Raw genomic sequence first — 57,671 nt, 5'->3', positions numbered from 1 at the left:
GAAAAAAAATACATCACTTCTAAAAGTGGTTTTTGGTATTATTACAATACAAAAATAGAAGACAGTTTAATAAAACCTGATTTTGGTGACATTGTAAATTTTAATTACAATGTAAAATCACTAAACGGAAACCTTATCTATTCTAAAAAAGAATTAAAAACCCAAAACTACGCTATGGATAAGCAAGAACTATTCACAGGATTACGTGAAGGTTTAAAACTTATGAAGTCTGGTGAAACGGTTACCTTTCTTTTTCCTTCACCAAAAGCTTATGGCTATTATGGAGACAATAATAAAATTGGTACAAGTGTACCGCTAATATGCGAAGTTACCGTAAATTCAATAACTCAAAACCAATCTAATTAAAATGAATTTTTTAAAACAAACTATGAAAATTTTTATTTTAGCGCTATTGCTAAGCGCTACTTCTTGCCAAGACAAATACCCAGATCTTGAAGATGGTCTTTATGCAGAATTTGTAACCAATAAAGGTAATATGGTTGCTAAGTTATATTTTGAAAAAGCACCTGTTACTGTTGCCAATTTTGTTGCTCTTGCAGAAGGAACACACCCTAATGTTACCGATTCTTTAAAAGGAAAAAGGTACTACAACGGAATTATCTTTCACAGAGTTATAGACAAATTTATGATTCAAGGAGGAGACCCTACAGGAACTGGAACTGGTGATCCTGGCTATAAATTTACAGATGAGTTTAATGTAGAATTAAGACACAATAAACCTGGAATTTTATCTATGGCTAATTCTGGTGCAAACACAAATGGAAGTCAGTTTTTTATTACAGAAGTTGCTACTCCTAATTTAGATGCTTTTGATGCACAAGGAAACCTAAAAAAATGTGATAACCCTAGAGTTGGTTGCCATGCTGTTTTTGGTGAAATTGTTTTAGGCTTAGAAGTACAAGACACTATCTCAAACGTAGAAACACAAAAACCTAGCAACAAACCTGTTGAAGATGTAGTTATTAACGAACTAAACATTATTAGAAAAGGAAAAGCTGCAAAAGCGTTTAATGCTCCTAAAGTATATACTGAAGAATTACCTAAAATAGCAGAGAGAACTAAAGAATTAAAAGAACAAGCAGAAGCGAAACTTAAAGAAGAAGCGAAACTAGCTACTAAGAATTTTTTAGAAAAAAATAAAGATTTAGAAGGTACAGTTAAAGAACTACCTACAGGTTTGGTTATGATTATTAATGAAGCTAAAAACGGAGTAAAACCAACTGCTACAGATAAAGTATTAATTAATTACGCTGGTTATTTTGAAGACGGTAAATTATTTGACACTAGTTGGGCTTCTGTTGCTAAAGAAAACAACCAGTACAATGAAGCTCGTGACAAACAAAATGGTTATAAACCATTTCCAATGATTTATAACGAAACTGCTACTCTTGTTCCTGGATTTAGAGAAGCAATGCTTAATATGAATGTTGGTGATAAAGCGCACGTTTTTATTCCTAGTTACTTAGGATATGGAGCTAACGGAATGGGACCAATACCACCAAACACTAACTTGATTTTTGATTTAGAAATAATGGAAATTCTAAAGTAATTTAGAATTTGATTTCATAAAAAAAGCAGCTCATAGAGCTGCTTTTTTTTATTTCTGTAATAATCTGTAATTACTTTTTAGGTATCTCTTTTAAAATTTCTAAAACAAACTTCCAGTATTTTTGAGCAGAAGAAATACTTGCTCTTTCATCTGGAGAATGCGCTCCTTTAATGGTAGGACCAAAACTAATCATTTCCATATCTGGATAGTTACTTCCTAAAATACCACATTCTAATCCTGCATGACATGCAGCAACATGTGCTTTTTCACCATTCATTTTTTCATATAAACCATCTAATACTTTTAGTATAGAAGAATCCATATTAGGTGCCCAACCAGGATAATCTCCAGAAAACACTACCTCACAACCTGTAAGTTCAAAAGTGGCACGAAGCGTATTGGCTAAATCCATTTTAGAACTTTCTACAGAGCTACGTGTTAAACAGCCTATTTTAATAGCGCCATCTTTTATAATTACTCTTGCAATATTATTTGATGTTTCTACTAAACCTTCAATATCTGCACTCATTCTGTACACACCATTACATGCGGCATAAATGGCACGAGTAACTCCTTCTTGTACACCAAGATCCATAATAGTTTCTGGTGTATCTATTTTAGCAACCGTAATCTTTAAATCCGGTTCCATAGTTTTTAATTCGGTTTTAATGCTTTTTTCCATTTCTGCCATTTCAGCAATAAAAGCAGCCTCATGTACAGCATCAATAGCAACTATAGCTTTACTTTCTCTTGGTATTGCATTACGTAAGCTTCCTCCATCAATTTCAGAAATACGTAAACCAAAATTTTCAAAACCATCAAATAAAACACGATTCATGATTTTATTAGCATTACCTAAACCTTCATGAATTTGCATTCCTGAGTGACCACCTTGTAAACCATTTACTGTAACTGCAAAACCTATTTTAAATTCTGGAGTTTCTTCAACCTCATAAGTTCTTGTTGCTGTAACATCAATTCCTCCTGCACAACCAACACCAATTTCATCATCTTCTTCGGTATCTAGGTTTAATAAAATTCCGCCTTCCAGCAAACCTCCTTTTAATCCCATTGCACCTGTCATTCCTGTTTCTTCATCAATGGTAAATAAAGCTTCAATTGCAGGATGTGCTATATCTGTACTCTCTAAAATAGCCATAATGGTAGCAACACCTAAACCATTGTCTGCTCCTAGTGTGGTTCCTTTTGCACGAACCCAATCTCCATCTACATACATTTCAATTCCTTGGGTATCAAAATCAAAATCTGTATCGTTGTTTTTTTGGTGCACCATATCTAAATGCGATTGCATTACAATAGTTACTCGGTCTTCCATTCCTGAGGTTGCAGGCTTTTTAATAATTACATTTCCAACTTCATCTTCTATAGTTTCTAAACCTAATTTGTTACCAAAGTCTTTCATAAACGCAATAACACGTTCTTCTTTTTTTGATGCTCGTGGCACTGCATTTAGGTCTGCAAACTTGTTCCAAAGTTGTTTTGGTTCTAATTGTCTTATTTCTGAATTCATCTGTAAATTTTATTTGAAAGTGCAAAGATACAAATAGTCTTACTAGAAACCTTACAGGTTTTTAAAACCTATAGATAAAGTATTACAAACATTTGCTTACTTTTGAAAGATGCTAAAAAACCCAAAACCTTATATTGCTTTTACTATACTTCCACTCTACTTTATAGTTAGAATACTTTCAAAGTATCCTGAATATGTAGAGCAATATTACAGTAATGGTATATATCCTATAATTTCAAATATTTTTAGGTTTACTTTAGGATGGATTCCGTTTTCTTTTGGCGATTTATTTTATGCTTTTTCTATTATCTATTGCATTAGATGGTTACTTAAAAACAGAAGGAGAATTATTAAAGACACTAAAAATTGGCTGATAGATGTTTTGGCTGCTGTTTCTATAATTTATTTTGCTTTTCATTTATTATGGGGAATGAATTACCATAGATTGCCTTTACATCAAAATTTAAACTTACAGGCAGATTATACTACACAACAATTAATTGAGGTAACCAAACAATTAATTAAAAAATCAAATACATTACATCTTCAAATTACAAAAAACGATACGTTAAAAGTAGTAATACCTTATAGTAAAACCCAATTATTGAAACAAGTGCCAAATGGATATACCGTTTTAGAAAAAGATTTCCCGCATTTAGCATATCACACAAAAAGCATTAAAAAGTCCCTTTTTAGTATACCACTAACATACATGGGTTTTTCAGGATATTTAAACCCTATGACTAATGAAGCACAGGTAGATGGCTTGATACCTAAATATAAATTTCCTACAACTGCATCACATGAAGTAGCACATCAATTAGGATATGCTGCAGAAAACGAAGCTAATTTTATTGGTTTTTTAGCAGCTACAAACAATGAAGACATTTATTTTAATTATTCTGGTTTCACCTTTGGCCTAAAGCATTGCTTATTGGAAGTTTATAGAAGAGATCCTATTATTTATCAAGAATTATTAATTAGTATACATCCTGGCATTTTAAAAAACTACCAAGAAACACAAGAATTCTGGAAAAGCTATGAAAACATTACAGAGCCTATTTTTGAAACAGTATATTCTAATTTTTTAAAAGCTAATAAGCAAGAAGGAGGCATGGAAAGTTATAGCTATGTAGTTGCTCTATTGGTAAATTATTATAATAGCAAAGCACTTTAAGTACTAATCAAAACAAATAATTTTTAATAAAAAAAGCGAGCTTTAAAAAAATGCTCGCTTTGTTTATAATTTTAAATATGTATTAACGTACATATTCCCCTTTTTCAGGTTTTGCAAATGTATTAGCATCTTTAGCTTCATCACTAAGTTGAACATCTATAAACGCTGTACTATTTTTAGCTTCTGTTGGCTTATCGTCTTTAAAACCATAACCTACAATTGTTTTAGGTAATAGCAACCCATTTACTTTTTGCCAATTATCATACCTTCTAAAGTGTAATTCTTTTTTATCAATTCCTGGCACAAAACTAACAGTATACCCTAACCACTCCATTTGATAGGTTGTTGGATTGTAATACAACACGTAACGATCTTCTGGTGTTTCACCAACTCCAGCTTCATAAGTTACCTGTATTCCTGGGTAAGTAACACCTTCAAAAACTAAAGGTTCTGCCTCTGCATAGTTAATTCCGTCATCAGCAAGAATAAAAGGCATCGCATAAAAATAGAACATTAAGTTGTATTTATATTTCGCCATTTTCCCGTTGTACTCTCCTTCTGTTTTATTTAAAAACCATGCTTTTTCACCATCAAAGCCAATACTTTCTTTAGGGTTATCTACTAATCCTTCTCTTGAAATTAGGTTGGTGGTTATCACTTCTTTTCCATCTGGCTTTTCCATAGTAAAAACTAAAGATTTCATAGATTTCCATTGGTCAACACCTCCATGTGCTTCAAATACTTTGGTTAGGTTTTCTGGATACGTAACTTCTGGTGTTTCAACCATTACTTTTTCTACAGTTTCTGTAGTTTTTGTAGTTTCTGGTTTGGTGTTGTTTTGTTTACATGCCGAAAAAGCAAATAATATCGTAATGGCTAAAAGGTAATTTTTCATCAATTAATTTTTTATTGGTTTTTGGTTTTGTCGAAATGTAAACATAGTCATTACAGAAAAAGCTTCCGAAAAAGGACAGTTTATATAACTTAATTTTAACGTCTAGCACTATTCTTTAATAAATTTGACACACCCTTTGGTTTTTTTAAGTCTTTATATGCAACCCTATAGATAGGTACTCTTAATTTTTAGGCTACAACAGTATTAAACTAGATATTTACTTTAATTTTTGTTGCATAATAATGTAACTTTGCATCTACAAATACAGGTAGTTTAATGGCGTTCAAACAAATAACAAGCACACAAAATTCTTACATAAAAGAACTGGTACTTTTAAAAGACAAATCTAAAAACAGAAAGAAATCAGGATTGTTTTTAATTGAAGGAGAACGTGAAATTTCTTTAGCACTAAAAGGAAAGTATAAGCTAGAAACTATTCTTTTTTATCCGGAACTTTTTTCTGAAGAACAACGAAACAAACTACCTATTTCTGATGCTGAAATGATAGAAGTATCTAAAGAAATTTACCAAAAATTAGCATACCGAAGCACTACAGAAGGTATTATTGCTATTGCAAAAAGCAAACAACATAGCATTGAAAACTTAAAACTTAACACACCAAACCCATTACTCTTAATTGCCGAAGCTCCAGAAAAACCAGGAAACATAGGTGCTATTTTACGTACTGCAGATGCTGCTAATGTAGATGCTGTAATAATTGCAAACCCTAAAACAGACTTATACAACCCTAACATTATTCGTTCTAGTGTTGGCTGTGTTTTCACTAATAAAATAGGAACAGGAACTACTGAAGAAATTATAACTTTTTTAAAGCAAAACAACATAGCCATTTATAGTGCTATTTTACAAGAAGCAGTAAACTATCACGAGCAAGATTACACAAAAGCTTCTGCCATTGTAGTTGGTACAGAAGCTGATGGTTTAAGTGATGCTTGGAGAAAAGCCTCAAAACAAAACATTAAAATACCAATGCAAGGCGAAATAGATTCTATGAACGTTTCTGTTGCAGCAGGAATACTAATTTTTGAAGCTAAAAGACAGCGAAATTTTAAGTAAATTATCACTGCTAGAAACGAAGCAGTCTCATAAAATTAAACAGATTGCCATATCGTTAAAAAAAAACGACTAGCAATGACAACTAAACATTTATATGACACCTACCACTCTATTCTACATCATCATAGCCATTTTAATCATAGATTTTATAATCGATAAAATTTTAGATGCATTAAACGCAAAACACTTTAAAGACAAAGTGCCTCATGAACTGCATGATGTTTATGATGCTACCGAATACAAAAAATCTCAAGAATACAAGACAACCAATTACAAATTTGGTATTTTAACCTCTTCGTTCTCTATTGTATTAACACTAGGCTTTTTAATTTTTGATGGTTTTGAAGCTATCGACAACCTTGCGAGAAGTTTTTCTGAAAATCCAATTGTAATCGCTTTAATTTTCTTCGGGATTATAATGATAGGAAGCGATGTACTAACTACACCTTTTAGCTATTACAAAACATTTGGTATTGAAGAAAAATTTGGATTCAACAAAACCACAAAAAAAACGTTTTGGTTAGATAAGGTAAAAGGATGGTTTATGATGGCTTTTCTTGGTAGTATAATTCTAGCTGCTATTATTTGGTTTTATCAAACCACAGGAAAACACTTTTGGCTATACGCCTGGGCATTAGTTACTATATTTACTGTTTTTATAAATATGTTTTACGCCAAACTAATTGTACCATTATTTAACAAACAAACCCCTTTAGAAGATGGTACATTACGCGAAAAAATATCTGCTTACGCCAAAACCGTAGGCTTTACTTTAGACAAAATTTTTGTGATTGATGGCTCTAAAAGAAGTACCAAAGCAAATGCTTATTTTTCTGGATTTGGTAGTGAAAAACGCGTGACTTTATATGATACTTTAATAAACGATTTAGAAGAAGAAGAAATAGTTGCTGTACTTGCCCATGAAGTTGGTCACTATAAAAAGAAACACATTATATTTAACTTAACTGCTTCTATTCTTGTTACTGGCTTTACTCTTTTTATACTTTCCTTATTTATTTCTAAACCTGTATTATCGCAAGCTTTAGGCGTAGAAAACCCTAGTTTTCATATTGGCTTAATCGCTTTTGGCATTTTATATAGTCCGCTTTCAGAAATCACAGGACTACTAATGAATTGGTTTTCAAGAAAAATGGAATACCAAGCAGATGATTATGCAAAAAACACCTATAAACCACTACCTTTAATTACAGCGTTAAAAAAACTATCTAAAAACAGTTTAAGTAATTTAACAACACATAAAGCCTATGTATTTATGCATTATTCGCATCCAACTTTATTAGAAAGGATTAAGAATTTGAGAAAATAAATTCTTACCATTACGTTTCCTAAACTTTAAGCAAAAAGGGTTGTACATTAATTTTCTTTATATTATTTTTAATACTTATGACAGATGCAGAAATAGAACAAGAAAACGCAACCATTACCAAAGCGTATAAAGAACTACTTAAAGTAAGCTACAGAACGCTTTCTACAGAAGACAAAAAACTAATAAGAAAAGCCTTTGAAGTTGCTGTAGATGCGCACAAAGACCAACGCAGAAAATCTGGTGAAGCATATATTTTTCACCCAATAGCTGTTGCCAAAATTGTAGCCCAAGAAATTGGCCTAGACGCAACCTCTATTGCTGCTGCTTTGCTTCATGATGTGGTAGAAGATAATGAAGATTATTCTATTCAAGATATTGAGCAGCTTTTTGGTGAAACAGTTGCTAGAATTGTAGACGGACTCACAAAAATTTCTTCGCTAAAAAAAGATATGGATGTGTCTTTGCAGGCAGAAAACTTTCGTAAAATGCTACTCACACTTAATGATGACGTTCGTGTTATCATTATTAAAATAGCAGACAGATTGCACAATATGCAAACTATGGAGTCCATGCGAGCAGATAAACAAGTTAAAATTGCGAGTGAAACACTATATATTTATGCTCCTTTAGCACACAGGATTGGACTATATAACATAAAAACAGAACTTGAAGATCTTGGCTTAAAATACACCGAACCAGAAGTGTATAATGACATTTTGCTTAAAATGAAAGAAAGCAAAGAAGAGCAAGATTTATACATTAAAGAGTTTAATGATGTAATAAAAAATTCACTAGACAAAGAAAATCTTAATTACGAAATAAAAGGAAGACCTAAATCTATTTTTTCTATTCGAAGAAAAATGGTCAATCAAGGGGTTTCTTTTGATGAAGTGTATGATAAATTTGCAGTTCGTATTATTTATAAAAGTGATGCCGCAAATGAAAAATTTCTAGCTTGGAAAATATATTCCATAGTAACAGATCATTTTAGACCAAATCCTACACGTCTTCGGGACTGGATTTCATCACCAAAATCTACAGGTTACGAAGCATTACACATTACTGTAATGGGCCCAAAAGGCCGTTGGGTAGAAGTACAAGTACGTAGTGAACGTATGAACGAAATTGCAGAAAAAGGGTATGCTGCACACTACAAATACAAAAACAAAGAAAATAAAGAAGATGATAGTTTAGACTCTTGGATTAACAAACTTCAAGAAGCTTTAGAAAATCATGGCGCAAATGCCGTTGACTTTGTGGAGCAATTTAAACTCAACCTCTACTCTAAAGAAATATTTGTATTTACACCGCAAGGAGATTTAAAATCTTTGCCAAAAGGAGCAACACCTTTAGACTTTGCCTTTAATATTCACACAGAAGTTGGCATGAAAACCAGAGGCGCAAAAGTAAATGGCAAACTAGTTCCTTTAAGTCACGAATTAAAAAGTGGAGACCAAGTAGATATATTAACATCAGAAAGCGCAAAACCAAATGCTAACTGGTTAGATTATGCAACCACAGCAAGAGCAAGAAGCAAAATAAAAACAGCCTTAAAAGAAAGCACTAAATTAGTAGCAGAAGAAGGAAAAGAAATTTTAAGACGTAAATTAAAACAACTTAAAATAACTTTAAATGAAAACTCTATAAACGAAATGGTAAGCCATTTTAAACTTAAAACAAGTTTAGATTTATTTTTTCGTGTAGGTTCTGGTGCTATAGATAACATCATGCTTAAAGAATACGCTGCTTCTAGAAGCAATGCTTTTGTAAATTATTTTAAAAATAAAATATCTAGAAAAGCTACTTTAACCAAAGAAGAACTTGAAAAAGATGAAATAACCAATAAATATGATTTACTTGTTTTTGGTAAAGAAGAAGAAAAACTAGACTATAAATTAGCAGTCTGCTGCAACCCTATTCCTGGAGATCCTGTTTTTGGATTTTTAACGGTTAACGAAGGAATTAAGGTCCATAAAAAAAATTGCCCTAACGCTGTTAGCTTACAGTCTAATTACGCTTACAGGATTTTATCGGCAAAATGGATAGATTCAAGTCAGCAAGAATTTTCTGCACAACTCATACTTTCAGGAATCGATAATTTAGGCTTAGTAAATGATATTACTAAATTGATTTCTGCAAATATGCATGTAAACATGAAAAGTATTAGCTTTCAAAGTGATGATGGTATATTCTCCGGTAAAATTAATGTAGTAGTAAAAAACAAAAACTTATTAACAAAACTTATGGATAACCTTAAAAAAATTAATGGAATTGATAAGGTTAGAAGAGTATAAAAAGTGTAAATTTACGCCGAAATTATGAGTGTAAAAACAGATACAAAAAACCAAGAAATTGTAAAAAATGTATTTACTAAATTTCTAGAAAGTAAAGGACATCGTAAAACGCCTGAGCGTTATGCCATTCTTCAAGAAATTTATAACAGTGAAGTACATTTTGACATTGAGTCGTTATACCTAAACATGAAAAATAAAAAATATCGTGTTAGTAGAGCTACTCTTTATAATACAATAGAATTACTTCTAGAATGTGCATTGGTAAGAAAACACCAATTTGGACAAAGTCAAGCACACTATGAAAAATCTTATTTTGATAAGCAACACGATCACGTTATCCTTACAGATACAGGGGAAGTAATTGAGTTTTGCGATCCTAGAATTCAATCTATCAAAAAAACAATTGAAGAAGTTTTTGATATTGAAATCACTAATCATTCACTCTATTTTTACGGCACAAAAAAAGCAACTAAATAACTAAATTACAATGGCAGTAGATTTACTACTAGGTTTACAATGGGGAGACGAAGGCAAAGGAAAAATTGTTGACGTTTTAACCGCTAACTACAATATTATTGCACGTTTTCAAGGTGGTCCAAACGCTGGACACACGCTAGAATTTGATGGCATCAAACACGTTTTAAGAACCATTCCTTCCGGAATATTTCATGAAGATTCTACCAATGTAATTGGTAATGGTGTAGTAATTGATCCTGTAGTTTTTGCAAAAGAACTAGAAGGTTTAGACCAATTCAATATAGATTACAAAAAGAAGCTTATTATTTCTAGAAAAGCACACGTAATTTTACCAACACACAGATTGTTAGATGCTGCGAGTGAAGCATCTAAAGGAAAAGCTAAAATTGGATCAACCTTAAAAGGTATTGGACCAACTTACATGGATAAAACCGGTAGAAACGGAATTCGTGTTGGAGATTTAGAATTAAGCGACTGGAAAGAAAAATACAGAGCTCTAGCGAATAAACACGAAGCTATGATTGCCTTTTACAATGTAGATGTGCAATATGATTTAGAAGAAATGGAAAAAGAGTTTTTTGAATCTGTAAAAGTTTTAAAATCTTTACAATTTATTGACTCCGAAGAATATTTATACCAAGCTCAAAAATCAGGAAAAAGCATTCTTGCAGAAGGAGCACAAGGTTCGCTATTAGATATTGATTTTGGTACCTACCCTTTTGTAACTTCAAGCAACACTACAGCAGCAGGAGCTTGTACAGGTTTAGGTGTAGCACCAAACCAAATTGGCGATGTATATGGTATCTTTAAAGCATACACTACAAGAGTTGGTTCTGGCCCTTTCCCAACAGAACTTTTTGATAAAGTTGGAGAAGATATGGCTAGAATAGGTCATGAATTTGGTGCTGTTACAGGAAGAGCAAGACGTTGTGGATGGCTAGACTTAGTTGCTCTTAAATATGCTTGCCAAGTAAATGGTGTTACTAAATTAATGATGATGAAAGGCGATGTACTTTCCGGCTTTAAAACACTTAAAATTTGTACAGCTTACAAATACAAAGGACAAACCATTACGCATTTACCTTATAATATAGAACCAGAAAACCTAGAACCTGTCTATACAGAATTTTCAGGATGGAAAGAAGATTTAACGCAAATGACAGATAAATCTCAATTTCCAAAAGAATTGAATGACTATATCACATTTCTAGAAAAAGAATTAGAAATCCCTATTCATGTGGTTTCTGTTGGTCCTGATAGAAAACAAACTATCTTTATGTAATCATTGAGAATGATTTAGAAGTAAGTTTTTATCAGTAACAAAGCAATCCTAAAAAACAAAACCTGTCTAATTTACATAAGACAGGTTTTTTTATTTTAAAAAATAAAATTATTATTTTTTAACAATACTAAATATTTTTTCTTTTACTCCATTTAAAACTTTAACATAATACACACCTACTTCTAGAGAACTAAAATCTACACTATTATTATATACTTCTTGTTTTAACAATTGCCCAAGAGTATTATATACAAATATAGTTGCTTCTTCATTTGTTAATCCTTTAACATAAAAATTATCAGTAATAGGATTAGGATAAACACTAATATTATTAAAATCTAATTCATTTTCTAAAGACAATGTAGGATCATTTATTACTAATCTAGGTTTTACAGCATCTGAAGAAGCTGTTTCGTTACTATAAATATTACCCTCTATAGTCAGTCTCAATTTTGCTGAATTTACTGTTGGTATAGAAGCTATGTTAAACTTTAAGTAAACATCTCTATTATGGAAATCATTCTGTAAATCATTACTAGAATCATAACTAACAATTAACCTTCTTATTCCATAATTTAGTGTTGGATTTTCATCCCAAGTATAAGAATCTGCTACTGCAATAACTATTGTTTGAGAAAAACTTAAAAAACTTTGTAATATAAATGGTAATATAAATGGTAATATAAATGGTAATATAAATGGTAATATAAAGAATGTATATTTTTCATAGCAAAGAATTTTATTGCAAAAAAAAGAATCTTTTGTATTAAAACTTATAATAAAATAAAAAAAACGCCATCAAAACACACTTTCTTAAAGATTAATTCATTAAAAAGAAAGATTTTATATAAATTATAAAAAAATCTTAATCTATTATACAGCATCATAATAATAGTTATTTTTACCACAAATTATAGATTTTCAAACATCCACACCATAAACTTGACACCAAAAAACAAAATGTAATGGATGCTACAGGTAACCATTGAAAATCAATAAATACAAAAACATGAAATTAAAGTACATATATATACTTTTTTTGTTCTTTGCTTTTGCCTTTGCACAAGCACAACAACAAATAGAAATAAAATATTCTGGATTCTTAGAGTTTAAAGAAGAAGACGCTCCTGGTTTAAAAATTATGACACGTGATGATTCTGGACAAATTCACGTAATTCATGAAGGAGTAGATATGTGGTGCGACCAAGCACTACTCTACTCTAACGAAAATTTTGTAGAAGCTTACGGAAATGTAAAAATGAAACAAGGAGACAGCATTAACATGACGTCTAAATATGTAGAATATAGCGGAAAAACGAAACTAGCCTTTGCAAGTGGCGACGTTATTTTAAAAGAACCTGCTTCTACCTTAACCACAGACACCTTATATTTTGATCGAGCAAAACAACAAGCTTTTTACAAAAGCAAAGGAAAGGTAGTTCGTGACTCTTCAGGAACCATTACTAGTCAAATTGGTCGCTATTATATGAATGCCCAAAAATACCAATTTGTAAAAAATGTAAAACTGGTAAATCCAGACTATACTATAAACACAGATCGATTAGATTTTTACACAGAAACAGGTCATGCCTTTTTATATGGACCTTCAACTATAGTTACAGAAGAAAGTAAAATATACTGCGAAAAAGGCTTTTACAACACAGAAACCAAACAAGGCTACGCAGTTAAAAAATCAAAAATAGATTATGAAAATCGAATTTTTGAAGGAGACAGCATGTACTTTGACAACAACAAGAGCTTTGCATCTGCAACCAATAACATAAAAGTTACAGACACCATAAATAAAAGTATTGTAAAAGGGCATTATGCCGAAATTTACAAACTCAAAGATTCTGTTTTTATTACTAAACGAGCTTTAGCTATTTCTTTACAAGAAAAAGACTCTGTATATATGCATGCAGATACCTTAATGGTAACAGGAAAAGCAGAAAACAGAATTACAAGAGCGTTTAAAAATGCTAAGTTTTTTAAATCTGATATGAGCGGAAAGGCAGATTCTATTCACGCTAACCATCAAACTGGTTTAACAAAACTTATCAACCTTTCTAACGTGAACTCTAAAGATGCCTTTGTAACAAAAAGACAACCTATACTCTGGAATCTTGGCAACCAAATGACAGGAGATACTATTCATATAAAATCAAATCCTAAAACCGAAAAACTAGATTCATTAATTGTTTTTGATAATGCTTTCATTATTAGTAAAGACACCTTAGGCTCTGGTTACAACCAAATTACAGGAAAAACACTTATTGGTTTATTTAACCAAGACAACACAATAAAACAAGTAGATATTGATAAAAATGCAGAATCTATTTATTTTGCAAGAAACGAAAAAAATGAACTCGTAGGAATAGATAAATCTAAATCTGGAAGCATTATGATGCTTTTTGCTGATAGCGAAATTATAGAACTACGAAAAATTAGACAAGTAGACGGAAAAACTTATCCAGAATCCGAATTTCCAAAAAACGTAAGAAAATTAAGAGGTTTTGACTGGAGAGAAGACGAAAGACCTAAAAGTGTAGAAGACCTATTTAGTGACGATCCTCCTCTAAACCTACCTATAATAAAAGGTTTAGAAGATTATATACCACAAGAAGATTTCTTTGATCCAGAAATGCTAGAACGCATGGAAAAAGCAGACGAGGCAGAAGCTAAAAAAGCAACCAAGCCTGTAACCAGCCCTAAAGCATCAAGAAACCTACCAAAAAAGAATGTAACAAAAGCAACTGCTGTTCCTGCTTCTGCTGTACAACAAGTAAAATCTAAATTAATAGAACCTAAAACAGAGTAATCATTAAAAAAGATTTTTTAACATACCAAGCACAAACTTCTCCGCATCCATTAGCAATGGAAATTTCGCATGCAGAAGGTTCTTACATCTATGACGCCAACCACAAAGCCTATTTAGACTTTGTTGCTGGAGTTTCAGCATGTACACTTGGCCATAAACACCCAAAAGTAGTTGCTGCTTTAAAAAAGCAAATAGACAGTTATTTACACGTTATGGTTTATGGTGAGTACATACAAAAACCTGCTGTAGAACTAACCAAGCTATTGGCTAAGCATTTACCTAAATCTTTAGAAAAAACATACTTAACCAATTCTGGAACAGAAGCCATTGAAGGTGCTTTAAAATTAGCAAAACGAGCAACAGGAAGAAGTCAAATTATTGCAGCAAAAAAGGCTTATCACGGTAATACTATGGGAGCAATGAGTGTCATGGGTTTTGAAGAACGCAAACAAGCATTTAGACCTTTAGTTCCTGATGTTTCTTTTATTGCTTTTAATGATGAGGCAGATTTACAACGTATTACCAATAAAACAGCTGGTGTAATTTTAGAAACCATTCAAGGAGGAGCTGGTTTTATTGAACCTACAAACAAGTATTTACAAAAGGTAGAAGCGCGTTGCAAAGAAGTTGGTGCGCTTTTTATTTTAGACGAAATACAACCAGGCGTAGGACGTACAGGAAAACTATTCGGTTTTGAAAATTACAACTGTACTCCAGATATTTTAGTAACAGGAAAAGGTCTTGGTGGTGGTATGCCTATTGGTGCCTTTACAGCTTCAGGAAAATTAATGGACACGCTACAAGACAGTCCTAAACTGGGACATATCACTACTTTTGGTGGGCATCCAGTTATTGCTGCTGCTGCTTTAGCCACTTTAAAAGAAGTTACAGAAAGTAATTTAATAGCGCAAACCCTTGAAAAAGAAACCCTTTTTAGAAAACATTTAGTACACCCACTAATTACAGAAATTAGAGGAAAAGGCTTAATGCTAGCCGCAATAACTCTGTCGGCAGAAATAACAAATCAAGTAATTTTACGTTCTCAAGAAGCTGGACTTATTCTTTTTTGGTTGCTTTTTGAGCCAAACGCAATTAGAATTACTCCTCCACTAACCATCTCTAACCAAGAAATCATTAAAGGTTGTAACATTATTATTGCTATTTTAAATAGCATAGAAGACAACTAATAAAATGCAACTTTTTGATTTTCAAACAATTAACAAAACAAAAGTACTGTTCATTACTTTGTTAAAAACATTTATGGCTTTTTTTATTATAAGCTATTTAGAATAGTACATTTAATATAGTAGAACCATACCTATTGCCTATGGAGTTTAGTCAAAACGACAACAACAATTTACCTCTTTCTAAATTTGAATCGATGTTAAAAACAAACAACGTATTGTTTTTTGATTCAGAAGAGTTTGAGAACATTATACACTATTACCTTAATCAAGGTAAAGTTGCCTTAGCAAAAAAAGCTATTAAATTAGGGCTAGAACAGCATCCTACTTCGGTAAATTTAAAGCTGTTTAAAGTAGAAGTTTATATTTTTGAAAATGAGCTTCCTAAAGCAGATAAACTTTTAAATGAGCTTCATAATTTAGAACCTCAAAACGAAGAAATATATATTCAAAAAGCAAATATTTTTTCTAAACAAGACAATCATGCAAAAGCAGTAGATGTATTAAAAAGTGCATTAAAATTTGCCAATGACACTACAGACTTATATTCCTTAATAGGAATGGAATACTTGTTTTTAGATAAATTTGAAGAAGCAAAACAAAACTTCATGAAATGTTTAGAGCAAGATCTTGAAGATTATTCTGCATTATATAATATGATTTATTGTTTTGACTTTTTAGATCAAAACGAAGAAGCAATTGAATACTTAAACAACTATTTAAACAGTAATCCTTATTGTGAAGTTGCGTGGCATCAATTAGGAAAACAATATTACACCATTAAAGATTACAAAAAAGCACTTGCTGCATATGATTATGCAATTATATCTGATGATACTTTTGTTGGTGCCTATTTAGAAAAAGGAAAAGTTTTAGAAAAATTTAAAAAATACGAAGAAGCTATAGAAAGTTATACTTTAACTTTACAGTTAGAAGACCCTACATCTTTTGCCTTACTACGCATAGCACAATGTTATGAAAAATTAGGAAAAGACGATTTAGCCGTTCAATATTTTTACCAAACTGTACATGAAGACCCTTTACTAGATAAAGGATGGATAGCGATTACTAAGTTTTATAACAAGAAAAAAAACTACCAAAAAGCGTTATACTATATAAACAAAGCTATTAATATAGACACAGAAAATGTTATTTACTGGAAACTTTATGCACAAATTAACCATCGCTTAAACTTTTTAGAAGAAGCAGAACGCGGTTACAAAAAAACGTTAGAACTAGGTAACTACGAGATTGATACATGGATTGCTCGTGGTGATATTTTGTTAAAAATTGGCGAACTAGAAGCTGCTATTTATAACTTTTTACAAGCGGCAGAATTTCATCCAGAAAATGCAGAATTAGAATATAGACTTGGTGGTTTGTACTTTTTGCAACACGAAACAGAAAAAGGAACCTTCCACTTAAAAAATGCTGTTCGTTCTAATAAAGAATATGTCTTTATAATAGAAGAACTTTTTCCTAATGTTTTTAATAAACCTCAGGTTAAAAAGTTACTAAATGTAAAATAAAGCAAAATTGTTTTACAAAAATATTACCTTTGGTTTGAGCAAAAAAAATCAAAGCATGCAAAGACGTTTTATAGACTACTTAATCATTTCTTTTAAAGGAATTGCAATGGGAGCAGCAGATGCTGTTCCAGGTGTTTCAGGTGGTACAATAGCATTTATTTCTGGTATTTACGAAGAGTTAATTACTACCATAAGCAACGTAAATCTAAACACATTAAAAGTTTTAAAAACAGATGGCATAAATGCTTTTTGGAAAAAAGTAAATGGTAATTTCTTATTAGCCCTCTTAATAGGAATGATAATTAGCTTTGCTTCTTTTATGAAGCTTGCCAAATACCTTATAGAGCAACATCCCATTTTAATTTGGTCTTTCTTTTTTGGTTTAATTATTGCCAGTATTCTTTTTATTGGTAAGCAAATCACCAAATGGAACGTAGCAACCATTTTAGCCTTAATTGTTGGTGCTTTACTAGCATACTACATAACTTCATTGCCATCTATGGCAAGTAATAATAACCCTTACTTTTTGTTTATTGCAGGAGCTATAGCAATTTGCGCTATGATTTTACCTGGTATTTCGGGTTCATTTATTTTAGTAATTCTAGGTGCTTATAAAACATTAAGTAACGCTATAGATAGTTTAGATATTAAAAAAATAGCCATTTTTGCTTTAGGAGCTATTGTTGGTTTATTAAGTTTCTCCCGCGTTTTAAAGTGGTTATTTAAACATTACCACAACATTACATTAGCTGTTTTAACAGGTTTTATTTTTGGTTCACTTAATAAAATTTGGCCTTGGAAAAAAACAATTACAGTAATGAGTGATGCTGGTGATGTCATACCTTTTGCAAATATTACCAACTTAGGTACACTCTCTGTTTACCAAAAAACGATTCAGGATTTTGAAAGCTATAAAACAATTGTAGAAAAAAGCATACTTCCTTCAAGCTTTTCAGAACTAAACCTAATAGATGCCCAAGTATTAATTGCTATTATGTTAATGATTGTAGGGTTTTTAACTATATTCATTTTAGAAAAAATAGGAAACAAAGTGCATTAATGGAAAGTACCAGAACATTAACAGACAAAATATTTCTAGTCTTAAAAGGATTAGGAATGGGTGCTGCTAACAAAGTTCCTGGTATTTCTGGTGGTGTTGTAGCTTTTGTTGCTGGCTTTTATGAAGAGTTTATATATTCGCTTCAAAAAATAAACGGCAAAGCTTTTATGCTTTTGCTTAACGGAAGGTTTAAAAGCTTTTTTCAATATATAAACGGACGTTTTTTAAGCTTACTTTTCTTCGGAATGCTAATTAGCTATTTTAGTGTTTCTAAAATATTAGACTATTTAATTATACACTATGAGCTTTATGTTTGGAGTGTTTTCTTCGGAATGATTATAGGTTCTATTTACCAAATAAGTAAAGACTTTAAAGACTGGAAATACCAAACCTACTTAGCGCTTTTTATAGGTATAGCCATTGGTATAAGCATTAGTTTTTTAGATCCAGCAAAAGAAAACGACAACCTTTGGTTTGTCTTTTTTTGTGGTATTATTAGCGTTTCTGGTATGACGCTTCCGGGTTTTTCAGGATCCTTTATTTTAATTCTTTTAGGTAACTATGTTTTACTTTTGGTAGATTCTGTAAATGCGCTATACAATTGTTTTTTAGATACAATACAAGGTGATTTTTCATTTATACACAACGTAGAACGCGTAAGAATGTTAAAAATACTAAGTGTTTTCACTATAGGGTCACTTACTGGTTTGGTTACATTTTCTCATATATTAAGTTATATATTAAAAAACTATAAAAGCATAACTACAGCTTCTATTATTGGTTTTATTGTTGGTTCTTTAGGTGTGGTTTGGCCATTTAAACAAACCATTTATAAACTAAATGAAGATGGTAGCTTTTTAATAGATTCTGCAGGTAAAAAAGTAATAGAAAACTACAAACGTTTTATACCAGAACTAAACCAAGAAACCTACTTTGCTGTTTTTTGTATTATTATTGGTATAACAATTGTTTTAGCATTAGAATTTTATGGACAAAAAACAAGAAAGACACATGCGTAAATTTGGATTAATAGGAAAAAACATAGATTACTCATTCTCACAATCTTATTTTGCAGAAAAATTTAAAACAGAAAAAATAACAGATGCTAGCTATCAAAATTTTGATTTAGAAAGCATCACAGATTTCCCTTCCCTATTAAAAGATACAAGTATAAAAGGCTTTAACATTACTATTCCATATAAAGAGTTAATAATTAAATATGTAGATAAGCTAGATAAAAACGCAGAAAAAATAGGTGCAATAAACACAATAAAATTCACTAAAAAAGGAAAACTAAAAGGATATAACACAGACTATTACGGCTTTAAAAAATCTTTGTCACCACATTTAAAACCACACCATAAAACCGCATTAATTTTAGGAACAGGAGGTGCTAGTAAAGCTATAGCTTTTGCCCTACAAAAACTAGATATTACATACACTTATGTATCTAGAAATGCAACCAAAGAAAATCAAATTTCTTACCAACAACTAACCGAAGAAATGATAACAAATAGCTCTATAATAATTAACTGTACTCCTTTAGGCACGTATCCAGACGTAAAAGCTTGTCCTGATATTCCGTATCGTGCAATAACAGAAAAACACCTGCTTTTTGACCTTATTTACAATCCAGAAGAGTCTACCTTTTTAAACTACGGAAAGCAAAAAAATGCAACCATAATAAATGGCTATAAAATGCTAGAATTACAGGCAGAAAAATCATGGAGCATTTGGAATAAATAGCAAATACTCCTAAACTTTTTAATTCATTTTGTTATTACTAGTTAGTTTTTTGAAAATATAAGCCTTGTTTAGTATCTTTAACGCTACAGTACAATTACAAATCAATCATTTTTTACAATGTCAGAGCAAGATAACCTGCTGCAAGCAGATGGAAAACCAGAAAATCAGGAAACAAAAACTTCTAACACTACGGAAGAAAGTCAAGTAACTGAGCAACAAGAAAATCATGAAAATCATGATGAAGCGGTAAATGAAATTGAAGCAGTAAATGCTGAAGATGCCGAAGACGAAGGCACAAAAGAAAGGCATGAAATAGATGTAAAAGACTATCATGCCATGGAGTTAGAAGACCTGGCTACAGAGCTTGAAAAATTGGTAAACCATGAAAAACCACAAGCTATAAAGTCGCATGTTGAAGATATTAGAGCCGAATTTAAATCTAAATTTAATGCGCTTTTAGAAGAAAAAAAGGAAGAGTTTTTAAACGAAGGTGGTAATGAAATAGACTTTCATTACTCTAGTCCGCTTCAAAAACAATTTAAAGAAACCTACTTTATTTATCGTGATAAATTAAACGCTCACTATAAAAGCATAGAAAAAAGTCATAAAGACAATCTTGCAGAGCGTTTACGTATAATTGAAGAAATAAAAGGTTTAATTAATGTAGAAGAAAACATTAACACCACATACAAACACTTTAAAGACCTACAAGAACAATGGCGAAATGCTGGTGCAATACCAAGAGATAAATACCATAATACCTGGAACACGTATCACCATCATGTAGAAATATTTTATGACTTTTTACATTTAAACAGAGACTTACGTGATTTAGATTTTAAACATAATTTAGAGCAAAAACTAAAAATTATTGAAAGAGCAGAAGAGCTAGCTCAAGATGATAATTTAAATCGTGCTTTTAGAGAATTGCAAGTATTACATAAACTATGGAAAGAAGATCTTGGACCTGTTGATAAAGAAAATAGAGATGAAATCTGGAATAGATTTAAAACAGCCACCAAAATTATTCATGATAAACGTCAAGAATATTTTAAAGACTTAGACAAAATTTACGAACTAAATTTAGAAACCAAACAAGCTATAATTTCTAAAATTGAAGAAATTTCTAAAAAGCCAGTAAGCTCACATAGCGCATGGCAAAATAAGATAAAAGAAATTGAAGCTTTACGCAAAGAGTTTTTTAGCGCAGGAAAAGTACCTGTAAAAGTAAACGAAGCTACTTGGTCTAAATTTAAAAATGTTGTTAGGGAGTTTAACCGAAATAAAAATGCTTTTTACAAAGAGCTAAAAAAGGAACAACATACAAATCTTGAAAAGAAATTAGAATTAATTAAAATTGCCGAAGACAATAAAGATAATGATGATTTTGAAACCACTACTCCATTAATGAAGAAAATTCAGGAGGAATGGAAAAATATTGGTCATGTACCAAGAAGAGATAGTGATAAAATCTGGAAACAATTTAAAAGTGCTTGTAACCATTATTTTAACAAGTTTCATGCTGTAAAAGATGCTGCAAACAAAGAAGAGTTTGAAGTATACAACAAAAAGAAAGAATTGTTAGAAACTATGAAAACACTAGAAATGACTGGTGATAATGATGTAGATTTAAAACTAATTAAAGACCATATTGCACAATGGAAAGCCTTAGGTAGCGTACCTAAGAATAAACGCTATATTGAAGGTAAATTTAATAAAACATTAGACGCTTTATTTGATGGTCTTAAAATGAATAAAGAAGAAGCAGAAATGCTTAAGTTTGAAAACAAATTAGAAAGTCTAAGCAATGCTAAAGACAGTAGGTTTTTAGATAATGAATACTCGTATATTAGAAAGAAAATTGATGAAGTAAAAGCAGAAATAAATCAATTAGAAAACAATCTTCAGTTTTTTACTAATGTAAAAGATGATAATCCGCTTGTTAAAGAAGTTCATAAAAACATTAATAAACACAAAGAATCTTTAAAAAACTGGAAGGCTAAACTTAATAAACTAAAAAACTTCACCAAGTAAAGCTGGCAAAAGTTACTTCTTAAAAAAACTAAATCCTATTTGAATAAAAGAATTCAAATAGGATTTGTTCTAACTAAACTAACTAAATTGTTATTTTTTCAACTAAAAAAAAATAACCCTTATAATAATGACACCTAAAAGATTTTATTTTGCTATTAATCTACTCATTTAAAGAAAGTAGTGTCATTTAATAGTATATACGCTTGAAAATTAATTTTGGATTTCAAGAATAAAAAAAAACATGTTTTTTTATTCGTATATAATTCTTGTCTTCTTTTTTTAGCTCATGAATTAAAGTCAAAATGGTAAGTTATTGTTTTTAATTACTGTTTTGGTAGCCTTTAGCTTCTTCCCAAAAAACATCCATTTCTGCTAAAGTCATATCTTTTAAATTTTTATTTAAAAATTTTGCTTTTTCTTCTAAATATTGAAAACGTTTAATAAACTTTTTGTTGGTACGTTCTAAGGCATTTTCTGGGTTTATTTTTAAAAACCTAGCATAATTTATCATAGAAAATAAAACATCACCAAACTCACTCTCCATAGCTTCCTGGTTTTTTGCTTTCACCTCATCTTGAAACTCTTTTAGCTCTTCTTCTACTTTTAGCCAAACTTGTTGTGGCTCTTCCCAGTCAAAACCTACTCCAGCAACTTTATCTTGTATTCTATTGGCTTTAACTAAAGCTGGCAAACTTTTTGGCACACCTTCAAGCACACTAGTTTTTCCTTCTTTTAGTTTTAGGTTCTCCCAATTTCGTTTTACATCTGCTTCATTTTCTACTTTCACATCACTATAAATATGAGGATGTCTGTGTATTAATTTATCGCAAATTTCATTACATACATCTGCTATATCAAAGTCTTTAGTTTCACTTCCTATTTTAGCATAAAAAACAATATGTAGTAATACATCACCAAGTTCTTTTTTTACTTCTTCTAAATCTTGATCTAAAATAGCATCACCAAGTTCATAGGTTTCTTCTATGGTTAAATGACGTAGTGTTTCCATAGTTTGTTTTTTATCCCAAGGACACTGTTCACGCAGCTCATCCATAATGGTTAACAATCTATCAAATGCTTTTAGTTGGTTTTCTCTAGAATTCATACTTTGTGTTTTGGTAAAGTTACAAACAAAAAATCCAACTACTAGAGTTGGATTTTTAAAATATTATACTTGAAAATGTTATTCTTCTTCGTCTGTTTTTTCTTCCGCTTTTTCAAAGTCTAACATATCGTGTTTTTCTAACAAGTTATACCACTGAATGATTTTTTTAATATCACTAGCGTATACTCTATCTTCATCATAATTTGGTAAAATTTCAAAAAAGTATTCTTCTAATTTGTCTTTACTTTCTTTATGACTAATAGAGGTTTTTTTTCCGTTCTCTTTTGTTTTTATTTTATTAAAAACTTCTCTTAAAGGTAATTCTTCTTGTAGTGTGTAAATAGCAATTTCACTTAAAATGCTAACATTATGTTGCATGTTTACAGATATCTTTTTTTTATCTATTAAAGATTCTGCTATAAAACCACCACGTGTTTGTGCTACTAATTTATATAATCCTGGTCTTCCAGAAATGGATAATACTTTTTCTAAGCTCATATACTTATTTTTTTAAAGAAGGCAAATATCTAGTGTTTGCAATTGCTAAACAAATTTTATCGTTTCTTTTTTTGGTTAGGAAAACGCATTTTATAATCAATGTTTATTTTTCCTTTAGATATGTTGGCTAGTTTTCCTTTAATTAATCGTTTTTTTAAAGAAGATAGTTTATCTGTAAACAAAATACCTTCAATATGGTCATACTCATGTTGTATCACTCTTGCTATTAAACCATCATAGGTTTCGGTATATTTTTTAAAATTTTCATCAAAATATTCAATAGTAATTTCAGGTTTTCTAAAAACGTCTTCTCTTACATCTGGAATACTTAAGCATCCTTCATTAAAAGGCCATTCGTCTCCTTTCTCATCTAAAATTCTAGCATTAATAAAGGTTTTTTTAAATCCTTTAAAAGCTTCTTGCTCTTCTTTTGTATAGCTATCATCTTCTGCAAAAGGCTCTGCATCAACAATAAACAAACGTATAGGCAATCCAATTTGTGGTGCTGCCAAACCAAGGCCAAAAGCGCCATACATTGTTTCGTACATATTAGCAATTAACTCGTCTAGTTTTGGGTAATCTTTAGTAATGTCTTCTCCTACTTTTTTTAAAACAGGGTCTCCATAAGCTACAATAGGTAATATCATGTGATCTTTTAAATGATTTCATGCAAAAATACAATACTTCGTTAATTTGTTAGCTAAAAAGCATAAAAAAACTCCTTAAAAATTAAGGAGTTTTTAGTCTATACGTATACTATGTTTAGTGCAATACTATAACTTTTCTAGTTATTGTGGCTAAATCTGTTATAATTTGAGCAATATAAATACCGTTTTCTAAATGAGATATATTTACACTTACTGTGTTTAAATTAGAAGCTACTGTACTTAACATTTTTTTACCTGTAACGTTATACAATTCTACTTTTACAGAGGTATTAATGCCTAATTTTATATTTAAATTATTTCCTTTAGTAACAGGATTAGGATATACTTTTACTAGAGATTTAAATAGAATATCAAAATCTTCAGCAGATAAAGTTACATTGTTTTCATATTCACAAACTGAAAATCCAAAATCTACTGCAACATTGGTAGTTTCTGTTAATGCAGGTCCTGAGGTTAACTCATATATAGATAATTGGTCTTCACAAACCGTTTGAGTAAAAATAGAAGCCCCTACACTTACTGTTGTTGGTCTGTCTTGACAATTTGAAGTTCCTGCATTATAAATAAAATACAACTCTGAGTTTTCAATATATCCTGTTGGCGGACAAAATTGTGCTTGAATTTGCGTGATCGAGAATAATGCTAATACTAGCATTGTAAAGTAGTGCTTTTTCATGTTTTATATGTTTGGGTTAAAACAAATATAAATGCACAAAAGTATAATTGTCTAATTTTTAGACCAATGCATAAAAATTCTCGTTAAGAGGAATTTTACTACATATTTTATCGACTAACTACCTGTATACCAATTAAAAAAAACAAAACAAGTTACTTTGAATACAAATAACTTTGAAGAATAATGGTTGCACTAATCTCATCTACAAGTGCTTTATTTTTACGTTGCTTTTTAGATAATCCTGAATCTATCATGGTTTGAAACGCCATTTTAGAAGTAAAACGCTCGTCTACACGATGCATTGGCATTTCTGGAAAAGCAATAGTGAATTTTTTTATAAAAGTTTGAATAGCAGCCTCACTCTCAGACGCTTCATTATTCATCTGCTTTGGTTCTCCAACAACAACTAATGCTACTTTTTCTTTTTCAAAATAATCCTTTAAAAAAGGTATTAATTCTTTGGTATTAACTGTGGTTAAACCAGAAGCTATAATCTGTAACTCATCGGTTACAGCAATTCCTGTTCTTTTAGTACCAAAGTCTATTGCTAATATTCTTTTCATTGCTGCAAATTTAAACTTAATTTTTAAGCTTTAATAGCTATCTTATATTTTTATAGGTAACCATTCTATTAATTCAATTATAGATTTATCTTTGCATCTCTAAAATAGATATCATATAATGTTTCTGCTTTTGTAGAAATAAAAAAAAAATTTGCAATGAAAGAATTACAACAACTCATAGAACAAGCATGGGATAATAGAGACTTATTAAAAGAACAACAAACCATTACAGCAATAAAAGAAGTTGTAAATTTATTAGACTTAGGAAAACTTCGTGTAGCAGAACCTACAACTGATGGTTGGCAAGTAAATGAATGGGTAAAAAAAGCAGTTGTTTTATATTTTCCTATTCAAAAAATGGAAACTCTTGAAGTTGGTATTTTTGAGTATCACGATAAAATTCCTTTAAAAACAGGTTATGCAGAAAAAGGAATTCGTGTGGTACCAAATGCAGTAGCAAGACATGGTGCTTATATTTCAGCAGGTACTATACTCATGCCAAGTTATGTAAACATAGGTGCTTATGTAGATGAAGGTACTATGGTAGATACTTGGGCAACGGTTGGTAGTTGTGCACAAATTGGTAAAAACGTACATCTTTCTGGTGGTGTTGGTATTGGTGGTGTTTTAGAACCTTTACAAGCAGCTCCTGTTATTATTGAAGATGGCGCTTTTATAGGCTCACGTTGTATTGTTGTAGAAGGTGTTCGTGTTGAAAAAGAAGCCGTTTTAGGTGCTAATGTGGTATTAACCATGAGTACTAAAATTATTGATGTTACTGGAGAAGAACCTGTAGAAATGAAAGGTATTGTACCATCTCGTTCTGTAGTAATTCCTGGTAGTTACACTAAAAAATTTGCCGCTGGAGAGTTTCAAGTACCTTGTGCATTAATTATAGGTAAACGTAAAGAAAGCACAGATAAAAAAACATCTTTAAATGATGCTTTACGTGAATATGATGTAGCTGTATAAAAGAGTAAACAATATGTAGTCACAGTAAACTGCTATTCACACCTGTGTGAAAATGTAATAAAACATGCTGTAACTTTATATTACTACAGAACACTAAAAAAATGAAGATACTAGTTGTGCAACAGAAAATGATTGGAGACGTACTTACAAGCAGTATTCTGTTTGAAGCATTACGTGAAAAATATCCTAATGCACAACTAGATTATCTTATTAACTCACATACGTATCCTGTTGTAGAAAACAATCCATTTATAGACAACTTTATATTTTTCACTCCTGAAATAGAAAAAAGTAAAATGGCTTTTTTTCGTTTCTTAAAAACATTAAAAAAAGAAAAATACAATGTTGTTATTGATGTTTATGGTAAGTTAAGTAGTACACTTATAAGCAAATTCACTTCTGCTGCAACAAAAATAGCATACTATAAAAAACATACTTTTTTTGTTTTTACGCATCCTGTTAAACGACTAAAAAAACCGGAAAACAATGCCAGCTTAGCTATTGAAAACAGATTAAAACTTTTAGAACCATTAGCTATTCCGTTTAAAAATATAGTTCCTAAAATTTATTTAAAACCAGAAGAAATCACTAGTGCTAAAAAGTATTTAGAAGCTGCCAACATACAAAGTAACAAACCTTTGTTTATGATTAGCGTTTTAGGTAGTAGTGCTATTAAAACCTATCCAGCAAAATATATGGCTGTTTTATTAGATAGCCTAGTTGCCAATAAAAAGGATGCACAAATACTGTTTAATTATATACCAAAACAGAAAGAAGAAGCTAAAGAAATTTATGATTACTGTTTAGCTGAAACACAAAAACATATTTTTTTTGATGTCTTTGGAAAAAGTTTAAGAGCATTTTTAGCCATAACGCAACAATGTGATGCTTTAATAGGAAATGAAGGTGGCGCAAATAATATGGCAAAGGCTTTAAACATTCCTACCTTTACTATTTTTTCTCCCTACTTAAACAAAGCAAATTGGTTTAGCAAAAACGAACCTGGAAATAATGTAGCAATACATGTATCTGATTATATACCATATAATGAAACGGTTAAATCTGAAGCTAAAAAAGATCCAGAAACGTATTACCTAAAACTAAAACCAGAATTTATAAAACCCGAACTTAAAAACTTTTTAAGTACCTTATAACCATGAATTATAAATTTTTAATTTATATATCCTACAGTTATGCACTACCAATTGGTACGCCTTTAGAAACGGAAATCACCAAACGTGGTTATACCGTTAAGTGGTTTGCAGATATTGAAGACGGCAAAAAAGCAATACAAGAAAAAAGTAATGCTTTACAGACCATACAAGAGGTTTTAAGTTATAAACCAGATGTTGTATTAACTGCTACAGATAGTGTTCCTGATTTTATTACAGGACTAAAAGTGCAGATTTTTCATGGTTTTAATGCACAAAAAAGACCTTCAAAAAAAAATACATTTAGCCATTTTAGGCTTCGTGGTTTTTTTGATTTGTACTGCACACAAGGGCCTTCTACCACAAAAGGGTTTCGTGAACAACAAAAAAAACATCCTTATTTTGAAGTTATTGAAACAGGATGGAGTAAAGTAGATCCATTATTTCCGATAGAAAAAAGAAAACAAAACCATACAATTATGATAGCTTCTACTTTTACACAAAGTTTGAGCCTAGCTTATAATGATGCGGTTTACCAAGAAATTAAAAGACTATCTACAGCAGGAACTTTTAATTTTATAATGGTATTACACCCAAAATTACCGGAAGCTATTGTTAGTAAATGGAAATCTATAAACAATAGTAATTTTAAATTTTTTAATACCACAGATTTAATTCCTTTATACAAACAAGCAGATATTATGTTTGCAGATACTACCTCTGCAATTCAAGAATTTTTGCTTCAAAAAAAACCAGTAGTTGCTTTTAACCACACCTTTAATCACGACTATTTATTACACGTACAGCAGGCAGAAGAATTAGAAAAAACATTTCAAAAAGCCTTATTACACCCAGAAAGTTTAATACAAAATATTGAAAACTTTATACAAAACTTACATCCTTATTTTGACGGAAAATCAAGCAAACGTGTTATTGATGCTACTATTTCTTTTTTACATAAAGATAAAAGCTATTTAAAACAAAAACCCTTAAATTTGGTGCGAAAGTATAAGATGCGAAAACGTTTAAATTACTTTACTTTAAAAAGCTATAACCAAGCATACACTCTACCTAAAACCAATGAATAAACTCACTGCTATTATTCCTACAGGAAACGAAATTCATAATATAGAAGCCGTTATTGCATCTGTAGATTTTGCAGACGAAATATTGGTTGTAGATAGTTTAAGTACAGATGGCACTTTTGAAAAAGCGCAAGCATTAGCAACTAAAGTAATACAACGTGAATACGAGTATTCTGCATCGCAAAAAAACTGGGCTATACCACAAGCAAAACACGAATGGATTTTATTAGTTGATGCAGATGAGCGTGTTACACCAGAACTAAAAGCAGAAATACAAGCTTTATTAAAGCAACCAGAAATAGAGCATACTGCGTACTGGATTGGTAGAATGAACCATTTTATGGGAGAACGCGTACACTATAGTGGTTGGAGAAATGATAAAGTAATTCGACTTTTTAAACGTGATTTTTGCAAATACGAAAATAAACACGTGCATGCCGAAATTAAGGTAGATGGTACTGTTGGTAAATTAAAAAACAAGTTTTACCATAATACCTATATTACTTTTGATAAGTATTTAGAAAAAATGAATCGTTATGCGTGGTGGCAAGCTAAAGACTACGACAAAAAAACAGGAAAACTAACGCCTTATCATTTTGTTATTAAGCCTTTTTATGGCTTTTTTAAACACTATTTTATGCAAGCAGGATTTAGAGATGGTCTTGTTGGTTTTACTATTGGTACCATACAAGCTTATGTAGTATTTATGCGTTATTTAAAACTTTGGCTATTACGAAAAGGTAGAGAATAAGTTAACTTTGGGCTCTTAAATATTACTTTTTCCAAAATTTTAGTTTCTTTTTCAAACGTTTTTTACGCTTAAATTTATCTTGAAAAGCTTCCGTTTCTTTCCACATTAAATTAAAAATTTTGTTGTAATCTTCACCTGAAACCTTAGCATATTCACTACTCATGGTTTCTACAATAGATTGATGTACTGTAAGCCTAGCAAAGTTTTTTATTCTAGTTTCAAAAGACATTGGCTTAAATTCCATTCTATTTAAGTCTACCAAATAAAAGGCATAGTTGTCTCCTACTTTTTTTATTAAAGTATTTCCTGGTGAGTGGTCTAAAAAGTTAATATTACTTTCATGTAATTTATAAGTAAACCTTGTAAAAGCTCTCAATATAGCCTCGTGATCTGGATAATCTAAATCTCGTGTAAGCTCTCTATATGTTAAATCACAATCTAAATGCGCACTAATATAAAAACTCTTTTTAAACAAAAACGGCGTAGTAAACTCATAATACGCTATGGGTTTTGGTGTACCAATTCCTAAATCTTTAAGCTTGGAAGCATACTCAAAAGAACGTTGTGCTTTGCTTTTTCTAAAAAATTTATACGCTATTTGATTGACTATATTTGGTACTTTAAACGATTTAATATTAATCGTTTCACCTTCTAAATCAAATAATTTAATAACATTTCTATCTGCTTTACCAAATTGCTCACCTAAATCATTAAAATTAGTAATGAAATGGTTTAATTTTTCTTGGTGCTTTTTATAGCTGTCTTGATATACCGTTTGCATCTTGCAATATTACAAATTTTACAGGTTATTAATCTAAAAAAACAAAGCGGTTATTAAATGTTTTTAATTACTTTGTACACTATACTATTGAAAACAACTATGAGATTATTACAGATTACTGCATCTGGCGTTTGGAGAGGTCACGAGCAAAAAATTATTTATTTATACGAAGCCTTTAAAGAAAAGAATTATGTAGAAGATCAATATATTATTTGTGCCAACAACACTCCTGTTCATGATGTTGCTAAAGAAAAAAACATGCAAGTTATTGGTTTTGATTATAAGTCTGAGTATGATTTAGGCTTTGCAAAACAACTAGCTCAAATTGTAAAAGAAAAAAACATAGATGTTGTTTTTATTCACAATAGTAAAGCACACACTTTAGCGGTTTTAGCACATTTATTTTACAAATTACCTGCTCCTTTGGTTTTATGTAGAACCTTAATAAGACGTGTTGACTCTAATATGCTTAGAAAATGGAAATACAATTACAAAGGCATAAAAAAAATTATTTGCGTATCACACCCTGTTGTTAACGTATTAAAATACGCAGTAAAAGACACTAGTAAAATGTGTGTTGTTGGTAGTGTTACAGATGTGCACAAGTTTACCAAACAAGAAAAAAACGGCTTATTACATAAAGAATATAACATTCCTTCAGACTATAAAATAATTGGAAACATAGCTGCGTTTTCAGGGTTTAAAGACCACTACACTTGGGTAGATACCGTTGAAATTTTGGTAAAACGAAACAATATAAAAGCAAAGTATATTTTAATTGGAGAAGGAAAGCTAGAAGCCGAAATCAAACAAATTGTAAGCGATAAAAACCTAAATGATCACATTATTTTTTCTGGTTTTAGAACAGACATTCCACAAGTTTTACCAGAATTCGATTTATTTATGTTTACCTCTAACAACGAACCTACAGGTGGTGTTTTATTAGAGTCTTACGCTTGTAGAGTTCCTATTGTTGCTGCTAATGCAGGAGGAATCCCTGAAGTTATTGTAGATAATGAAACTGGTCTTTTAGCAGAGGTTGGTAATCCTGTAGATTTTGCTGATAAAGTAGAATTATTACTGAACGATAAAGCACTTCAAAATAAATTCACCACTAATGGTCATCAATTTTTATTAAATAACTTTACCAAAGACGTTATTTCTAAAAAAATGTATGATGAATTGCAAGAAGTAGTTGATAACTACAAAAGATAATTCTATACATTCACTATAAAGCAAACAAAAAAAGCAATACAATAGAAATAAAGTAATATTTTGGTTACTTATGAAAGACAAAAAAATACTTTTTATCACCTATGATTTAAGTGGTTATTATGACAGCATTCACAACCAACTTAACAAGCAATACAAACACGTAGATTATTACAATATCGCGTCTTTAAAAAAATATAAATACAAGCATATTTTTGAAAAAGCTTATGCAGCAATCTATAAACTTTTCACAAAAAACAAATTAAAAAACTACTACAAGCTACAACCTATAATTGAAGCTACTGCTGGTAAAACTTACGATTACATTTTAATTGTAAGACCTGATTTATTTTTTGATTCGCAACTCTCTATATTAAAAAGTAAAACCAAAAATTTTATTGCATATTATCATGATTCTATCAATAATATTACCAGAAAAAAAGAAGTAATTCCCTTTTTTGACAAAGTATATTCTTATGAAAAAAAGGATGTTAAAGATTATAATTTAAAATTCTTACCAAATTTTATATATCTAAATCAAGACTTTAAAAAAACAGTTCCAACCTATGATGCGTTTACTATTATGTCTAAAGATTTTAGATTTAACACCTTAAAAAAACTTGCAACCTACTTAAAAAAGAAGCAGGTAAAATATGAGTTTTTAGTACAATCAGATAAAAAAACAGAATCTAAACTCATCCATTTTATACAAGATAGAAAAAACAACAAGCAAGTATTAGAATATTTACTAAAAACCAATATTATTGTTGATATTCATAAATATGGTGTGCAAGACGGATTAACTTTTCGTGTTTTTGAAAGTCTATTTTTAGAAAAAAAATTAATCACAACAAACGCTGATATTAAAACTTACGATTTTTACAATCCAAATAATATTCACGTCATAGAACCAGATTCTGAAATTCACATTCCAAAAACATTTTTAAATACTCCATATCAACCTATACCTTCAGAAATTTATCAAAAATATCATTATACAAACTGGTTAAAAACCATTTTAAGTTAATTATGCATCAAGAAATAAAAAAAACAATTGAAGTTCTCAAACAAGGTGGAATAATCTTATACCCTACAGATACGGTTTGGGGAATTGGCTGTGATGCTACCAATGCAAAAGCCGTTGCTAAAATTTACAAATTAAAAAAACGCATAGAAACAAAGGCCATGATTTGCTTGGTTGCAGATGACAGAATGCTAAAAAAATACGTAAAAACAGTTCCAGACGCTGCACAAAGTATTTTTGATATTGCAGAAGAACCAATAACCATTATTTATGACGATGCGCAAAATCTTGCTCAAAACTTAATTGCAGAAGACAAAACCATTGCCATTAGAATTCCTGATGATGAATTTTGTTACCAAATATGCAGAAAACTCAATGGTGCTATAGTTTCTACCTCAGCAAATATTAGTGGTGCTCCTACTCCAAAATCCTTTAAAGAAATATCTCAGGAGATTATAAAAGGTGTGGACTATGTTGTAAATTTGCACCACGAAAAAAAGGCAACAAAACCATCGTCTATTATTAAATTAAGTCGCGATGGTATTGTTAAAGTTATACGAAAGTAAAAAAACATTCGTGCATTCGTGGCAAAAAAATAAGTCTGAGTAATTAATAATGAATTATAAAAAAGCATTACAACATAAAATATTTAAAACCATTTCAAAATCGGCCAAAGAACTAGGTCTTGAAAGCTATGTTATTGGTGGTTTTGTACGTGATTTTATCTTAAATCGTGGCACAGCAAAAGATATTGATATTGTTGCTGTTGGTAGTGGTATTGCGCTAGCTAAACAAGTAGCAAAAAACCTACCTAACCAACCAAAAGTTCAGGTATTTAAAACCTATGGCACAGCAATGCTTCGCTATGATGGTATTGAGGTAGAATTTGTTGGTGCAAGAAAAGAGTCTTATAATGAAAACAGCAGAAATCCTATTGTAGAAAACGGTACACTACAAGATGACCAAAACAGAAGAGATTTCACTATAAATGCGCTCGCTTTAGATCTATCTGAAGATAATTTCGGGGATCTTTTAGATCCTTTTCAAGGTATAGAAGATTTAGAAGCTAAAATTATTAAAACGCCATTAAATCCTGATATTACTTATAGTGATGACCCTTTACGTATGATGCGTGCTATACGTTTTGCCACACAATTAGACTTTATTATTGAAAAAGAATCGTTAAACGCTATTACCAGAAATAACGAAAGAATAAAAATAATAACCAAAGAACGTATTGTTGTTGAATTAAACAAAATTCTGGAAGCAAACAAACCTTCTATTGGGTTTTTATTATTAGAAAAAACAGGACTACTGCAATATATTTTACCAGAGCTAACTGCTTTAAAAGGAATTGATGAAGTAGAAGGGCAAAAACATAAAGATAATTTTTACCACACTTTAGAAGTAGTAGATAATATTGCTAAAACAACCGATAATCTATGGTTACGTTGGGCAGCATTACTGCATGATATTGGTAAAGCACCTACAAAAAGATTTAGTAAAAAAGTAGGTTGGACCTTTCATGCGCATGAATTTGAAGGCTCTAAAATGGTTTATCATTTGTTTAAAAGACTAAAAATGCCATTAAATGACAAAATGAAATTTGTTCAAAAAATGGTATTTATGAGCTCTAGACCTATTGTTTTAGCACAAGAGGTTACCGATTCTGCAGTAAGAAGATTGGTTTTTGATGCTGGTGAATATGTAGATGATTTAATGACGCTTTGCGAAGCAGATATTACAACCAAAAACCCTCATAAATTTAAAAAGTACCACAACAACTTTAAAATTGTTCGTGAAAAAATTGTAGAGGTAGAAGAAAGAGATCAAATACGTAATTTTCAACCTCCAATTTCTGGTGAAGAAATTATGAAAACCTTCAACTTAAAACCTTCTAAAGAAATTGGTATCATTAAAGAAAACATAAAAGAAGCCATATTAGAAGGAGTAATTCCTAATGAATTTGATGCCGCTTTTCAATTAATGTTAAAAGAAGGAGAACGTCTAGGTCTAACAAAAAGTGAGTAGCAGATTGTGTTTGGTATTTCGTAAATAAAAAGCAAAAAAATGCATCTAATTAAAACCAATTCAGAAAATCCTGACTTTATTTATTTAGTGAAACAACTAGATGCGTATTTAAAAATAATGGATGGTGAGGAACATGAGTTTTACAACCAATTTAATAATATTGATGTTTTAAAAAACACTATTGTTGCTTATGTAAACAATATCCCTGTTGGTTGTGGTGCTTTTAAAGAATTCAATACTACTAGTGTTGAAATAAAACGCATGTTTACTTGTAACCAAACCAGAAGTCAAGGGATAGCTACACAAGTTTTAAATGCTTTAGAAAATTGGGCAAAAGAACTTGGATATAAAACTTGTATTTTAGAAACAGGTAAAAGACAGGTAGAAGCGGTTCAATTTTATAAAAAAAACAAGTACAAAACAATACCAAACTATGGCCAATATATAAATATGGAAAATAGTTTATGCTTTGAAAAAGAATTAATTTAAACATGAAAAAAGACAACAAAAAAGTAATTTACTGGCTATTTACAGGATGTTTCTTAATATTTATTATGGTTGTAGTTGGTGGTATCACTAGATTAACAGATTCTGGTTTATCTATTTCAAACTACAAATTAATTACAGGTACTATTCCGCCAATAGGCGAACAAGCATGGCAAGAAGCTTTTGCACTCTACCAACAATATCCAGAATTTCAAAAACTGCATTCGCATTTCACCTTAGAAGATTTTAAAAGCATTTATTTCTGGGAATGGTTACATCGCGTTATAGGAAGGTTAATTGGTCTGGTTTTTATTATTCCGTTTTTATACTTTTTGGCAACCAAACAGCTTACTAAAAAAACAATAAAAAAAGGTATTGTACTTCTTGCTCTTGGTGGTTTTCAAGGTTTTTTAGGTTGGTACATGGTTAAAAGTGGTTTAGTAGACAAACCAGACGTAAGTCATTTTAGATTGGCAGCGCATTTAACAACTGCCTTTTTAACTTTTGCTGCAACCTTATGGGTAGCTTTAGATTTAATTTTTCCGGAAAGAAAAGTAGTAGATAAAAAATTTAGAAACCTAATTATTGGTGGCTATATTGTTTTAATTTTTCAAATAATTTATGGTGCTTTTGTAGCAGGATTAAAAGCTGGATTATTACACAACCATTGGCCTTTAATGAATGAAGGAAAGTTTATGCATGAAACCGTTTACATACTACAACCGTTTTATAAAAACGGTATTGAAAACCCAAGTGGTATTCAATTTATTCACAGAACAGCAGCGTATTTAGTAGTTCTTTTTATCTTAATAATATGGTACCAATCAAAAAAACAAACACGTACTAAACACCAAATAAACGCAGTAAACTCTTTGTTAATATTAGTAGTAGTACAATTTTTATTAGGTGTATTTACCATTATTTACCAAGTACCATTAGCATTAGGTGTAGCACACCAAATAGGTGCCTTTTTTCTATTAAGTGCCATGACATTTACATTGCATCGTTTTAGTAAATAAAGCCAAAACAATTAGAGTTTTTTAAGCGCTAATTAGTTTTAATATTTACAAATTTAGTTTTTGGTTTTTGAGAATTGGAAACCGTATCTTTGCAAAATAATTTTTTATAATGATTTACAGATTTAGAGTAGTACTTGATAATGATACGGAAGATGATATTTTTCGTGATTTAGAAATTCGGGAAACAGACACCTTAGAAGACTTACATAACACTATCACGCAATCTTTTGGTTTTGATGGTTTAGAAATGGCTTCCTTTTATATAAGTAATGATACCTGGGAACAAGGTGAGGAAATTTCTATGTTTGATGTTAGCGAAGGTGCAAATACAGTTCGCTTAATGAATGAAACAACCATCAATGATGTGGTTCATGAAATGCAAACCAAACTCATTTATGTATACGATTTTTTAAGCATGTGGACTTTTTATGTAGAACTTGCTGAAATAGTTGAGGAAGCAGAAGGTACAGACTATCCAAACTTAATGTTTGTTCATGGGCAAATTCCTGATGAAGCTCCTACCAAAAATTTTGAAAGTGACGATTTAGACGAATTTGATGAATTTGACGATGGATATGATGTAGATGATTATGACAATCTAGACTTTGAAGAAAACTGGAACTAAATAAAGTTCTTTATACCATTTTAAGCACGCTAATTTAAATAATTAGGGTACTTTTTTGATTTTTACACGCAACCTTATTCACTTTTATGCATCTATAGTATATAACCATAAAAACTAACCAATATGAAAAACATTACTATTAGACATTTTTTAATTTACCTAACAATATCTCTTTTTGTATTTAACTGTAGTAATGATGATGATGATCAAGAAAACAGCCAAAATGATGGTTCCAGTTTTTTAAGAATGGACATAAATAATGATGGAATGTATGAGTCTCATGAGGCTTTTGAGTATTACAATGGCTATAATATTACTTCAACTAGCACAAGTTCAACTTATCAAACAAGCAGATCGCATACAATTGTCTTTTCAGATGGAGAAATCACAATAGAAAATGGGGAATTAAAATACGCTAACAACACTACTTTTGTAGTAGAATATAAAATAAGATTTTATGGTTATGGTGATCCAAGAATTATTGAAAGCGGAGACTACGAATCTATAAACTCTAGTCATAATATTAGCTATTGTAACGTAAAAACGAATGTTATAGTTTCTAATGGGAATATCACTTCTAGCGACACAATAAATGATTCTAGTAATGATTTGTATTTTAATATTCTTGTAAATAGTGATTATTATGAAATTAATTTTGGTAAACTTCCAGGCAATACTCCTAATCCCTTTTGGGGAGAATATAATGGTTCTCTAACTACTTTAGAAAGATAAAAAACTATAAGTAAAAACTTAATATTAAAAAAAGCACTTCCATTCGAAGTGCTTTTTTTAGTTTAGGCTGTAACAATTTTTCACTTACCTCGTCTTACCTTTAACTAATCAAACCTTTATACTTTGGAATCTATTCTTACCATTAATAACCTTACTAAAAAATTTGGTGCTCTCACAGCTGTAAAAGATCTTTCATTTACTATTAAAAAAGGAAACGTGTATGGTATTCTTGGACCAAACGGAAGCGGAAAATCTACAACATTAGGCATTGTCTTAAATGTGGTAAATAAAACACAAGGAGATTTTAAATGGTTTGATGGTACCATATCTACACATAATGCATTAAAAAAAGTAGGAGCAATCATAGAACGTCCAAACTTTTATCCTTATATGACTGCAGAGCAAAACCTAAAATTAGTTTGCAAAATTAAAGGTGTTGCTTACAGTAAAATTGAAGAAAAACTAAAAATTGTTGGCCTAGAAGACAGAAAAAACCACAAGTTTAGCACCTATTCTTTAGGTATGAAACAACGCTTGGCTATTGCCTCTGCTCTACTAAATGACCCAGAAATATTAATACTAGATGAACCAACAAACGGATTAGATCCGCAAGGAATTCACCAAATAAGACAAATAATAAAAGACATAGCTGCAAGCGGAACTACTATTCTTTTAGCTTCACACCTATTAGACGAAGTAGAAAAAGTATGCTCGCATGTTGTTGTGCTTCGTAAAGGAGAAAAATTATACTCAGGTCGTGTAGACGAAATGATTTCCAGTCATGGTTTTTTCGAACTAAAAGCCGATAAACAAGAAGATTTAATCCAATTACTAGAAAGCAATACAACTTTTAAAAATATAAAAGTAGAAAACGGATTAATTACTGCCTTTTTAAATGCACCTATGGATGCCACTAGCTTTAACAAACTCATGTTTGAAAAAGGCATAATCTTATCGCATTTAGTAAAACGTAAAGAAAGTTTAGAAGAACAATTTCTTCAGCTTACAGATAATTTAAATTAATGCAATAAACTTCTTCCTTTTTGTTTAAGAGAAGATTGATTTTATTATAAAAAGAAATTAAAGAAGTAAAGGTAAAAAACCAAAACCAAACGCATGTTACGACTATTAAATCTTGAATTACAAAAACTACTACTAAATAAAACTAGCAAAGTACTTATATTTGTTTCCTTTATTTTACCGTTTACAGTACTGATTCTTTCTTCTATAAAAATAAACTTCTTTGGCTTTTTTACCTTAGAATTAGGAGAACTTGGCATCTTTAATTTTCCTATAATTTGGCATATCACAACCTTTTTTGCATCGCAATTCAAGTTCTTTTTTGCTATTGTAGTAGTCAGCATGATTGGCAATGAATACAGTAACAAAACAATAAAACAAAACCTTATTGATGGTTTAAGTAAAAAGGAATTTATACTCTCTAAATTCTATACTATTGTGTTCTTTTCTTTAATTGCTACAGTATTAATAGCATTGGCTTCTTTTTTTATTGGATTGTACTATTCTAGTTATACAGAGGCTAGTATTATATTTAGAGAAACTAATTTTTTAATAGCCTATTTTGTAAAGCTCGTTGGTTTTTTCTCTTTGTGTTTATTTTTTGGTATGTTGGTAAAACGCTCTGCTTTTGCTTTAGCATTCTTATTTATTTTATACATTTTTGAATACATTGTTCTGGGGTTAATTACTTGGCAAAGTAATTATGAATTGGCTGAGAAAATTCAGAATTTCTTTCCTTTAAAATCGATGTACAAATTAATAGACCAGCCTTTTCAACGTATCATGATGACGAAATTTCCAGACAAAACAGACCTTGCTTATGACTATGCTGTACACTGGTATGAGCTAGCTATAGTTATTGGTTGGATAGCTCTTTTTGTATTTTTATCTTATAAAATATTAAAAAAACGAGATTTATAGATAGTAGCTTCGTAGCATTTTAACATTCTCCTTTAATCATTCAAAATTAAATGTAATACCTTTGGTAGCTATTGCTATTTTAAGATGAAAAAAATATTATACTTCCTTTTTCTAACCTTTGCTATGTCTTACTCTCAAGACCAAGCATCTAATTGGTACTTTGGTGAAAATGCAGGAATTCAATTTAATACTTTAAATGGAGCTGTAACGGCTTTAACAGACGGACAATTAAATACTAAAGAAGGTTGTTCTTCTATTTCTGATGAAAATGGTAATTTACTTTTTTATACAGATGGTACTACTGTTTACAACAGAATGCACAGTGTAATGAGTAATGGAAATAATTTATATGGAGATGAATCTAGTACACAATCTGCAATTGTAGTTCCTAAACCAGGAGACATAGATATATACTATATTTTTACGGTAGACAATGCTGTAGATGGTAATAATGATGGTTTAAACTACTCTACTGTAGATATGAGTTTTGATGGTGGTTTAGGAGCTGTTGTAAACAAAAACAGTAGTTTACTAAGTCTTTGTTCAGAAAAAATAACAGCAGTATTAAAAGACTGCGACTCAGAATCTATTTGGGTTTTAACATTAGCATCTTTTAACGGTACCACAGACACTTATAACACCTATCATGCTTTTGAAGTTACTACTTCTGGAGTAAGTAATAATGCTGTTAAATCTACATTTGGCGTAAGCATAACAGATGCTAGAGGATACTTAAAAACTTCTCCAGACGGAACAAAACTTGCTTCTGCCAATACTAGAAGTGGTATGTATTTATATGATTTTGATACAGCCACAGGAATAGTTAGCAACCCTACAACTTTAAATATTAATACTTCAAACCCTTATGCATATGGTGTAGAGTTTTCACCTAATAATCAATATCTATATATACACGCTTATAATGATGCTACTGGAAATGCTTTAAGTAACGCCTCATCTTTAGTACAGTTTGATCTTTTTGCCACAGACATTAACAACTCACAAGTACTACTAGATGATCAAAGCCTTTTTAGAGGAGCATTACAGTTAGGACCTAACGGAAAAATTTACAGAACCCTAAGTAACTCTTACACTAGTGGTATTCCTTATTTAGGAGTAATAAACAATCCTAATGAAGCTGGAACCGCATCAAACTACCAACATTTAGGTGTTGATCTTGGAGGTTTTAATGCTACCCAAGGCTTACCTCCTTTTATAACTTCCTTTTTTAACCAGAAAATAGATATTATTCAAAACGGAGAAGCCTCTACATACTTACCTTTATGTGATGGAGATAATTATACCTTAACAGCTGAAAATATAGTAGGTGCAGATTATATATGGACGCAAGATGGTGTAGTAATAGCAGAAAACGACTATGATTTAGAAGTTACTCAAGAAGGAACCTACGAAGTGCTTATTGAACTTCCTGGAGGTAATTGTGAAACTCTAGAAGGAGAAGCTGTTATTGAATATTTTGACAATCCTGTGGTTACAAACACTGTACTTATTCAATGTGATGAAGATGGTGTTGATGACGGAGAAACAATTTTTAATCTAGAGGAAGCTAATGAAAGTTTAACAGGAGCAAACCCAGATTTAGAAGTAACTTACTACAACTCTTATGCCAATGCAGAAGATGAATTAAACCCAATTGCTGATAATATTTTTGAAAACACTAGCAACCCACAAACCATTTATGCGCTGGTTAAAAGTATAGGTGCTGGCTGTTCTACTATTGCAGAAGTATCCCTACAAGTTAGCAATACACAAGCCAACAACGCTAGTATTAAATCTTGTGATGATGATGGTGTTGAAGACGGATTTTACACCTTTGATTTAACTACTGCAGAGAGTGATATTTTAACAGGTTTACCTGCTGGTTTAACCATACATTATTATGAAAATTATAATGATGCGCTTTTAGAAGAAAACGAGATATCTACTATTTATACAAATACAACAGCTTACAGTCAAATACTATTTGCAAGAGTAGAAAACGCAAATGATTGTTATGGTATTAGTGAAATTACATTAACGGTAAATACACTTCCTGAATTAATAGAAGACGAAACCCTTTACTATTGTTTAAATACCTATCCAGAAACCATAAGTATAGAAAGTGGTGTTATTGGAAATCCTAATGACTTTACCTATTCTTGGGCTACTGGTGAAACTACAAATCAAATTCAAATTAATCAAGAAGGTAATTATACTGTAACTGTAACCAATGTGCATGGTTGTGAACAGTCTAGAACAATTACAATAGAGCCATCTAATATTGCTACTATTGATTCTATTGAGGTTGTAGATGCATCTTCAAATAACACAATTACTGTTTATGCTTCTGGTGAAGGAGAATATGAATATGCGCTTTTTAATGATGCTGGTTTATATGCTTATTACCAAACTAGTAATGTATTTACCAATGTAGATCCTGGCGGATTGTATACCGTTTCTATTAGAGACACAAAAAATGATTGTGGTATCGTAGAACAAATTGTTTCTGTTATTGGATTTCCTAAGTTTTTTACACCCAATAATGATGGTATAAATGATTATTGGCAAGTATCTGGTGTTTCAAGTGTATTTCAACCAAACACAAAAATCAAGATATTTGATCGTTATGGAAAACTACTAAAACAAATAAGCCCTATTGGTCCTGGTTGGGATGGTAAATTTAATGGTCAATATTTACCAAGTGACGACTATTGGTTTGCTGTAACACTTCAAGACGGAAGAGAATATTTTAACCACTTTACCCTTAAAAGATAATTATACTTTTGAAAACAAAACACCATATATTTACACTACTTATTACAAGTTTATTTGTACAATTTTCATTTGCCCAACTACCAACAGATTGTATAGATGCTGTTATTGTTTGTGGTAACTCTAATGTAAACTTAGATGCTAACGGAATAGGCACACAAGAACTCTCTGGCTCTAACACTTGCGCAAGTAGTGAAAATAATAGTTTATGGCTACAGGTTACAGTTATAAATGATGGTACACTTGGTTTTACATTAACTCCTTCTAGTCCTTCTACTGTAATAGATTACGATTTTTTTGTATTCGGCCCAAACGTAAGTTGTGGTAATATTGGTCAAGCCATAAGATGCTCAACCACTAATCCTCAAGCTGCAGGACAAGGAAATAATTTAACAGGAATGAATGGCACTGAAACAGATACTACCGAAGGTCCTGGTGCTGATGGTAACAGCTTTGTTAGATGGTTAGATGTTCTTGCTGGTGAAACCTATTACATTGTTCTAGACAGACCTGTAGGAACAAGCCCTTTTACTTTAGAGTGGACAGGTACTGCAGAATTTGCAGAACCACCAACTAATGAAGTAGCAGATACTACTACAATTAATATAGAAGAATGTGATGTGGTTGCGCCTTATGATGATGGTTTTACTACCTTTAATTTAGAAGTAAATACAGCTGCTATTCTTGGTTCGCAAACAGATGTTTTAGTTAGTTATCACGAATCAGAAAGTGATGCAAACATTAATATAAACCCGTTAACCAGCCCATACACTAACAGTAGTAACCCAAAAACGATTTATACACGACTAACCAATACTACAACAGGCTGTTTTAACCTTGTTTCTTTTGAACTAACAGTAAATCCTGGACCACAATACAACGCACCTTCAGATATTGAAAGTTGTGATGATTATTCAGATGGAGATGCTTTTAATAACGCTACCTTTTTTGACTTAGAATCTAAAAACGACGAAATTTTAAATGGGCAAAACCCTGCTTTATTCAATATTACTTACCATGAAACAAATATAGATGCAGTAAACAATACAGCAGCTTTAACAAGTCCGTACTTAAGCGTTCCTAAAACAATACATGTAAGAATAGAAGATGCCGCAAACCCAACTTGTAAAAACGTGTTTACCATAAACTTAGTTACTTTACCTGCACCTAACAGTTTTAACAGTTCTCTTTTTCAATGTGATGAAGATGGAACCGTAGATGGCATAACAGCTTTTAATCTTTTTGAAGCTGAAGACGCACTCACTGGAGGCGCAACAAATACCTCTTTGAAATTTTATTCTTCATTTATAAATGCACAAAATAGCAGCATGGAAATAGATGGTACTAATTATATTAATAGTACAAACCCAGAAACGGTTTATGTGCAAGTTATTAATAATACAACAGAGTGTTTTTCTATTGCAGAACTTACACTTGAAACGAGTACTACGCAAATTCAAGATTATAATGCTCCAGAAGCTTGTGACGAACCAAACTCTGAAGATGGAATAAACACCTTTGACTTAAATGCGTTTACTACAGATATTCAAGCAATTAACGGCATAACTTTCCCTATAACCTATTATGAAAATTATACCGATGCGCTTTTAGAACAAAACGAACTTGCAACACCTTACACCAACACCACACCATACACACAAATATTATTTGCAAGAGCAGAAGATAATAATGCTTGTTATGGTATAAATGAAGTTACTTTAACCATAAACGAACTTCCTGAGCTATTAGAGGATGAAACCATTTTTTATTGTTTAAATACATATCCAGCAACCATTGAGTTACAAAGTGGTGTCATTGGAAACCCTAATAATTATACCTACCAATGGTCTACTGGTGAAACTACAAACCAAATTCAAATAAATGAAATTGGCAGCTATACTGTAACTGTTATAAATGCTGAAAATTGTCAGAAATCAAGAACAATAACAGTAGAAGCATCTAACACTGCAACAATAGATTTGGTAGAAGTAGTTGATGGTACTATTAGTAATACCATAACCGTTAATGCTTCTGGAGAAGGCACCTATGAGTATGCTTTATATGATAACCAAGGAAACCCTTATGTTAGTTTTCAAACAAGTAATTTCTTTAGTGATATTTATCCAGGAATGTACACTATAGCTGTAAAAGACACCAAAAACAATTGTGGTACTGTTACTCAATCTGTTTCGGTAGTAGGCTTTCCGCAGTACTTTACACCAAACAATGATGGTTATCATGATACTTGGCAAGTATTAGGTGTTTCTAACCTTATACAACCAAATACTACTGTTAAAATATTTAATCGCTATGGTAAATTAATACAACAAATAAGCCCTTTAACACCTGGTTGGGATGGCACTTTTAATGGTGCCAATTTACCAAGTGATGATTATTGGTTTGCAATTACATTACAAGATGGTAGAGAATATTTTAATCATTTTTCTTTAATACGATAAAATTAATCACGTACATTTACATAGAACACTATGAAAATGCGTAACCAACCCATAACCTTATTTTTACTACTCTTTGGTTTTTTACAACTACATGCACAAGATATATCACTATATCAGCAATACAATGGTACAATTAATTACACAGCAATTGGCAATACCTTAAATGCATTTGAAAATAATCTTGTTAGAGAATTTTGCGAGACCTTACCTAGTTCTTCTGCAGATTTAAACATACCCAATACAGCTAATGTTGTAGCTGCTTATTTATATTGGGCTGGCTCTGGAATTGGAGACCAAGAAGTGACTTTAAACAATACACAAATAACATCTGAAGAAATTTATACCGTAGAATATGAAGATTCTTTTTACGGAACACTACCTTATTTTTCTTGTTTTACAGACATTACAAACATCGTTAATACTTTAGGCAATACCACTTACACTTTAAGTGGTTTAGATATTTCTGAAACCTTAACAACAAACATTGGCTATTGTAACAACAGAACCAATTTTGCTGGATGGAGTATTTATGTAATTTATGAAGAAACAAGCTTACCTATAAACCAGGTAAGTCTTTTTCAAGGTTTAGAAATTATAAATCAAGTAGAGCAGGAAAAAACAATTATTATTGATAACATTAATGTTTTAGATAATAATGGAGCAAAAATTGGCTTCCTTGCCTGGGAAGGAGACAGCAATTTAAATTATGGTGAAACGCTACAAATTAATGGAAACCTTATATCTAATCCTCCCTTAAACCCTTCAGATAATGCTTTTAATGGCACCAACTCTTTCACCAATACTAGCACTTTTTATAATGGAGATTTAGATGTGTATAATATTCAAGATAATATTGCTATTGGTGACACCTCTGTAGAAATAAAACTTACAACAGGAGATACAGATGACACTGGTGTTTTTAGAGCAGACTTAATTATTTTAAATAATATAATAACCGTTTTAAATAGCCAACTACCAGATGCTACCGTAAGCATTGACTATTATAATATTGCTTGTTATAGCAATACCTTTGATCTTGATTATACTATCTACAATAGTAATAGTACAGAACTTTTACCAGAAAACACACCAATAGCTTTTTATGCCAACAACCAACTGATAGCACAGAGTACAACAGAAAACGATATAGCTATTGATGGTTTTGAAAATAGAACCATAACACTTACAATACCCAACACTATACCAGACAACTTTACTTTAACAATAGTAGTAGATGATGATGGAGAAGGAAACGGAATCATTGTAGAATTAAACGAAACCAACAATACAACAACAGAAAACATACAACTTAAACCCTTACCTGAGAGTATAGAATTAGAAGCTTTGTTAAGTTGTGATATAGGTTTTAATACTGCTTTTTTTAATTTAACCAATCAATTAGAAGAAATTACATACAACGACTTAAACAACGTAACTTTTTACACAACAATAGAAGACCTAATTAATAATGAGAATAATATTATTATTCCTGAAAATTACCAAAGCACAACGAGTCCGCAAACTATTTATATAAAAATAGAAACCGAAGAATGTGCAGATATTTATCATTTTAATTTATTAACAGAAAACTGCCCTCCTATCATCCCACAAGGATTTTCGCCAAACAATGACTCTGTTAATGATTGGTTTAACATTCAAGGCTTATATAATATTTTTGAAAACCATGAACTAAAAATTTATAATAGATATGGTACACTACTTTTTGTTGGCAACAATTCAAAAAAATGGGAAGGAAAAGCCAATAGAGGTATAAACAACCAAGGTAAATTACTTCCTGTTGGCACTTATTTTTATGTACTTAATCTTAACGATAATAATTTTAAACCACTAACAGGTTGGGTATATTTAAATAGATAGTCTACATATTAAAAATGCATTTCACCGATTTTATTTGCATTTAATCTAATTTGTATGTAGTTTTGAGCTTTATAATTAAAGCCCTAATAAATTGAAAAAGAATACTAACCTTATAAATCATAATACCAAGCTTGTTTTAGCTAGCGTATTAGTAAGCTTATGCTTTTTACAATATTCCTTTTCACAGCAAATTATTGTAGATAACTCACAAACACCTCAACAACTAATTGAAAACAACTTAATTCAAGGTTGCGTAGAGGTCTCAAACATAGTGTCTAACGTAAACGGAAGTGTAAATGGGCTAACTAGCTACGGTTATTTTGAGCAAGACACTTCAAGTTTTCCTTTTCAAAATGGTATTGTTTTATCTACCGGAAATGCTACTTCTGCAGGAAATACAAACAATACAAACACTTTAAATGATGGTGATGCTAGTTGGTCTACAGATCCAGATTTAGAAGCAGCACTAGGTATATCTAACACAGTAAATGCTACCTCTATTGAATTTGATTTTGTTTCGGTTTCTAACCAAATACAGTTTAATTATATTTTAGCTTCCGAAGAATACTACGCAACTTACCCTTGTGAATATTCAGATGGTTTTGCTTTTCTTTTAAAAGAAGTTGGCACTTCTACTTATACCAATATTGCAGTAATACCAGGAACAAGTATTCCTGTAAACACCAATACAATTCACGACGAGATAGTAGGTTTTTGTCCTTCTGAAAACGAATCTTATTTTGATGGTTATAATATAGGTGACACAAATTTTAACGGTCGTACTACAGTACTTTCTGCTAATGCTAGCATACAACCAAACGTACAATATCACATAAAATTAGTTATTGCAGATCAAGCAGATCAAAATTTTGATTCTGCTGTATTTATTGAAGGAAATAGCTTTAATGCCTCTGTAGATTTAGGAGAAGACATTACCACTTGTGCAGATTCTGTATCATTAAATGCAAATACCCAAAACCCTTTAGCTACTTATGAGTGGTTTTTAAATGGAACTTTAATTCCTGGTGAAATACTACCTAACTTAGAAAACATTACCCAATCTGGAACCTATCAAGTGGTAGTTACCATGCCTATTAGTACTACCTTTTGCGAAATTCAAGATGAAATATCTGTAAACTTAAGTTCAGAACAAACGGCAGATGATATTGCTGATTATGAAATTTGTGATGACAGTAGTAATGATGAAACAGAAACCTTTGATCTTTCTACAATGCAAGATCAGGTGTTAGCAGCTGTACCTTCTTCTAATTACACTATAAGTTATTATTACTCTAGTGAAGATGCACATACAGAAACCAACCCAATTACTGCTCCTATCACAAACACAACAAATCCGCAAGTGGTTCATGTTAAAATTGAAGATACCAATAATGGTTGTTTAGCTTTTGCTTCATTTAATCTAGTAGTAAACCCTTTACCAACTATTGTAGAACCTACACAATTAGATGTTTGTGATGATACTACTTCAGATGGTTTTACAACCATAGACCTATCTGTTAAAGACGATGAAATTACAGGAGGAAACACTAACTATATAGTAAACTACCACTACTCACAAATAGATGCAGAAAATGTAGAAAATGCAATACCATTACCATATGCAAATACAAACACATCAGAACAACTTTTTGTTAGTGTTGTAGATGCTACCACAGGATGTATTAGCACAACAACCCTATCTATAAACGTACTTGAAAATCCTGCAATAAATCAAGACCCACAAGTTATTAATGCCTGCGAAATAGATGATGATGGGTATGCTACTTTTGATTTATCTACAATAACTCCAGAAGTATTACAAGGTTTAACAGGTGTTACTGTAACTTTTCATACAACGTATGAAGATGCACAAACAGGAGATAATCCTATTACAGATTATCAAAACTTTAATAATACGGTTCCTAACGTACAAATTGTTTATATTAGAGTGGTTAATGACGCTACAGGTTGTGCTGCCATTTCTACTATAGAGTTATATGCTAATTTAATTAAAAATAACGCTATTACTAGAGATTTTAAAAGATGTGATGATGATTCTAATGATGGTATTTACGACTTTAACTTAGAAAATATTGCTAGTACAGTTGCAAATAATATTGAAGATGCTACAGTAACTTTTTATGAAACCGAAGAAGACCAAAATAATATTGAAAATGAAATAGACCAATCTGTATTATATACTGTAACAGATAGTCCACACACTCTTTATGTTACTATTGAAACCGAAGATTGTATATACCTAACAAGCATTCGTTTAGTTATTAATCCGCCAACTATAATACAACCTTTAAGTCCTGTAGATTATTGTGACACTAATGATGATGGATTTACTTCTATTTCTCTAGAAGATTTTAATGACTATGTAAGCGAAGGAATTACAAATACAGCTGTTAGTTATTTTCTTACAGAAGAGGAAGCTAATAACAATGAAAATGCATTACCTCCTTTTTATACAAACACAACAAATCCGCAAATAGTATTTACAAGAGTTCGAAATACTGACACAGGCTGTCATGATGTTGCAGAGTTAGAAATTCAAGTAATTCCTGCTCCCACAGTAATGCAACCTGAAGATATTATTATTTGTGATGATGATTATGATGGAGCATACCTTATAAACCTAGAAAATAAAATAGACGAAATTGTTACCAGTACCACAGATTTAGTGATTACCTTTCATACCTCAGCAAATGATGCTAACACAAACAATAATGCTATTAGTGATACTACTGCTTACAATGCCAATACACAAACCATATACACAAGAGTAGAAAGTGAAATTACATCGTGTTTTGCTTTGGTTATTTTTCAAGTAATAGTAAATACAAAACCTATATTTACAGACATTACTAATTTTAGACATTGTGAAATAGATGGAGACCAAACAGGAGATTTTATTTTTAACGAAAAAGATGCTGAAATATTAAATGGACAACCTGGTAAACGTGCTTTGTATTTTGAATCTGCACAAGACGCCATAGACAGAACAAATATTATTGATAAAAACGTCGCGTACCAAAACACTAGTAACCCTCAAATTATCCATGTTAGAGTAGAAAATATTTCAGACACAGATTGTTTTGATACTTCTTCCTTTACTATTGAAGTAGGTTTAATCCCTGAATATATTGCTCCTGTTAACTGGGTGATTTGTGATGATATAGCAAACGACGGAATAGAAACTTTTGACTTATCTGAAAAAATAGACGAAATGTCTGCAGCTAGCTCAGAAGACCTTACTATTACCTTTTACACTTCTTTTGAAGATGCAGAAAATGATGAAAATAGTTTAGACCTAGAATTTCAAAACACAGAAAACCCACAACAAATCTATGCTAGAATTGAAAACGGAACCTATTGTCATGGTATTTCAGAATTTTCTTTAAATATTATACAGGTACCAAACGTAAATCCTGCTGCTCCTTTACAAAAATGTGACACAGATACTGACGGGTTTACAAACTTTGATTTAACTGTAGTAGAGGTAGATGTTTTTGGGGTAAGACAAGATAATATTGAAGTAACCTACCATCCTTCTTTTCAAGATGTAGAAGACCATACTAACTTAATAACAAACCCTACAAACTATACCAATACTAGCAATCCGCAAACCGCTTATATTAAAATTACTAGTACTATTTCAAATTGCTATGTTGCTGTTCCTATTGAATTAATTGTAGATGTACCTACAAGCATTAACAACGTTCCTCCTTTTGAAACTTGTGATAATGATGAACACACTTACAATCTTGAAGAAACTATAGATAGCTTAGTAGATGACACAACAAATCTTGCTCTTACATTTTACAGCAACCTTAATGATGCAGAAAATAACCAAAATGAGTTAAACGCTAACAATTATAACTATAGTACCAATGATGATACTATTTTTGTGAGAGCCGAAAATACGATTTCACATTGTTATGCTACATCTTCTTTTGTCTTACATGTAAACGAAACACCAATTGTTTACCCTATAGCAGACTTAGAAACTTGTGATGATGATTATGATGCTATTGCTTTATTTAATCTAGACCAACAAACAGCAACCGCTTTAGGAAGCCAGAATCCTAATAATTTTACGATCTCTTATTTTGAATTAGAAGAGGAAGCAATTACCAATGAAAATAAAATTGAATACCTAAATTATGAGGCTTTTGATGGTCAAACCTTTTATATTCGTATAGAAAACAATACCACTTTATGCTATAACATAGCTAGCTTTAATACCATTGTACACAGAAAACCTATTGTAGAAATTGAAGATCAAACCATTTGTTTAGAAAGTCTTCCACTTATTGTTAGCGCTAGTACAGGCTTTAGTAATGACACCTACTCTTGGTCTACAAATGCTACAACATCTCAAATAGAAATTACCGAAATAGGAAACTATTCTGTAACAGTAACCACTGCATATGGTTGCACTAGTTCTGCTACTTTTAATGTTATTGAATCTGAACAAGCAACTATTGAGTTTACAGAACAAGTAGATTTTTCAGATCCTAATAACATTACAGTAACCATTAGTGGTATTGGTGATTATTTTTACATTCTAGATAATGGTCCTGCTCAAGAATCAAACTTTTTTAATAATGTAACCCTTGGGCCACATACAATAACCGTTTTAGATGCTAATGGTTGTGCTTCTGCTATAAAAGAAATTGTAATTATAGATACGCCTTTATTCATGACACCTAATAATGATGGTTATAATGATACATGGCATATTACAGGAGTAAACCAACTTACAGGAACCATTGTGCATATTTTTGATAGATATGGTAAACTAATAAAAACACTTTCTCACACTTCTCCTGGTTGGGATGGTACGTACAGAGGACAAAACATGCCTGCAGATGATTATTGGTTTCTTGCAGAAGTAATACAAGAAGGAAAGAAATTTGACTTAAAAGGCAACTTTACTTTAAAACGCTAAAAAGTAAAAAGACTTTCTTTAACATTTGTTTTTCGGTTTAAAAACAAGTTCTTACGTATCTTTGCAAACCAATTATATGTAATGAAGAATTGTTTTTCGGTGGTATTATCTCTTTTTACTTGTGTGCTATTTGCACAAAACATACAGGTAGACAATAGTAGCTACACACCGCAAGAGTTAATAGAAGATATATTAATTAATAGTGACTGCATTAGCAATGTTGTGGTTACTAATGTTGTTGGTGGTAATTTTGGCGGAACAGACCAAAGCTATGGTTATTTTGATGCTACAGGTACCTCCTTCCCTATAACCAATGGTTTAGTATTAAGTACAGGAAGGTTGTCTAATGTTCCAGGACCAAATACCAGCTTAAGTGATGATGATGCTTCGGGTTGGCTTGGAGATGCTGATTTAGAAACCGCTTTAGGAGAAAACAACACCTACAACGCAACAATTTTAGAATTCGATTTTCAATCTATTAGTAATCAAATAAGTTTTCGTTATTTATTTGCTTCAGAAGAGTATCAAGAAGGAGATGCTAACACTTGTCAATATTCCGATTTATTTGGCTTTTTAATTCGTCCTGCTAGCGCTTCCAACTACACAAACATAGCTTTAGTTCCAGGCACCAATACTCCTGTTAAAGTTACTACAGTACACTCAGGAATTCCTGGTTCTTGCCAACCCATAAACGAATCGTATTTTGGTGGTTGGAATAATGCTGTGGCTCCAATTAATTTTAACGGACAAACCTCTGTGCTTACAGCAAGCGCAAACATTATTCCCAATGAAACCTATCATGTAAAACTAGTGATTGCAGATGAGGCTAATTACAGATATGACTCTGCTGTTTTTTTAGAAGCAGGAAGTTTTACATCAAATATAGAACTTGGTACAGATAGACTATTTGCTACTAGAAATCCGTTATGCCAAAACGAAACTTTAGATCTAGACGCAACACAAACAGGAGCTACCGCTTACACTTGGTTTAAAGACGGCTTGCCTATTGCTGGTGAAACAAACCCAACCTATACCATTCTTGATACAGGGACTTATAGCGTTTCTATAACATACCCTTCCTCTTGCATTACTACTGGTGAAATTACAGTAGAGTATGCTACAATCCCAATAGTTAATGACACAACACTGATTGAATGTGACAGCAACCAAGACGGACTTACAACCTATAATTTGTTAGATGCGGAACAAGATATTATTAGCAGTGGCAGTAATCTGGTAATTCAGTTTTATAACTCGCCACTAGATGCACAACAAGAAACCAATGCAATTACTAATGTAACTTCTTTTGAAAATACAACAGCCATGCAAACCGTTTATGCTCGTGTACGCAATGAGTTTGATTGTTACGCTATTGCAGAAATTACTCTAGATATATCAAGCAATACAGTTACTATTCCGCCTTTTACTGTTTGTGATAATGCTCCTGTAGATGGCTTTTCTGAATTTGACTTAAACCAACTAAGAACCGAAATTGAAACACAAGTTCCTGCTGGTAGTAGCATTACGTTTTTTCCTACAGAAGCAGATCTAATAGCAGAAACAAATAGCATAGACGGAAACTATACAAACACCATTTCTAATACAGAAACCATTTATGTACGTATCACTAACGGAAGCAGTTGTTATGCAGTGAGCACAGTTACCCTATCAATAATATACACACCTGTACTGTTAGAAGAAGAAACCATAAAATATTGTGTAGATAATTTCCCTAACACCATCTCTTTAGAAGCAGGACATACTACAGGAGCTCCTCAAAATTTCACCTACCAATGGCTATTTAATAATACAGCTACAACCTATACTAGTGAATCTATAAACATAAACCAAATTGGTACATATACCGTAATTGCAACCCATCAAGATGGTTGTTCTGCTACTAGAAACATTATAGTAGAAGCTACAGAAATGGCAGTTATAGAAACAGTTACTGTTGCTGGTATTGCACCAAATAACTCGGTAACAATTACAGTTTCTGGAAACGGAGATTACGAGTTTACCATAGATAACATAAACAACACTTACCAAGACAGCAATATTTTTACCAATGTTTCTGCTGGTGAACATATAGTATATGTACGTGATAAAAATGGTTGTGAAACAACAGAAGAAACCATTTATGTTTTAGGTTTTCCTCCTTATTTTACTCCTAACGGAGATTCTTACAATGACTATTGGATGCCTTTAGGAGTGGATATTGATTTTAAAGCAAGCATGACTATTCAAATTTTTGATAGGTATGGCAAATTACTTAAACAACTACATCCTGATAGCCAAGGATTTGATGGTAGATATAATAGTGAAAACTTACCAACTTCAGATTATTGGTTTATAGTTACTTTTTCTAACGGAAAATCGTATCGTGGACATTTTGCTTTAGTGCGCTAATTTTTGTTTACAATAGCATCACATTGCGTAATATTTTTTTTACTATTTTTGGCGTCCTTAAAACTATTTAATGAAAAAATCAATCCCCTTATTCTGTTCTATTATTCTATTATTATTTACTAGCACTAGTAAATCTAACCATACAAATATTACGAATAGTATAAAAAATACAATCACCTGTCCTGCTGCTGTTATAACTTCTTTTTCTCCTTCGTCTGGACCAGAAAACACTTTAATTACTATAAGTGGAAGTAATTTTAATACAGCTGCAACCGTTACTTTTGATGGTGTAAGTGCTTCTTTTACTATCATTAATGATAATGAAATAGAAGCTTATGTTCCAGCAGGCACTTCTGCTTCTGCAACAATTGCAATACTAAGTTCTGGTGGTTGTACAGGAGTTTCAACTACAAACTTTAACGTGTTAGCTTCTACATGTACTACAGCAGATATTTACATTTCAGAGATTTATGATGCGCTTACAGGAAGCTATGCTGTTATAGAACTATATAACCCAACGAACAGTCCTGTGGTTATAGATAATATATATACAATTGTACGTTATGGAGAAATAGGTAACATAACTCCTAATAACACTTTTGATGGTATAACAGGAACAATAGCTCCATTAAGTACTTTCATTATTCAAATGGGAACAGGAACAGATTGTCCTTCTCTTAATGTTGATTTTAATATTGATACAGGAATCAATGACGATGATGAATTTGAACTATTAAAAAACGGAGTGCTAATAGATAATGTGCATGCTCCAGCAGAAAGAGGCTATACTATTATTAGAAATGCAAATGCTCCAATTCCACAAACCACATATAATAGTGCTGATTGGACAATAAGCTCACAAGAAGATTGCTCCGATTTAGATTCGCATACCGCAGATCCTATTCCAGATAACACACCAAATATTACACATCCTACTTCACAAACTACTTGTGAAAATGGATCTGTTACTTTTACTGCTTCAGAAGATTCAGGGACTTTTAACTACCAATGGAAAACATTAGATGCCTCAGGAAACTGGGTAAACGTTACCAACAACACATACTATGCTGGTGCAACTACAAGTACATTAACTGTAAATAATATTCCTGTTAGTTTTAATAACAACCAATATTATTGCGAAATCACTTCTTCTTCTTGTACACTAATAACCAATGCTGCACAATTAGAAATTAATGCTATTGCTGTTGATAGTATAGAAAACCAAATAGCTTGCGAAAGCTATACCTTACCAACCTTAACCAATGGTAATTACTTTACAGGAACAAACGGAACAGGAACTCCTCTTAATGCTGGTGATGTAATTACAACCTCACAAACTATATACATTTTTAATAGCGTAGGAAACTGTACTAACCAAAGTAGTTTTACGGTTACTGTTACTCCTATTCCAACTGTAGATATTATAGCAGATGTTTCTGTTTGTGTGAGTTATACGCTACCAACACTTACTAACGGAAACTATTTTACAGCAACCAATGGTGCAGGAACCAATTTAACAGCTGGTGATGTAATTACAACTACGCAAACCATTTATATTTATAGTGCTGTAGGAAGCTGTACCAACCAAAGTAGCTTTACGGTTACAGTAAATGGCACACCTACGGTTGATACCTTAGCAAATCAAACTGCTTGCGAAAGCTATACACTACCTACATTAACAAATGGTAATTACTTTACAGGAAGCAACGCAACAGGAACCGCTTTAAATGCTGGTGATGTAATTACTACATCACAAACTATATATATTTATTCAGAAATAGGAACTGCTCCTAATACCTGCTCTAACGAGTCTAGTTTTGATGTTTCTATAAATCCAACACCTTTAGTAGACACAATACCAAATATGGTAATATGTTCAGAATACACCTTACCTATTTTAACTAATGGTAACTATTTTACAGGAACTAACGGAACAGGAACAGCGCTTAATGCTGGTGATGTAATTACGAATTCACAAACCATTTATATTTATAATTCGGTATCCTCTTGTACAAACCAAACAAATTTTGAGATAACTATTTTACCTGCTACAGATTTTACGCTTTCTGAAGAAAATCTTACCATAATAGAAGATGAATTAACGGTAAACATGCAAGATACAAGCATTAACTATATATATGCAGTAGATACTGAAGACTATCAAACAGACAATACCTTTACCAATCTATCTAACGGAACGCATACATTATATGTAGAAGATGAAAATGGTTGTATTACAAAATCTATTACTTTTGAAATTCTTGTTGTTCTTGATGAAATTATAATACCAAACGGATTTTCACCAAATGGAGATGCGTATAACGAATGGTTTAATATTCAAGGTTTATATGGCAATTATGTAAATCATAAATTAGAAATTTATAACCGTTACGGAACTTTAGTTTTTAAAGGAAATAACAATAACAAATGGTACGGAAAAGCAAACAGAGGTGCTTTAAGAACAAACAAAGTATTACCTGTTGGTACCTATTTTTATGTACTATACCTTAATGATACCAATGCCTCAAAACAAAGATATACAGGTTGGGTTTACCTTAATAAATAGCCTATAGTTCTGGTACTCTTTACTAATTCGTTATTTTATTATACATTTAGGGGCTTTATTATTAAAATAAAGCCCTTTTTATAAGGTAACACTCGCTTAACATGAAACTAATTAAATATTAATTATTTTTGCGCCCTAATTATAACTAATGAAACGTATTAAACTTTTACCTGCCTTTATTTGTGTTTTTTTTATTTACAATGCAAGCATAGCTTTTAACGCAAACAAAAACATTACAAATGCTACAACGACATCTACTCTATGTCCTGCAGCAGTTATATCCTCTTTTTTTCCTGAAAGCGGACCAGAAAACACTTTAATAACCATAAGTGGAAGTAACTTTAATACGGCTACAACAGTTACCTTTGACGGAGTAAGCGCTTCTTTCAACATCCTTAGCGATAATGAAATAGAAGCTTATGTTCCTGCAGGAATTGCTGCTACTTCAACTATTTCTATTATAAGTTCTGGTGGATGTACAGGAAATGCAACAACAGACTTTACTTTTTTAGACTCACAATGTAGTACTGCAGATGTGTATATTTCAGAAATATATGATGCCTTATCAGGAAGTTATGCAATAATAGAATTATACAACCCAACAAATGCTCCTGTAGTTTTAGATGGCGTTTATATTATTGAACGTTATGGAGACATTGGAAATCCAACGCCAAGTCATACGTATAATGTTCTTGGTACCATTCCGCCTTTAGATACATTTATTATTGAATTAGGAACGAGTAGCGCAGACTGCTCTTCGTTAGTTGCTGATTTTAATGTTGGCACAGGAATTAACGACAACGATGAATTCAAACTATTAAAAAATGGAGTACTTATTGATATCGTTCATGCGCCATCGGAAAGAGGATATACTATTATTAGAAATCCAGATGCTGCTGTAAGTCAAACTACTTTTGATGGTAGTGATTGGACTATCAACTCCCAAGAAAATTGCTCCGATTTAGATTCACATACCGCAGATCCTATTCCAGATAATACACCAACAATTACTAACCCTAACACACAAACCATTTGTGAGAACGGTACAGCAACATTTACAATTTCTATATCTGGCACAGAAACATATACTTACCAATGGATGGTTTTAAATGCTGCTGGAAACTGGGTAAATGTATCTAATAACGCAAATTATTCTGGTGCAACAACCAATACGCTAACTATTGTAAATACACCTTTAACTTTTGACGCTAATCAATATTATTGTCAAATAACTTCTACCTCTTGTGATTTAGTTACCAATGCTACACAATTAAATGTTGGTAATGCGGAAGTAGACACCCTTTCTAAC

Annotated in this window: 45 protein-coding genes (1 of these 45 running past the window's edge); 36 read left to right on the top strand and 9 right to left on the bottom strand. The window is 31.4% G+C overall.

Annotated features, from left to right (window positions below; all coding sequences use genetic code 11):
• Both gldI and KO494_RS14240 read left to right on the top strand, forming a co-directional pair.
• On the top strand, nt 1–366 hold the 3' portion of the coding sequence (gldI, locus tag KO494_RS14245) for a gliding motility-associated peptidyl-prolyl isomerase GldI (protein WP_215968298.1). It extends 180 nt beyond the left edge of the window; the window shows 366 of its 546 coding nt (coding positions 181–546); its start codon lies off the left edge, out of view; it ends in the stop codon at nt 364–366.
• Nucleotides 367–388: 22 nt separating this feature from the next.
• The gene (locus tag KO494_RS14240) at nt 389–1,570 is read left to right on the top strand and encodes a peptidylprolyl isomerase (RefSeq protein WP_215968297.1); all 1,182 of its coding nucleotides are present in this window, start codon (nt 389–391) and stop codon (nt 1,568–1,570) included.
• 70 nt (nt 1,571–1,640) lie between these two features.
• Here the strand turns inward: KO494_RS14240 and KO494_RS14235 are convergent, their stop codons facing one another.
• Nucleotides 1,641–3,101 carry an aminoacyl-histidine dipeptidase gene (locus KO494_RS14235; protein ID WP_215968296.1) on the bottom strand — a complete coding sequence of 487 codons (1,461 nt, stop codon included), beginning with the start codon at nt 3,099–3,101 and terminating at the stop codon, nt 1,641–1,643.
• Nucleotides 3,102–3,210: 109 nt separating this feature from the next.
• On the opposite strand from KO494_RS14235, the gene KO494_RS14230 reads away from it, so the two are divergent.
• The gene (locus KO494_RS14230; protein WP_215968295.1) at nt 3,211–4,278 is read left to right on the top strand and encodes a DUF3810 domain-containing protein; all 1,068 of its coding nucleotides are present in this window, start codon (nt 3,211–3,213) and stop codon (nt 4,276–4,278) included.
• 82 nt (nt 4,279–4,360) lie between these two features.
• On the opposite strand, the gene KO494_RS14225 is transcribed toward KO494_RS14230, so the two are convergent.
• The gene (locus KO494_RS14225; protein ID WP_215968294.1) at nt 4,361–5,173 is read right to left on the bottom strand and encodes a DUF6503 family protein; all 813 of its coding nucleotides are present in this window, start codon (nt 5,171–5,173) and stop codon (nt 4,361–4,363) included.
• A 276-nt stretch (nt 5,174–5,449) separates the two neighbouring features.
• Here KO494_RS14225 and KO494_RS14220 point away from each other — a divergent pair, with 276 nt between their 5' ends.
• The 5 genes from KO494_RS14220 to KO494_RS14200 all read left to right on the top strand — a co-directional run bounded on the left by KO494_RS14220 (nt 5,450) and on the right by KO494_RS14200 (nt 11,630).
• Nucleotides 5,450–6,250: an RNA methyltransferase gene (locus tag KO494_RS14220; RefSeq protein ID WP_215968293.1), complete on the top strand. Its 801-nt coding sequence runs from the start codon at nt 5,450–5,452 to the stop codon at nt 6,248–6,250.
• Nucleotides 6,251–6,344: 94 nt separating this feature from the next.
• Nucleotides 6,345–7,577: a M48 family metallopeptidase gene (locus KO494_RS14215; protein ID WP_215968292.1), complete on the top strand. Its 1,233-nt coding sequence runs from the start codon at nt 6,345–6,347 to the stop codon at nt 7,575–7,577.
• 77 nt (nt 7,578–7,654) lie between these two features.
• Nucleotides 7,655–9,871 carry a bifunctional (p)ppGpp synthetase/guanosine-3',5'-bis(diphosphate) 3'-pyrophosphohydrolase gene (locus KO494_RS14210; RefSeq protein WP_215968291.1) on the top strand — a complete coding sequence of 739 codons (2,217 nt, stop codon included), beginning with the start codon at nt 7,655–7,657 and terminating at the stop codon, nt 9,869–9,871.
• Between the two features lie 24 nt (nt 9,872–9,895).
• On the top strand, nt 9,896–10,348 hold the full coding sequence (locus KO494_RS14205; protein WP_215968290.1) for a Fur family transcriptional regulator: 453 nt from the start codon (nt 9,896–9,898) through the stop codon (nt 10,346–10,348).
• 10 nt (nt 10,349–10,358) lie between these two features.
• A complete protein-coding gene (locus KO494_RS14200; RefSeq protein WP_215968289.1) occupies nt 10,359–11,630 on the top strand; it encodes an adenylosuccinate synthase in 1,272 nt (423 codons plus the stop codon).
• 111 nt (nt 11,631–11,741) lie between these two features.
• On the opposite strand, the gene KO494_RS14195 is transcribed toward KO494_RS14200, so the two are convergent.
• Nucleotides 11,742–12,080, bottom strand: coding sequence for a T9SS type A sorting domain-containing protein (locus KO494_RS14195; protein WP_215968288.1), 339 nt, complete (start codon nt 12,078–12,080; stop codon nt 11,742–11,744).
• Between the two features lie 559 nt (nt 12,081–12,639).
• On the opposite strand from KO494_RS14195, the gene KO494_RS14190 reads away from it, so the two are divergent.
• From KO494_RS14190 to KO494_RS14160, 7 genes are all read left to right on the top strand, one after another.
• On the top strand, nt 12,640–14,448 hold the full coding sequence (locus tag KO494_RS14190; protein WP_215968287.1) for an OstA-like protein: 1,809 nt from the start codon (nt 12,640–12,642) through the stop codon (nt 14,446–14,448).
• A 56-nt stretch (nt 14,449–14,504) separates the two neighbouring features.
• Nucleotides 14,505–15,635, top strand: coding sequence for an aspartate aminotransferase family protein (locus KO494_RS14185; RefSeq protein WP_252730410.1), 1,131 nt, complete (start codon nt 14,505–14,507; stop codon nt 15,633–15,635).
• A gap of 140 nt (nt 15,636–15,775) precedes the next feature.
• Complete coding sequence (locus KO494_RS14180) at nt 15,776–17,161, top strand: lipopolysaccharide assembly protein LapB (protein ID WP_215968286.1); 1,386 nt, start codon at nt 15,776–15,778, stop codon at nt 17,159–17,161.
• Between the two features lie 55 nt (nt 17,162–17,216).
• On the top strand, nt 17,217–18,221 hold the full coding sequence (locus tag KO494_RS14175) for a DUF368 domain-containing protein (RefSeq protein ID WP_215968285.1): 1,005 nt from the start codon (nt 17,217–17,219) through the stop codon (nt 18,219–18,221).
• Nucleotides 18,221–19,240 (top strand): DUF368 domain-containing protein, encoded by a 1,020-nt coding sequence (locus tag KO494_RS14170; protein WP_215968284.1) that lies wholly within the window; start codon nt 18,221–18,223, stop codon nt 19,238–19,240. Before KO494_RS14175 ends, KO494_RS14170 begins: the two co-directional genes overlap by 1 nt.
• Nucleotides 19,209–19,967, top strand: a complete 759-nt coding sequence (locus KO494_RS14165) for a shikimate dehydrogenase (RefSeq protein WP_252730409.1) — start codon at nt 19,209–19,211, stop codon at nt 19,965–19,967. The genes KO494_RS14170 and KO494_RS14165 overlap by 32 nt, the downstream gene beginning before the upstream one ends.
• Nucleotides 19,968–20,084: 117 nt before the next feature.
• Nucleotides 20,085–22,001, top strand: coding sequence for a DUF349 domain-containing protein (locus KO494_RS14160; protein WP_215968283.1), 1,917 nt, complete (start codon nt 20,085–20,087; stop codon nt 21,999–22,001).
• A 319-nt stretch (nt 22,002–22,320) separates the two neighbouring features.
• Here KO494_RS14160 and mazG read toward each other — a convergent pair whose 3' ends face one another.
• From mazG to ruvX, 5 genes are all read right to left on the bottom strand, one after another.
• Nucleotides 22,321–23,106 carry a nucleoside triphosphate pyrophosphohydrolase gene (mazG, locus tag KO494_RS14155; RefSeq protein ID WP_215968282.1) on the bottom strand — a complete coding sequence of 262 codons (786 nt, stop codon included), beginning with the start codon at nt 23,104–23,106 and terminating at the stop codon, nt 22,321–22,323.
• A 78-nt stretch (nt 23,107–23,184) separates the two neighbouring features.
• On the bottom strand, nt 23,185–23,604 hold the full coding sequence (locus tag KO494_RS14150) for a DUF5606 domain-containing protein (protein ID WP_215968281.1): 420 nt from the start codon (nt 23,602–23,604) through the stop codon (nt 23,185–23,187).
• Nucleotides 23,605–23,660: 56 nt separating this feature from the next.
• Complete coding sequence (gene def / locus KO494_RS14145; protein ID WP_215968280.1) at nt 23,661–24,251, bottom strand: peptide deformylase; 591 nt, start codon at nt 24,249–24,251, stop codon at nt 23,661–23,663.
• Nucleotides 24,252–24,366: 115 nt separating this feature from the next.
• Nucleotides 24,367–24,948: a T9SS type A sorting domain-containing protein gene (locus KO494_RS14140; protein WP_215968279.1), complete on the bottom strand. Its 582-nt coding sequence runs from the start codon at nt 24,946–24,948 to the stop codon at nt 24,367–24,369.
• Nucleotides 24,949–25,100: 152 nt separating this feature from the next.
• Nucleotides 25,101–25,511 carry a Holliday junction resolvase RuvX gene (gene ruvX, locus KO494_RS14135; RefSeq protein ID WP_215968278.1) on the bottom strand — a complete coding sequence of 137 codons (411 nt, stop codon included), beginning with the start codon at nt 25,509–25,511 and terminating at the stop codon, nt 25,101–25,103.
• A 156-nt stretch (nt 25,512–25,667) separates the two neighbouring features.
• Between ruvX and KO494_RS14130 the strand changes: the two genes are divergently transcribed.
• The 4 genes from KO494_RS14130 (at nt 25,668) to KO494_RS14115 (ending at nt 29,470) form a co-directional block, all read left to right on the top strand.
• Nucleotides 25,668–26,483, top strand: a complete 816-nt coding sequence (locus tag KO494_RS14130) for a 2,3,4,5-tetrahydropyridine-2,6-dicarboxylate N-succinyltransferase (protein ID WP_215968277.1) — start codon at nt 25,668–25,670, stop codon at nt 26,481–26,483.
• 101 nt (nt 26,484–26,584) lie between these two features.
• A complete protein-coding gene (locus KO494_RS14125; protein ID WP_215968276.1) occupies nt 26,585–27,637 on the top strand; it encodes a glycosyltransferase family 9 protein in 1,053 nt (350 codons plus the stop codon).
• 2 nt (nt 27,638–27,639) lie between these two features.
• A complete protein-coding gene (locus tag KO494_RS14120) occupies nt 27,640–28,722 on the top strand; it encodes a CDP-glycerol glycerophosphotransferase family protein (RefSeq protein WP_215968275.1) in 1,083 nt (360 codons plus the stop codon).
• A complete protein-coding gene (locus tag KO494_RS14115) occupies nt 28,715–29,470 on the top strand; it encodes a glycosyltransferase family 2 protein (protein WP_215968274.1) in 756 nt (251 codons plus the stop codon). The genes KO494_RS14120 and KO494_RS14115 overlap by 8 nt, the downstream gene beginning before the upstream one ends.
• A gap of 22 nt (nt 29,471–29,492) precedes the next feature.
• Here KO494_RS14115 and KO494_RS14110 read toward each other — a convergent pair whose 3' ends face one another.
• Nucleotides 29,493–30,251, bottom strand: coding sequence for a lipopolysaccharide kinase InaA family protein (locus KO494_RS14110; RefSeq protein WP_215968273.1), 759 nt, complete (start codon nt 30,249–30,251; stop codon nt 29,493–29,495).
• Between the two features lie 99 nt (nt 30,252–30,350).
• On the opposite strand from KO494_RS14110, the gene KO494_RS14105 reads away from it, so the two are divergent.
• From KO494_RS14105 to KO494_RS14025, 17 genes are all read left to right on the top strand, one after another.
• Nucleotides 30,351–31,466 (top strand): glycosyltransferase family 4 protein, encoded by a 1,116-nt coding sequence (locus KO494_RS14105; protein WP_215968272.1) that lies wholly within the window; start codon nt 30,351–30,353, stop codon nt 31,464–31,466.
• 70 nt (nt 31,467–31,536) lie between these two features.
• The gene (locus KO494_RS14100; RefSeq protein ID WP_215968271.1) at nt 31,537–32,490 is read left to right on the top strand and encodes a hypothetical protein; all 954 of its coding nucleotides are present in this window, start codon (nt 31,537–31,539) and stop codon (nt 32,488–32,490) included.
• 2 nt (nt 32,491–32,492) lie between these two features.
• Nucleotides 32,493–33,053: an L-threonylcarbamoyladenylate synthase gene (locus tag KO494_RS14095; protein ID WP_215968270.1), complete on the top strand. Its 561-nt coding sequence runs from the start codon at nt 32,493–32,495 to the stop codon at nt 33,051–33,053.
• A 49-nt stretch (nt 33,054–33,102) separates the two neighbouring features.
• On the top strand, nt 33,103–34,518 hold the full coding sequence (locus tag KO494_RS14090; protein ID WP_215968269.1) for a CCA tRNA nucleotidyltransferase: 1,416 nt from the start codon (nt 33,103–33,105) through the stop codon (nt 34,516–34,518).
• Between the two features lie 39 nt (nt 34,519–34,557).
• Complete coding sequence (locus KO494_RS14085; RefSeq protein WP_215968268.1) at nt 34,558–35,007, top strand: GNAT family N-acetyltransferase; 450 nt, start codon at nt 34,558–34,560, stop codon at nt 35,005–35,007.
• Between the two features lie 2 nt (nt 35,008–35,009).
• Nucleotides 35,010–36,023, top strand: a complete 1,014-nt coding sequence (locus tag KO494_RS14080; protein WP_215968267.1) for a COX15/CtaA family protein — start codon at nt 35,010–35,012, stop codon at nt 36,021–36,023.
• A 109-nt stretch (nt 36,024–36,132) separates the two neighbouring features.
• Complete coding sequence (locus KO494_RS14075) at nt 36,133–36,648, top strand: plasmid pRiA4b ORF-3 family protein (RefSeq protein WP_215968266.1); 516 nt, start codon at nt 36,133–36,135, stop codon at nt 36,646–36,648.
• 123 nt (nt 36,649–36,771) lie between these two features.
• The gene (locus KO494_RS14070; RefSeq protein ID WP_215968265.1) at nt 36,772–37,380 is read left to right on the top strand and encodes a hypothetical protein; all 609 of its coding nucleotides are present in this window, start codon (nt 36,772–36,774) and stop codon (nt 37,378–37,380) included.
• 123 nt (nt 37,381–37,503) lie between these two features.
• Nucleotides 37,504–38,403: an ABC transporter ATP-binding protein gene (locus tag KO494_RS14065; protein ID WP_215968264.1), complete on the top strand. Its 900-nt coding sequence runs from the start codon at nt 37,504–37,506 to the stop codon at nt 38,401–38,403.
• A gap of 93 nt (nt 38,404–38,496) precedes the next feature.
• On the top strand, nt 38,497–39,321 hold the full coding sequence (locus tag KO494_RS14060) for an ABC transporter permease (RefSeq protein ID WP_215968263.1): 825 nt from the start codon (nt 38,497–38,499) through the stop codon (nt 39,319–39,321).
• 84 nt (nt 39,322–39,405) lie between these two features.
• Complete coding sequence (locus KO494_RS14055) at nt 39,406–42,096, top strand: T9SS type B sorting domain-containing protein (protein ID WP_215968262.1); 2,691 nt, start codon at nt 39,406–39,408, stop codon at nt 42,094–42,096.
• Nucleotides 42,097–42,104: 8 nt separating this feature from the next.
• Nucleotides 42,105–44,552 carry a T9SS type B sorting domain-containing protein gene (locus KO494_RS14050; RefSeq protein WP_215968261.1) on the top strand — a complete coding sequence of 816 codons (2,448 nt, stop codon included), beginning with the start codon at nt 42,105–42,107 and terminating at the stop codon, nt 44,550–44,552.
• Between the two features lie 30 nt (nt 44,553–44,582).
• Complete coding sequence (locus tag KO494_RS14045; RefSeq protein WP_252730408.1) at nt 44,583–46,430, top strand: gliding motility-associated C-terminal domain-containing protein; 1,848 nt, start codon at nt 44,583–44,585, stop codon at nt 46,428–46,430.
• Nucleotides 46,431–46,521: 91 nt separating this feature from the next.
• Nucleotides 46,522–51,387, top strand: coding sequence for a T9SS type B sorting domain-containing protein (locus KO494_RS14040; protein ID WP_252730407.1), 4,866 nt, complete (start codon nt 46,522–46,524; stop codon nt 51,385–51,387).
• 81 nt (nt 51,388–51,468) lie between these two features.
• Nucleotides 51,469–53,796, top strand: a complete 2,328-nt coding sequence (locus tag KO494_RS14035) for a T9SS type B sorting domain-containing protein (RefSeq protein WP_215968260.1) — start codon at nt 51,469–51,471, stop codon at nt 53,794–53,796.
• A 70-nt stretch (nt 53,797–53,866) separates the two neighbouring features.
• Nucleotides 53,867–56,362 carry a gliding motility-associated C-terminal domain-containing protein gene (locus tag KO494_RS14030; RefSeq protein ID WP_215968259.1) on the top strand — a complete coding sequence of 832 codons (2,496 nt, stop codon included), beginning with the start codon at nt 53,867–53,869 and terminating at the stop codon, nt 56,360–56,362.
• A gap of 148 nt (nt 56,363–56,510) precedes the next feature.
• Nucleotides 56,511–57,671 (top strand): IPT/TIG domain-containing protein (locus KO494_RS14025; RefSeq protein WP_215968258.1); only part of this gene is annotated, 1,161 nt, incomplete at its 3' end.

Source organism: Lacinutrix sp. C3R15 (genome assembly GCF_018860825.1).
In the GTDB taxonomy this organism is placed as follows: domain Bacteria; phylum Bacteroidota; class Bacteroidia; order Flavobacteriales; family Flavobacteriaceae; genus Oceanihabitans.
Note: the sequence above shows the minus strand (reverse complement) of the source record. Positions and strands in the feature narration are given on the sequence as shown.

Bases quoted from the DNA above. Each gene is read 5' to 3' on its own strand.
- KO494_RS14180 (WP_215968286.1), top strand. From the start codon at position 15,776: ATGGAGTTTAGTCAAAACGACAACAACAATTTACCTCTTTCTAAATTT.
- KO494_RS14105 (WP_215968272.1), top strand. From the start codon at position 30,351: ATGAGATTATTACAGATTACTGCATCTGGCGTTTGGAGAGGTCACGAG.
- KO494_RS14175 (WP_215968285.1), top strand. From the start codon at position 17,217: ATGCAAAGACGTTTTATAGACTACTTAATCATTTCTTTTAAAGGAATT.
- KO494_RS14080 (WP_215968267.1), top strand. From the start codon at position 35,010: ATGAAAAAAGACAACAAAAAAGTAATTTACTGGCTATTTACAGGATGT.
- KO494_RS14110 (WP_215968273.1), bottom strand. From the start codon at position 30,251: ATGCAAACGGTATATCAAGACAGCTATAAAAAGCACCAAGAAAAATTA.
- KO494_RS14205 (WP_215968290.1), top strand. From the start codon at position 9,896: ATGAGTGTAAAAACAGATACAAAAAACCAAGAAATTGTAAAAAATGTA.
- KO494_RS14185 (WP_252730410.1), top strand. From the start codon at position 14,505: ATGGAAATTTCGCATGCAGAAGGTTCTTACATCTATGACGCCAACCAC.
- KO494_RS14210 (WP_215968291.1), top strand. From the start codon at position 7,655: ATGACAGATGCAGAAATAGAACAAGAAAACGCAACCATTACCAAAGCG.
- KO494_RS14200 (WP_215968289.1), top strand. From the start codon at position 10,359: ATGGCAGTAGATTTACTACTAGGTTTACAATGGGGAGACGAAGGCAAA.
- KO494_RS14140 (WP_215968279.1), bottom strand. From the start codon at position 24,948: ATGAAAAAGCACTACTTTACAATGCTAGTATTAGCATTATTCTCGATC.
- KO494_RS14085 (WP_215968268.1), top strand. From the start codon at position 34,558: ATGCATCTAATTAAAACCAATTCAGAAAATCCTGACTTTATTTATTTA.
- KO494_RS14235 (WP_215968296.1), bottom strand. From the start codon at position 3,101: ATGAATTCAGAAATAAGACAATTAGAACCAAAACAACTTTGGAACAAG.
- mazG (WP_215968282.1), bottom strand. From the start codon at position 23,106: ATGAATTCTAGAGAAAACCAACTAAAAGCATTTGATAGATTGTTAACC.
- KO494_RS14070 (WP_215968265.1), top strand. From the start codon at position 36,772: ATGAAAAACATTACTATTAGACATTTTTTAATTTACCTAACAATATCT.
- KO494_RS14030 (WP_215968259.1), top strand. From the start codon at position 53,867: ATGAAAAAATCAATCCCCTTATTCTGTTCTATTATTCTATTATTATTT.
- KO494_RS14165 (WP_252730409.1), top strand. From the start codon at position 19,209: ATGGACAAAAAACAAGAAAGACACATGCGTAAATTTGGATTAATAGGA.
- KO494_RS14100 (WP_215968271.1), top strand. From the start codon at position 31,537: ATGAAAGACAAAAAAATACTTTTTATCACCTATGATTTAAGTGGTTAT.
- KO494_RS14220 (WP_215968293.1), top strand. From the start codon at position 5,450: ATGGCGTTCAAACAAATAACAAGCACACAAAATTCTTACATAAAAGAA.
- KO494_RS14090 (WP_215968269.1), top strand. From the start codon at position 33,103: ATGAATTATAAAAAAGCATTACAACATAAAATATTTAAAACCATTTCA.
- KO494_RS14230 (WP_215968295.1), top strand. From the start codon at position 3,211: ATGCTAAAAAACCCAAAACCTTATATTGCTTTTACTATACTTCCACTC.
- KO494_RS14215 (WP_215968292.1), top strand. From the start codon at position 6,345: ATGACACCTACCACTCTATTCTACATCATCATAGCCATTTTAATCATA.
- KO494_RS14125 (WP_215968276.1), top strand. From the start codon at position 26,585: ATGAAGATACTAGTTGTGCAACAGAAAATGATTGGAGACGTACTTACA.
- KO494_RS14160 (WP_215968283.1), top strand. From the start codon at position 20,085: ATGTCAGAGCAAGATAACCTGCTGCAAGCAGATGGAAAACCAGAAAAT.
- KO494_RS14225 (WP_215968294.1), bottom strand. From the start codon at position 5,173: ATGAAAAATTACCTTTTAGCCATTACGATATTATTTGCTTTTTCGGCA.
- KO494_RS14120 (WP_215968275.1), top strand. From the start codon at position 27,640: ATGAATTATAAATTTTTAATTTATATATCCTACAGTTATGCACTACCA.
- KO494_RS14170 (WP_215968284.1), top strand. From the start codon at position 18,221: ATGGAAAGTACCAGAACATTAACAGACAAAATATTTCTAGTCTTAAAA.
- KO494_RS14075 (WP_215968266.1), top strand. From the start codon at position 36,133: ATGATTTACAGATTTAGAGTAGTACTTGATAATGATACGGAAGATGAT.
- def (WP_215968280.1), bottom strand. From the start codon at position 24,251: ATGATATTACCTATTGTAGCTTATGGAGACCCTGTTTTAAAAAAAGTA.
- ruvX (WP_215968278.1), bottom strand. From the start codon at position 25,511: ATGAAAAGAATATTAGCAATAGACTTTGGTACTAAAAGAACAGGAATT.
- KO494_RS14190 (WP_215968287.1), top strand. From the start codon at position 12,640: ATGAAATTAAAGTACATATATATACTTTTTTTGTTCTTTGCTTTTGCC.
- KO494_RS14095 (WP_215968270.1), top strand. From the start codon at position 32,493: ATGCATCAAGAAATAAAAAAAACAATTGAAGTTCTCAAACAAGGTGGA.
- KO494_RS14130 (WP_215968277.1), top strand. From the start codon at position 25,668: ATGAAAGAATTACAACAACTCATAGAACAAGCATGGGATAATAGAGAC.
- KO494_RS14035 (WP_215968260.1), top strand. From the start codon at position 51,469: ATGAAGAATTGTTTTTCGGTGGTATTATCTCTTTTTACTTGTGTGCTA.
- KO494_RS14150 (WP_215968281.1), bottom strand. From the start codon at position 23,604: ATGAGCTTAGAAAAAGTATTATCCATTTCTGGAAGACCAGGATTATAT.
- KO494_RS14115 (WP_215968274.1), top strand. From the start codon at position 28,715: ATGAATAAACTCACTGCTATTATTCCTACAGGAAACGAAATTCATAAT.
- KO494_RS14045 (WP_252730408.1), top strand. From the start codon at position 44,583: ATGAAAATGCGTAACCAACCCATAACCTTATTTTTACTACTCTTTGGT.
- KO494_RS14055 (WP_215968262.1), top strand. From the start codon at position 39,406: ATGAAAAAAATATTATACTTCCTTTTTCTAACCTTTGCTATGTCTTAC.
- KO494_RS14060 (WP_215968263.1), top strand. From the start codon at position 38,497: ATGTTACGACTATTAAATCTTGAATTACAAAAACTACTACTAAATAAA.
- KO494_RS14240 (WP_215968297.1), top strand. From the start codon at position 389: ATGAAAATTTTTATTTTAGCGCTATTGCTAAGCGCTACTTCTTGCCAA.